Below are 44855 nucleotides of genomic sequence, written 5' to 3' on the forward strand. Positions count from 1 at the left end.
TCGCCAAAAAATATAACACCGTATAAATTTAATTGCTAAATTTAAACATTAATTAAGGTCATTGCTCATTTGCTAAGCCCGAATTTCCTTCGGAAACTCTTTGCTCGCAAACACGCAACTAACCTTATACGAACCGTTGTAGCACATTTGCGGAAAACCTATGAAGTACAAAAATTATAAATCAGCAATTCACAATTTCACTCATTCTTTTATGAGTATTGATTATATGAAAAGTGGACGACTTGCTGTAAATGTACTTATTGATTTATACAAAATCGGAAAAGAAAATAAAGCAACTTTTGATTTTATAAAAAAGGAAATAAAACCGAAAGAAGCGGAATCTAAAGAAAGTAAACAATTACTAAACGATTATTTGAATTGGTTACCAGAGCATTTTAAAAACCACGACTGTGATTTGAATAAATTAGAAAAACTTGAAATAACAATTTGGACTGATTTTAATAAAACTATCACACCTTTGAGAATGAATAACACAAAGGAATTTGAACTTCATACTCTAACAAAATGGAAAGCTGACGGAAGAGATGAACAAACTCTTGAGATTTCACAAACTGAATTAATAAAGGAATATTATTTGAACATTGGAATACCTGAATTTTGAAAATAAAAACGTGCTACAACAACGTGTATAATTAATGGCTAGTTCTAGCCTACTTACGAAAATCCTCGCGGACTTTCTTGGTCGGTAATTATTTACTAAATTAGTTGTTTGAAACACGCAACAAACCATATACAAACACGTTGTACATAATTTACCAAAACCACCGAAATACAGAATACAAAGTTTAAAACTGAAAAAATGCCATTTCCAATAGAAGAAAAATATATTATCGAAACAGAGTCTGAATTAAACGTAAAATTTCCTGCTGAATTTAAAAATCGAATGATAAGTTTGAATGGTGGAGAAATTGAAGAAGTCATAGAAAATGAAGAAGAAGATTACATTTATTGGTTATATCCTTTTTTTGACAAATCAGATAAGAAAAGAATAAGTAGAACTTGTAACCATATTGGACTTGAAACTGAAAACTCTCGGAAATGGGAAAACTTTCCAAAAAACACAATTGCTATTGGACACGATGGAAGTGGAAATAAACTTGTCTTAATTCATAATGGAAATGGAGTGCTTTCTGAAAACTTATACTTTTGGGACCACGAAACAGGAGAAATAGAAAAGATTGCTGAATCAATAAAAGAACTGGACGGATAAAAAAAACTATGTACAACAATGTGTATAAAACATAGCTAGTAAGTGCTAAACCGAAAGTTCGGGCATTTTTACAAGCACCGCCAAATCTGCGATTTGGCATTTGAAAAGAAAAAAGATAAATCCAAAATCGCAGATTTGGCTAAGTCATAATTCGAAACTTTCGTGTATACTTATACGCTACGTTTCATACACTAACCGTTGTACGCAAGCTGAAAAATGAGCACCAAAAATAAAAATCAGTCTGGAAAAACATTTATTGATAACGGAATTGTTGTCTGGGAATTTGACGAAAAAAAAGTAGTCGAAGTTCCAATTGACAGTATAAAATTGATTGCGGAATACACTACTGCAAACGGACCAATAATGGACGATTGGTTTTTGGTAATTTATAATGTAAAAGCGGAATATTTTGAAATTTCAATGTATGCGGATAATATCCAAGAAATGATGAAAGAGTTAGGAGAAAAAATGGAATTTGAATTAGTTTCAACCCTATTTTCTTCGACTGAATGGGAATCAAATATTCTATATCCGACAGAGTTTGACGGACAAGATTTGTGGAAAATTGTAAAATCCGAACCAAAATCGACTTTTGAAAAACTCAAGTCATTTATCGGAATTAATAAAACGGAAATAAAACTAACTGAAATAACGAAAAAAATAATTGGAAAAAAGCCAGCGTACAACAATGTATAACCGCAATTACGGCGGATTCGACTACGTCCGAATCCACTCGGAATTGCTAACATCTGTGCTAAACCGAAAATTAACGCATATCAACCCGTAACTGACGGTTATACGAGACCGTTGTAGTGCATTTGCGAAAATCACCAAATCTTATGAATAAATTATTGGAATCTACTCTCTTAAAGGACGAATTCATTTTCAACGGAACGATTGACCATGTGAATGAAAAGATACGTTTTAACAATAACAAAAAGTTCAGAACGGAATGGACGGAATACAATAAATTCAAATTCCTTTCAAAATGGTCACTCGGGACTCTTTATGTAACAGGATTTCCGAATGCTGTTGAAGGAATCAAAGGCTTTGCGGAATTGAAAAAAATAGGAGAAACAAAAACCAAAGTTGAATTGAAAACAAAAGTGCGTATCGAACTATATTTTTTTCTAATTCTTATGATAAGTATATCCGTAATCGGACTAATTACTCAATCTGATTTTCCAAGTTGGATTTTGTTGCTAATTCCTTTTGGACTTTTATGGTTCTGGTTTGTTTATCGTGTTCAAGAAAAAATACTATTTAACAAATTGAAAAACTATTTGACGGAAAAATAAAAACGCACTACAACAAAACCTAAACGTAATGCGGGTTTTAGGGTTAAGTCAAAACGTCTGTGTATATTTACAAAGTCCGCTAAATATAAAATTTGGCATTTATAGTAGAAAAGATAAAAGCAAAATATTTATATCTACTAAGTAACAAACCGAAACGATAGTGCTTATAACCTGCCCTACCATTTCTTATACTGAACGTTAGGCAACATTAAAACAAATGCGAAATCTAATCCTGATTATAACTCTTATTTTTTTATCAAGTTGTGCGGCAAAGAAAAATTATCTGACCGATCTCAACAAAATTGGATTGTTGGGAAATGTCAAATATTTAAAGTTCATTAATCAAAATAATGAAGAAAGAGAGCCTGCTGATTCAAATGAAGAACCCGGATATATTGACAATGAATATTTCTTCAACAAAAATGGAATGATTACAGAACAAAGACAGTACATTTCCAATGAATTAAGTCAAATATTCGTTTTCTCGTATGACAACAAAAACTTTTTAATATCTAAAGAGTATTATAATTCAGAAAGGGAAATTGTAACCAAGTCAATGTTTGAAAACAAACTCAACAACAAGGGAAAACTTTACAGACAAATGGAATTCAGGGCTTGGGAAAAATCTTTGTCTGATTCAACGAAAGTCCAATATCGAATATTTCCCGAAGAAATAATTGAGTTTTTATATGACAACAACGGAAAACTAAGTCAACAAAAACATTATCAATCGAATACTTCGTTCAAATATGTTATTGAATACCAAGATAAGAGAATAACAAAAGCAACTACTGTCGACTTGATAGATAATGGTATATGGAGTTCAACACCATACGATTGTTTGAAATTTGACCAAAATCAAAATTGTATCAAATATAAAGACACGGGTGTTAAAATCGAATATTATAAATAACGTTGCCTAACAATGCCTAAACGTAATACGGGCTTTTGGGCAAAAACGAATGTTCTGTGTATATTTATGAAGTCGCTAAATCTTTGGGATTTTGCTTTGGAACAAAAAAAGAAAAAGCAAAACAATAAGCTTTAGCTGCGTCGCCAGACAGAAACGAAAAAATCTCCTTGCCTCCGCACTACGTTTAGGTATTGTTGTAGCACATTTAAAAAAATGAAAAAGAATCAAATCGAAATAAGTGGTTTAAGATTGACCATATTTACTAAAAAAACTCCTGTTTTCATTAGAATCGTTTTGACTTTATTTCTGAGCATTCTGACATTAATTCCGCTTGCTGCGACATTTTTCGTTTTGATCTATGGAGACGGACCTCATATCGGAATCGTATTTTCATTCATACTTTGTTGGGGAGTTGGATTTTACCTACTTCGAATAACACTATGGAACTCGGTCGGACGAGAAGTTCTGAATTTAGAAGCAAAAAGGATTTCATATATGACTGACTACCGACTCTTCAAAGACAGAAGACAAGAAATCTCGACCACTGATTTAGAGACTGAAATAATTTATGAAGACGAACCCAATAATCCAGTTGGTCGACTAAGACTGAAAAACAATACAGCTGTCATCGAAACCGTGATTCAGGTGAAAATTGCAGAATTGGAAGAATTGAAAAAAGAAATAAAAACGCGCTACAACAAGGGGGGATAGCCAATAGGGCATTTAGAGATAAATTGAAAGTCGTGTTCGTTAAGCAGGCAACGCCAAAACAAAGTTTTGACGTTTATTGAAATAAAAATTAAAAGTAAAAATGTTTGTTTTGGCTTGGTGGTAAACCGAAAGTGAAGTACTTTAAACCTGCCCTACTGTCCATATACAGAACGTTACAAGCAAGCTCAAAAAAAATAAGAATGAACGAAAGTATTTTATTTGATATTTTAAAAAAGTCAAAAGAGAACAAAGAAATTATCGGGATTTGGAAATATAATGATGATGACGGATTTTGGGCAGGTTATGTAAAAAATTATAATGAGGAATTAGTAACTATTCAACACTTCACTAAATACGGAAAATCCGATGGAATCATAATTGAAAAGATTGAAAACATAAAAAGTGTGGACTTTGATGATGACTACGCAAAAGCAATGCAATGCTTAATTGATTATTCATCTGAATTAGATAAAGATGAAGGTTTCGAGATTGAGTTAAATGACAATGAAGAGTGGCAATTAGGAGTTTTAAAACAATTAGAAGGCTCTAAACGAATTGCAAGATTGGAAATTAACGGAACGGACTATTTTTCGGGATTTATCACCAAACTATCTGAAACGGACCTAATTCTGCATTGTGTAGGGAAAATGGGAGAAGATGAAGGAACTGTATTTTATAGAATTGAAGACGTTACTGCAGTTAGAGTCAATGACATTGAAAATCGAAAACGAGTTATGCTATTTAACTGGAGAAAAGCCAGCTTGTAACAATGCCTATAATTAATACGGATTTCGGTCTTTACGCCAAGGTCTGTATAAATTTATGAGATCGCAAAATCTTTGGGATTTTGCTTCGTGCAAGAAAAAAACAAAACCCAAAGCTGTTGCTTAGCGCGTAGCTGGAAATTCGCTTAATTTCTGCGACGCACTAATCATAGCCGAACCGTTGCCCACAATTAACGAAAAACCCGAATTGAATTGAAAAACCTGAACTTTGAAACGATATTAAAAGATGCGGTAAAATTTATCCTAACTGAAAACGACTCTTATATCCAAACTTATACAGAATTCATAAAATATTTTGACAAAATAAACGCTGGAGATATAAATGAACATAATTTGGTAATCGCAAGTCATTTCGTTTATGGTTGGATGCCAACAATAATCCACCTGAATTTGGAACAAAAAGACAAAGTTTTGTTTTTATTAAATGCTGTAAAAAGCGGACACATTTTGACTGAAAACGAAATCGGAATTTTAAAAAAATCAATAAACAATTCTTTGGTTGGACTTTCTAAACTATTGCATTTTATCAATCCGAGAGATTATGCGATTTGGGACAGTCGAATTTTTAGATATTTAACAGAAAAGAAAAGTAGTTACGGAATTGATAGACCACAACTCTACCTTGACTATCTAAACGGAATTAAAAATATTGCGGAAAATAAAGATTACGGAAAGTTGCACGATTTGATTTCTAGAAATTTTGAATATGACATTTATCCAACAAGAGCAATTGAAATCACAATGTTTGAGACTGACCGAAATAGACAAAGCCGAATAAAAAAATAACTGGTGGTAACAACATATATAATTTATTGCTGGCTCTAGCCTACTTACGAAAATCCTTGCGGATTTTCTATTCAGTTTTTATTTGTTAACTTAGTTACTTAACCACGCAACTAATCATACACAATTACGTTAGGTGCAATTACAAAAAACCAAAATGAACAATATTTGAACTGGATAATTAGAAATATAAGTAAGCTTAAATATCACACCAATTTGGGTATTTTATTAGAACCTATTAAAGATGACATTACAGATTTAAAATGGTTGATTTCAGATTTGGACATAAATACTTCTGAAATGGAAAAATTGCCAATTAATCACGAAAAAGATGGTTTTCTAATTTCGTCTCAGGAAATGAAAATGATTTGTGAAACTGACACTCAAATTGTTTGGGGAGCTTTTTCAGGAATTAAAAAAAATGTTGAATTAAAAACTGACAAAATTGAATTTCCGTATGCAGAGGGAAATGCTGAAATATGGAAAAACGGAAATCTACAAGTCGAAAATTCTAAAATAGAAATAATAGCTTGGGACAGTTCTTACACAATTGTAAAATTTACCGATGAAAAGATGTCTGATAAATTTAAAAAATATTTTGACGAAGCCATCGAATTGGAAAGCTATAAATGGAAAAAATAACTGCATACAACACGGTGTATAAAATATAGCTAATAAGTGCTTAAACGAAAGGTTTATGTATATTTATGATGTCGCTAAATATTATGTATTTAGCTTTGTAAAAAAAATAAAACAATAAGCTTTAGCTTCGTCCTCAGACGGAAACTCAATGTTTCCTTGCCTCCGCACTACGTTTAGCCCAACCGTTAGCCACAAGCTGAAAAAAACCCATATTGAAAAATAAAAAGGAATATTTAAAAGGAAAATCCGTCTTTATAGTTTCGTTACTTGTCATCGGAATTACAATTCTGACTGTTTATCTGACTGGCGAAAATTATAACCGAAATGTAACGTCGAATTTATATTTATCGTTATCCATAATTGGAACAGCACTTTTCTTATTTATGACTTATGGCCTTTACAAAGGAATTGGATTAAAAGACAATTTTCCTAGATTTAGAGAATTTAAGACTGGAGATTTTATTGCACAATCTGGAACTGTACCTGATTTGCCAAGTATAGAAGTTGGAGACGGAATTGGTGGATTAATAATGTCGATTCTACTCTGGATTGGAATGACTATTATAATCTTCCTTCTTCTGATTTTGCTGGAGGCATTTTTTTGGATTTCGATTTTTATAATTTTAGCAATGCTTTATTGGGTGTTTTTTCGAGCTTTAAAATTTGTGTTTTCAAAATCAACAGAAACGAAAGGAGATATCGGAATTTCTGCAATTTATTCGTTGACTTATACTATATTGTATTTAGGTTGGATATTTGGAATTGTTTATCTGACTGAAATATTCAGATGAAAAGCCTGATGGCTAACAATGCATATATTTTATTGCTTGGTTCTAGCCTGCTTACGAAAGTCCTCGCGGACTTTCTATCTGTGTTTTATTTGCTAGCTTTAATGCTTAATACACGCAACGAAATAATACACAAAAACACTACTAACGAATTGAAAAAACGATTTTTACTAATACTTGGAGTCCTGATTATACTAGTTGTTGGGTTTTTCCTATCTAAAAAAATCAATCTGAATCCGAATTATGAAGTCGGACAAAAAATTGATAGCCTGAACGGAGTTGCTGTTTATTATAATGGCGGAGTTGGAAATGTGGACGGACGAGCGTTAGCAGAAGATGGTTATAATCTTGGACTGAAATACCAATGTGTAGAATTCGTAAAAAGATATTATTACGAGGAACTGAATCACAAAATGCCTGACAGTTATGGACACGCAAAAGACTTTTTCAACTCACGAATTAAGGACGGAGAAATAAACAAACAGCGGAATTTAAAGCAGTATACAAATCCAAGTAAATCCAAACCGAAAAAAAATGATTTAATAATTTACTCAGGAACTGCTCTGAACAAATATGGACACGTTTCTATAGTATCTAAAGTAACCGAAAACGAAATTGAGATTATTCAACAAAATCCAGGACCATTCGGAAAATCAAGAGAAGCATATGGCTTGATAAATGAAGACGGAGAATGGAAAATAAAAAATGACCGGATTTTAGGTTGGTTAAGAAAATAAGGGAAAGTACTATTTACAACAACATATATAATTTATTCCTAGTTCTAGCTTATTTACGAATCCCGAAGCGTCGGGACTAGCGGACTTTCTATCTGTGATTTATTTTCTAACTTTAGTGCATTAAACACACAACTAATCTTATACAACAACGTTAGCACACATTTAAGGAATGATGAAATACATCAAAATATTAGTTCTGCTTTTAACTTTATCTGCTTATGGACAAAATGCAACCGAAATGAAAACACCTGAAAATGCGAATGAGAAGTTTATAGAATTTATTGCAAAGAAAAAATTCTATGCGGAAAATCATTCACCAAATATATCTGATGAAAAATTGAGGCCAATATTGACCGAAAAAATCAACGAAGTCGCAACTGATTTTAAACAAATTTCGGGATCTAAAAAACCAACTGACAAGAAATATCAAGAAGCAATAAGAATTGGACTTTTAAAATTTCCGGAAATGGAATTAGGATATGATTCTGAAGACAGAGAAAGGATTTTACTTTATTTTCAGGAAATAATGGACATAGTTGGACTTCAAAGTTCGAATGGAAAGTTAAATAACTTTTATTATGGATTTGACCCAAATGAATTGAAAAAATAAAACTGCTACCTAAACAGTGTAATGTATTAGATAATTACTGAACACATAAAATAGATTGACTTTACCACTAAAATTTATGCCAATAATAAATAGCCTTATAATAGGAGTATACAATCTATGTGTGAATTTAACTTAACCTTTTTTAACTTTATTATAATAGTATCTGTATTCATAGGTACTACGTTTGGGCTGTTATTAATATTTACAAAACGGATAAATAGAAAAGCGAACGTATTACTTGGTTTGGCAATGTTTATTATTATTTTTTGGAATGTTTGGGTATTGAGTTTAGATTTTGAAATAAGTAATTATTTCCCATACTTTTATTTAATACCATTAAATTATTCTTTGGCGCTTGGTCCTTTATTATATTTTTATGTCAAAAAAATAACTAATTCAAGCTATCGTATTACTAAGAAAGATAGTATTCACTTTTTGCCATTATTATTTGAGCTAATTATACATTTCATCATAAGTAGAGAAGCACTTGCAAATAATATTATTAGTGTTGAAACAGGTTCTTTTATAAAATTAATACCTATAGTTCAGCTTTTAGCAATTATTTCTATTATAACTTATAGTATTTATGCATTAAAATCAATAAAAAAATATCACTCTTGGTTAAACAAAAATTATAGTAATAGTGATGCATATAGCTTAAGGTGGTTATATAGGTTACTTGTACTATTTGCCATACTTTGGTTTTTATGGACACCTTACACAATTATAGATTATTTAGTATTTAATTTTCAATTAGGCATAAGTGATTATTACCCAATTTATATATTACTGTCTATTGTAACTATTTGGATTAGTGCAGAGGCTTTTTTAAGACCAGAAATTATATTTCTTGAATCTAACAAACAAGAAAAAGGTAATCTTGAAAAAGAAGCCCAACCTGAAGAGATTATTGAAAAAGCACTTTGGTTAAAAGAACAAATGAAAACTAATCTTTTTTATCTTAATTCAGAATTAACATTAAAATCTCTGGCAGATAATCTTAATATTCATCCAAATGTTTTGTCTAAAATAATAAACAATGGTTTGGGTAAAAACTTTTCCGATTTTGTAAATGAGTACCGTGTAAATGCTTTTATTGATAAATTAAATAGCGGCAATTATGATAATATAACACTATTGGGTATCTCTTTTGAATGTGGCTTTAATTCAAAAACAACTTTTAACAGAGTTTTTAAGAACATTAAGGGTATAACTCCTTTAGACTATAAAAAGTCAATAAAAAACACCTCCGCATAGCTTAAAATAAGTCCCATATTATAATATGGGGCTTTTGATACTTTTCTTTAGTAGTATTTTTGTTGAATCATTCAATCAAACATTCAATCAAATTTATGAAATCAAATTATTACCTAATGCTTTTTGCTTGCTTAATACTATCTTGTAAGAATATAAAAAGCACAACATCTAAAAATTATCAAGTAAAAGAAATCGAAAGCTTGTATTTTTCAAAAATTGATGTTGAAAAAATTAAACTTACACCAGATAATTATACAAATAACTTTACATTAAATAAAGATGAATTTCTAAGTATTCATTTTGCTCTAGACAAGCCTCTAATTAAAAGTCTACAACTACTAGCACCAAACCTTACACAAGAACAATTATTAGATATAGGAAATTTTCAATTTTCATTTCTAATTGATGGGGAAATAATTTATGTAGAAAACCTAAATAAAGGAGCAGGGTTAAAAGCCTCTAAAACCGAAAAGCTAAACCATACAATACGTCTTGCTGCACCAAAACAACTAGATTATTGGGGTTGGTTTATGTGGATAAAATTTATGAAACTAAATGGTGCAGAAGATTTGCTTAGTAAAAACAGTAATACTTTAAGTATAGAAGTGAGACCCTATATTAAACAGGATGACTTAAAAATAGGACCTATTTTGGCTAAGGGTAGTATTAACATAAATGCTGCTAAAGTACCAATAGATAAAAGTCTAATTTCAGTACAAAAAATACAACCTAATAGTGGCTGGGAATTATCAAAAGACAATTTTAATAATACAAAAATCAAAGATTTAAATAGAAAAATAGCTGAAGGCCGTTTTGAGAATATTAATGGTATTGTAGTTATAAAAGAAAATAAACTTTTAATTGAAGAATATTTTAATGGTGAAACCAGAAATAGTTTGCACGATCCAAGATCTGTGGGCAAAACTATTGCTTCAACAATGATGGGAATTGCAATTGAAGAGGGTTTTATAAAAAATGAACACGTATTATTAAAAGACTTTTACAACTTAACATCATTTAAAAATTATAGTCCAAAAAAAGATTCTATAACTTTAAAATCCTTGTTAACAATGAGTTCTGGGCTTCTTGGTGATGATGATGATCACAGCAATCCTGGAAATGAAGAAAATATGTACCCAACAAAAAACTGGGTAAAATTTACACTAGATTTACCTATGCAAAAAAGTAGATCTATAGGAAAAGACTACATTTATTTTACAGCTGGTGTAGTAATATTAGGAGATGTTATTCATAAATCTGTTCCTAATGGTTTAGTCTCTTATGCTGATGAAAAGTTATTTGCCCCTCTTGGTATTACTGATTACAAGTGGCAATATACACCGCAAAAAGTTGGTAATACTGCTGGTGGCATACAATTAAGAGCTATTGATTTTGCCAAATACGGACAATTATATAAGAATAAAGGGCTTTGGAATGGAAAGCAAGTTTTGAGTGAACAATGGGTTAAAAAAAGTTTAGATAAACAAGTAAAACGACCAACTGAAAATGGTTACTATGGCTATTTATTTTGGAATAAAGTTTATAAATACAACAATAAAGAATATGAAGTCTCTTATTGTAGCGGTCGTGGAGGAAATAAAATTTTTATTTTTAAAGACATTCCTTTTGTTATTGTAATTACTTCTTCTGCATACAATAGTCCTAGAGCACACGCTAATATTGATAAAATGATGAATGAATATATACTACCTGCCATCATTAAGAAAAAATAAAGTCACTAACCAACACCGTTTACAATTTCTGCTCAATTAGCAATAATTTACCAATACCTAAATTTTGGTATTGGCAAATTATAACCTAAACCAACAATTAACATATAAAAAATTATACATCAGACTATTATGAATCTTACATCTCTCTTACTATAGTAATTTAATAAACATTTTATTTTAATTGAAAATGACCATAAGCTTAAAATGTTAATTTAACTGTAACATTTTTATACCAATACAGTCTACCTAAAAAACAACATTATTTTATGAAAAAGGTTTTTTGGGTTATTATAGGAATTTTATCTACCCTTATTGGTTTATATCCAGTAATTTACTTTTTAATTGACAGAAGATTTGGATTATTAGCTTCTAAGACTACCGAGCTATTAAATGATATTTTATGGAACATTGCTTTTTACGGGCATATAACACTTGGAGGAATAGCTTTATTAATAGGATGGCTACAATTTAGCCATAGGTTACGTTTAAAAAAGAAGAACTTACATAAATTACTAGGTAAAGTTTATATAATTTCTGTTTTCATAAGTGGATTTTGTGGACTTTACATTGCTCTTTACGCAACTGGAGGTATTAGCAGCATACTCGGCTTTTTTTCATTAGGTCTAGTTTGGCTAACCACCACTTTTATGGGATTTAAAGCAATAAAAAAAGGCAATCTTAATTTACATACAAGGTTTATGGTGTTAAGCTACGCTGCTTGCTTTGCTGCTGTAACATTAAGGATTTGGCTTCCTATATTAACCATTGCTATGGGAGATTTTGTAAGTACATATAAAATTGTAGCTTGGCTATGTTGGGTTCCTAATATAATGGTTGCACTAATTATTATAAAAAATAAAAACACAGAGCCAAATATTATTTTACAACAAAGCATTAACAAAGCTTAATTTATAAACTATTGCTGCAACTAATTTTATATGGCATTAAACAGTGATTTAAAACTATAGTTATACTTATCAAACTTTCTAATATTAAAAACTTACTTTATAAAAGCAAGTTTTTAATATTAGCTAGATACCCAAATAAAGCAAAGTAGTAAGTCTTTTCTAAATTATAGTAAACTCTATATTCTCCATGTCGCACTTATAAAATATACTGTCTATATAATTCTCAAATTTTGATGGTAACGTAACTTTTTTAAGCTTTTTATTACTTGCAAAACTTTGTTTTGGTATTTCTGTAATGTGCTCTGGTATAATTAGTTCTTCAAAATTATTTTCTGCAAAGCAATCGTTACTTATATTTTTTACAGATTCAGGTAAATTTAAACTAGTTAAAGCATTACCTACAAAACAAAACATTGGTAAAAATTCAACATTAGACTCAATTACAAGTTTTTCAATATTGTTACGTCCAAAGGCGCCACCACCTATTTTGTTTACTTTACTTGGTATTATTACCTCTTTTATTTCATTATCATAAAAAGCATCTTCCCCTATATATTCTAATAAGCTAGGCAATGTAACTGCTTCAATTCCTTTTTCACAAAAAGCCTCTTTATAAATATAAAGTACAGGCTTATCATTAATATAATCTGGTATACTAATGTTTTTAGCTTCTCCTACATAATCTAAAATAGCTATACCATTGCTAAACTGTCTAAAAGCGTAATCCTCATTAACTAAATCTACAACTGATTCTTCCATAATTATTTTTTTGTAATTTTTACCTTTAATTAAAATATAGAGCCGTTAAAAATCTAACAATTCTATTAATAATTATTAAATGTAATTGGTTCTGCAAAAATCTTTTTAAAGCAATTTGTTTTCGTAGTTATTCTTTTTGTATTCGTTAATTAACTCAAAATATGTAATTTTATCCCCAGTAAAAACTACGCTATTATGATTAAAAAGAAGTCTGTAACTCTTATGGTATTAACGCTACTCATAAGTATAAATATTAAGGCACAAACATTAAAAGACAGCACTATTTTTAGTTTTAAAGATGTAAACAACCTTGTAGCTAAAAAAACTAAAGAATACGGCGTAGAAAATGTACTTGTTATTGTAGATATAGACAATACCCTTTTAACCAGTAATGTAGACCTTGGCGGAGACATTTGGTACAATTGGCAAAGAGGTAAAATTAAAAATGCCATACCAACAAAAAAACAAAAAATTAAAAACTGTTTTTATGAAGATGTTATTGGCTTGTTGTACGAGCTTGGCACAATGAAATTAACAGACTCTTTAATACCCAAATACCTTAGCAACTGGCAAAATAATGGCACAACCGTATTTGCACTAACGTCTAGAAGCCCTAGATACAGAACCGCTACAGAAAGAGAACTACTAAAAAATGGCATAAATTTATCTAAATCTCCTATAACACAAATTGATGGCTCTAAAGCAGTTTACAATTATACATTAGATAGAGAAATGAGCTACAGAGACGGACTTATGATGACCACAGGTATGAATAAGGGAGATATGATAGCGCATATATTGGGTAGAACAGGCAGGACATACAAGGCTATAATTTTTGTTGATGACTCTGAAAAAAATGTAAAAGACGTTAAGAGTAAGTTTAAAGACAGTACAGCTATAGATTTTACTGTTTTTTATTTTGATAAAATAGTTAGAGACAGAAAAATAGCAAACGGCGGTCTACTTATTACAAAAAAGCAAGCAAAAAAAATGACTTCAGATTGGGAGAAGTTATCAAAAACATTAAACGATATTTTTCCTGGAAGAAATATTAAAAACAAATGCGTTAGTCCTAACTAGTATCTATAAACCTTATTCACAAACAACATAACCTCTTTTCTAGCGTTAATTGTGTTTAACCAATTAAACTATAATTACAATATGAAAAAATTATTTTTCACGCTACTATTTAGCGCACTACTATTTTCTTGTTCTTCTGACGATGACAATTCTCCAAAAAGCTTAGAAGAAACTGTTTTAGAGGGCTCTTGGCTTTTTCAAAGATTAGGAGAAACCTGTGATAATGATTACGATTTAGAAGCAGGAGATCCTTATGCGTTTAAGTTTTTAGAAAATAACACAATAGAGTTTGAAGATCCTGGTTACCTATCTAGCTCTATGTACACTATAGATGGTAATAATTTAACATTAGAGACTATTTACACCTTACCTTCTGGAAGTAAGCGAAAATTTGTAGGTAACTATACTTTTACTGAAGATACAGGTAACTTTACAGGCACAAATACGTTTACAGCTTATAATGATACAGAAACGCAATGGACTTGCCAAGGCACAACTAGTATCTCTAGATAATAGCATAAAACATATATAAATTAGCTATTCATTTGTAAAATAAAGCATATGGATAGCTAATTTTTTATAACAAAATTTTCAGGAAATAACCACCTGTTTAAAATTCTTATATTTACTACAAGCAATAAAATACTAAAATATATGAGCTTTTTAAAATCACTATTTAAATCAAAAGAAGACCCTATAAACTCTTATGAAGATTTTTGGAAATGGTTTACTCAAAACCAACAGGATTTTTACAATGTTATAAAAGATAATGGAAATGTAAATAAAGATTTTTTTGAAAAACTTACGCCAAAACTAGAAGAGATTAAAGATGGCTTTTGGTTTTTAGCAGGAATGTTTGATGATAACACGGCAGAATTAATTTTAACAGCAGACGGTGTTATAAAAAACATAGTATTTGTTGAAGAGTTGGTAGCTGCAGCTCCTAAAATGAAAAACTGGAAAATAACGGCTCTTAAACAGCCGTCTGATCTAGGACAGTTTGGAATTAAAATGGAAGACTATGAGTTTAATAATGAAAAAATGAACTTTTATGCTACTGAACACCAATATATGCCCGATGAAATAGATATTACTATTACCCATAAAGATTTTAACGAGGAAGATAGACCTGTAATTACAAATGGTGTATACCTTGCTTTAGATCATTCATTAGGCGAATTAAACTCTATTACCAAAATAGACAACGTAACTATTATTGACCCTAAAGATGCAGAATCTGATTTAGTTCCTTTAGAAAAGCTTAAAGACTTTTTAATATGGAGAGAAAAAGAATTTGTAGAAAAATACAAAGGCTTAAGGCATAATACAGATAACGATAGCTACTCTAGTTTAGAGGCTACTTTAAAAAACGGATTACCATTAATTGCTGTTATAAATACAGATTTACTTGCTTGGGATAGCAAAGCGTCTCATCCTTGGATTGCCGTAATGGAAATAAAATACGATGGTGATAATAATAACGGTATGCCAGACAGTGACACCTACCAATTGTTAAATGAAATTGAAGATAAAATAACAGCAGATTTAAAGGATTCTGATGGTTTTTTAAACGTAGGTAGACAAACAGCAGAATCCACCAGAGAAGTATATTTTGCTTGTATAGACTTTAGAAAACCATCTAAAATTTTACATAAAATAAAAAAAGAATATGAAAATGTAATTGACCTAGATTTTGATATTTACAAGGACAAATACTGGCAATCTTTTAATAGGTTTATGCCTAATTAATATGGGAGATGTTATTGGTTTTGTTCTTTTAATATGGTATCACATTTTTCCTATTGTTTTTATTGGTTCAATATTGGTTTTGAGTTTTTCCCAAATTACTAAGAGAGAAATCACAGAACTTAAACAGTTTAGTTTAATTTTTATAATATTAATAGTTTTGTATTTTTTTTATCTTTTTTATTTTGATTATAATCAGAATAATTTAGGCTTTATGAATCAATTAAATCTTTTTAGAGAAAGAGCTATTTTTGCATCGGCTTATATTTTTATAATTAGCATATTATTCACTTATTTTCTATCTTTTAAAAAAAATGTTAGCTAACATATGTTTACTAAAGCAAATATTTTTCAATAAAATTATTACTCTATGCCAGACCTAGTTACCTTTGCTTTAAGCGTTTTTATGGGCTTTTTTGCAATTATGAATCCTATTGCTAACACGCCTATTTTTTTGAGCCTTACGGAGGAAAAAAGTAAAGAGAATAAAAAGAAAATTGCTAAAACAGCTACTATTACTGCATTTATAATTGTAACTGCATTTATTATAGCAGGTAAATATATTTTTGAGTTATTTGGTATTACAATTCCTGCTTTTAAAATAACTGGCGGTATTCTTATTTTTTATGTTGGCTTTGAAATGCTAATGTCAAAAAAATCTAAAATACACAGCAACAACACAGAAGAAGACAACAATGTAGGTATTTCCCCTTTGGCAATACCAATACTTGCTGGCCCTGGAACTATTGTAACAGCAATGAACAATGTTACCAATGCTAGTTATACCCATATAGGAATAGTAATTCTTATATTTGGTTTAATGATTATGCTTACTTATTTAGCCTTTACTTTAAGTGATGTAATTGTAAAAAAAGTAGGCGATAATTTAATTTCGGTAATAGGTAAGTTAATGGGCTTAATACTTGCCATAATCGGTACAGGTATGGTTACAGAGGGTATTAAATTATCAATATAAATAATAGTATATTTAATAAAGATAATCCACTTCTAAAATTAGTAAATGAACCTTAAAGACTTTACAACATTTTTTTCTTTACTAATTGGCTTAAACATTGCTGCATATCTTTTAAATATTGGCATAAGCCTGGTGTGGAACAAAGTATACAAACACCAATCTACCATTACAAAAAAAGAAGTCTTATCATCTATCCTAACCCTATTTATTAATATTTTAATTGCTATTCCTGGATATATTTTGTGGATAAAAGGCTTTATTGTATTTACTGATGATAGCCCTTGGCTTAGTTTTTTAATTCTGTTTCTATTTTTAGATGTTCTAATGTATGCTTTACATTGGGCATCACATAATATTAGCTTTATAAAAACAATTCACTTGCAGCATCATGAGCATACTGAGCGTTTTAATATTGTAAGCCTGTATTATATGTCTCCTTGGGAATCTATACTATTTGGCTTATTGTTAACGGTAGTTGCTTTGTTGTTTACATTAAATATTTATGGGTTTATAGCTTTTCTAATTTTTAATTGGTTTTACGGTGTTATAACACATTTAAACACCAAATTAAGCAAGCCTTACTTTTTAATATTTACTACCAATTACTTTCACAAAAATCATCATAAACTATTTCGTAAAAACTATGGTTTTTATACTATTTTATGGGATAAGCTGTTTAAAACAGATAAATTAACTTAGGTACAATCTTTACAAACACCGGTTACAATACAATTAACACCCTCTACAGCATAACCAGTAGGAGCCGAAAAATTTACAGCAATATGCAAACATTCGATAGTATCACATTTGGTACATTTAAAATGAAAATGCTGTTCTTGTAACAACTTTTCTTCACAGTTTAGACAAATTGCAAAGTACTGCTTACCATCTTCTGCTACTACTTTGTGTAAAACTCCGTCTTCACAAAATCTATTTAAAACTCTATAAACCGTTGCTCTATTTATATCAATAGAAATTTTTTGCTCAATAGCATCTCTACTTAATGCTTTGCCTGCATTTTCTAACACTTTTAAAACAGCATCCTTTGTCTCTGTATTTCTGCGTTTCTTCATTAAACAAAACTAACCAAAATTAATTAGTGCGACAAACTTGCAATAACTAATGCGACATAGTTGCATTAGTTTCTAATTATATTATATTTGTAAAAATTTTTCGGATATGAAAAGAAGAGAAAGTATTAAATTAAGTGCTTTGGCTTTAACAGCTATAGCAATTCCACTATCTGTATCTGCAATTACTAAACTAAATCCTATGAGACAAAAACAAATATTTGATGTAATAATAATTGGCGGTAGTTACTCTGGTTTATCTGCCGCAATGACTTTGGGTCGCTCTCTTAGAAATGTAATAATTATAGATGCAGGCAAACCTTGCAACAGAGATACACCACATTCTCAGAATTTTATAACACAAGACGGGGAAAAACCAAACATAATTTCTGAAAAAGCTAAGAAACAGGTATTAGCTTATAACAGCGTTAAGCTAGTTTCTGATACTGCTATAAATGCTAAAAAAGTAACAGATGGTTTTAGAGTAAACACGCAATCTGGTACCACCTACAATGCAAAAAAAATAATTGTTGCTACTGGCGTAAAAGACATATTACCAGAAATTAAAGGCCTTAAAGATACTTGGGCTAAATCTGTTATTCATTGCCCTTATTGCCATGGCTATGAATTTAAAAACAAAAAAACAGCTATTTTATCTAACGGAGATAAAGCCTATCACCTAATACCATTAGTACATAATTTAAGTAAGCAGCTTACAATTATTACACAAGGCAAGCATAACTTTAGCGCAGAACAATTAAAAAACATAAAAAAGAATGACATTTCTATAGTAGAAAAAGATATTTTGGAAATAGAACACCAAAATGGCGCGGTTAAAAATGTAATTTATAAGGATGGTAGTACAGAAGATTTTGATGCCATTTACGTTCAAATAGACTTTAAACAACATACAAACATACCACAAGAAATAGGTTGTTTACTTACAGACCAAGGTTATATACAAGTAGATGATATGCAAAAAACAAATATACACGGAGTTTATGCTTGCGGAGATAATACTACAAGATTTAGGTCTGTTGCAAACGCGGTACGTTCTGGTAATGTTGCTGGTTCTATGTTAAATATGGAACTTTCTCACGAAGAATTTTAGTTAATCTCCATACATTAACACCTATATGCTACTATCTAAAGCCCCAGAAATATCTGGGGCTTTATTGTTTAAAAAAAGTTTCTCTATATTTATAACTTAGTCACTTGTACAAAATTTAGTTTGTCTTTAAATGAATGAAATACAGAAACCCATAAACAGAAGCAGGTTAAGGCAACTATTAGGTAAAGAATATTTTATTTTAAAGAGAAAATATCATTGGTTGTCATCTAATAAAAAGTGGGCAACTACTAAAAGTACTACTCTATTTAACAATTCAGTTTTTAAACATCAATCTATGATTCTACGTCCGTTAAAAGATGTAGATATGTATTTACAAGAAAACAAGAGAAAGAATTTAGAAATTGCAATTAGCCACATAAATACTGTTATTATTAAACCAAATGAAACATTTTCTATTTGGAAATTAGTGGGAAGACCAACAAAGCGCAAAGGATATTTAGAAGGTTTAATTCTAAGTCAAGGGCAAATTGCTAAAGACACAGGAGGTGGCTTATGTCAGCTTGGTAACTTATTGTTTTGGGTATTTGCACACTCACCTCTTACAGTTACAGAAAGGTACAGACACGGTTTTGATGTTTTCCCGGATATTAACCGTAAAGTACCCTTTGGAGCCGGCGCAACATTGTCTTATAATTATATAGATTTACAGGTGAAAAATGAAACTGAAAATAATTTTCAGATACACCTATGGTTAGATGATACTCATTTGCACGGAGAACTAGTTTCTAAAGAAAAAATTAATGCTAATTATACTATTGAAGAGCGCAATCACATTATAAAACAACAGTTTTGGGGTGGTTATTCTCGTCATAATCAAATTGTACAAATTGAAGATATAAACGGAGAGCAAACTGAAAAACTACTAGTTACTAACAATGCTATTATGATGTACAATCCGTTTTTAACGGAACAAAAAGAGTAGAAAATTTAAGTCACCCTCTACAAATAAACGTTATAGTTTAAAAATAAAGTTGTATTTTACTAGAATGTTACAAAGTCAAAGAATACAATTTACGCCCTTAAGTACAACCTACAAAAAACCCCTAGAAGACTTGTTTTGCAAAAACCCACTTGTAATGCAAAACACTTTAAAAGGTCGTGTTTTAACAGCTAACGAGCTTCAAAAAATAGTTGAAGATGATTTTATTACCACAACAGACGAAACTGTTGGTTTCTGGTGTTTAACCAATAAAGAAGACAATGCTTTTATTGGTGTATCTGGTTTATTAAAATGTAATTATCTTGGTAAAGAAAGTTATGAGTTTGGTTTTATATTAGACGATAATTTTTGGGGAAAAGGTATTGCTACAGAAATAGGTGAATTTTGGATAGATTACGCAAAAAATGAGCTTAATTTAAACGAAATTTTAGCCACTGCAAGCCCAGAGAATCACGCTTCTAGGAGAGTTTTAGAAAAGCTAGATTTACAAATGGTACGCCAGTTTACCTCTAAAGAGCGTGGAGCAAGGTTATTATTTAGCAAAAAACTTTAGACACCAAATAGCTACTTATCTAACCAAATTTTAAAGTTTTTAACCTCAAACTTGCTTACTAAAATAGGTTTTGTGCTTGCGTGTGTAACTTTTAAATGTAATTCTATTTTTTGTGGACTATGCTTTACAATTTCTCTTATAGCATTTATATGTATAATATAATTTCTGTTTACCTTAAAAAAGACTTCAGGGTTTAGTTTTTCTGATATATCTCGTAACGTGTCTTTATACAAGTAATTTTCAGATGTGGTTGTAAATAAGAAGAGGTTTTTTCCTTCGCTATAAAAAAAGGCAACCTCAGCACTTTCTATAGATTTTAGTTGATGACCAGACTGTACTAAAAAGCGTTCTTGTTGTGTTTTACTATCTAAGGCCTCTAAGGATTTTGCAGTGTTGTAGAATGAAAAATTTTCTTTTATCTGCGTATACTTTTGTAATGCCTTGTACACATCTTTAGCTTCAAAAGGCTTAAGCAAATAGTCTATTGTAAAGTGTTTAAATACGCGTATGGCATAATCATCATAAGCAGTGGTAAAAACTATAGGAGCAATAATATTTGTTTGTGTAAAAGCCTCTAAACTTTTACCATCACCCAAATGAATATCCATAAAAACTAAGTCTGGCTGTGCTTCATTAAAAAAAGACACCATTTCTTGCACAGAACCCAAATGTATTATTTTAGTTACAGGCACAACACTTTGCGCTTTTAGCAAACCAATTAAATAATCTGCTGCCAAATCTTCATCTTCTACTACAACTATAAGCATATTATTTTTTGCATAAAAATAAAAAAACCCGATAAAATTATCGGGTTTAGTTGAACAATAATTGCTCGCTGACTAACTCGTAATATTATAATTCCGGGTTATTTAATCTTGCATCCGCAGGGAATGGTAAAATATATCGTGGGTCATTTTCACTTAACTGAAAATCTTCTCCACTTAAACTATGTGTAATTGCTTTTTGGTTACTTCTTCTTAAATCAAACCAACGGTGACCTTCAAGTGCTAATTCTCTCCAACGCTCTGTATACAATTCTTGCATAAACTCATTAGCAGACATTGCATTTATACCTGTTGTTAAAGTAGTCATATGAGCACTTTGGTAACGGTTTTGCATAAATGTTAACAGGGTTGCCTTTGCATCATCTAAAGCACCTAATTTAGCTTGTGCTTCTGCCTTTAACAACACTAAATCTGATACTCTAAACGAGCACTTAAACTTTTGATCTCCACCTTTAGCTGCTTTGTAACTACTACCATCTACATTAAAGTACAATCCAAATCTTAAATCGTTTGTTGTGTCATAAATAGCTACTAAGTCATCAGAAATAAATGAACTATTTCTTACGCTAGAATCAAAAGCATCTTCTAAAGCCATAATAGACTCTACAGATGTAAACGTGTTTGGCAATTCTGGAGTATCATTTAAATTAACAAGTTCTTTGTTTAATGATAAAGCTGCATTTACAGCTGTTAAAGCTGCATCACTATTATTCATATAAGTATGCACCCTAGCCTCTAAGGCTAAAATTGCTGTTTTTGTAAACCTATAATTTAAGCCTGCATCAAACTTTGTAACATTTAAAAGAGATTTTGATGTTGCTATGTCTTTTAAAACTTGACTATAAACCGCTTCTACAGACACGGGTGTAAATACCTGCTCTAGATCTATTTCTAGTGCCAACGGTACTCCTGTATCAGAACTAGCCGTAGTAGCATTATAAGGTTTGCCATAAAGATTAACCAAGTCAAAATGTGCATAAGCCCTAAGCGCATAAGCTTCACCTAGCAATTGGTTTTTTTCTTCTGAATCTTCAATTTTATCTTTACCATCTTCTATTACGTGATTGGCGTAGAAAATAGAATTATACATTTGTATGTATGGATAAGGAGCAGTTTGCGGATCAGGATTTGCATCTTTCCAAGTATAAACATCTTTGTAAGATGGAAAATCGAAACTATTCTCATCTAAAACCAATTCATCTGTCCTGTAAGCTACTCTAGATTTTTGCTCCGGAAAAATATCATAGCCTTTAGTTAAAACTGCTCTAAATTCCTCTAAACTTTCTGGTATAACTTTTCCTTCTGGTTCTATTTCCAAATAATCATCACAACTTACCATAAAAAAGGTAAGTATTGCTAGTGTGTATATATGTATTTGTTTCATAATTTAATTTTTTAAAAAGTTACATTTAAACCTAAAGCAATAGTTTTTGAAATAGGTTGCGCATAGATATTTCCGTAAGTCTCAGGATCAAAATAGCCATCATAATTAGACCCAAATACCAATAAATTTTTTCCTTCTAGGTTTAAACGGAAGCTACTTATATTTAACTTCGTGGTTAAGGATTTAGGAAAACTATAGCCTACGCGCATACTATTAATTCTTATATAACTCATTTCTTTTACCCAAGTATCTAATAGTGGCATTGTTTCTATTGGGTTTATACCACTAAACCACTTGTAAGCCATCCAGGAGCCATCTGCTCCAGATGTTTCCCCTACAATACCAGGTAAATTACTAGTTGTGTTTGTTGGTGACCACGCATTTAAAACTCTAGCAGAGTAATTTTGACCACGATCTATTTGTGTACCGTTATATGGCTGACGTTCTACCACAGTCTGCTTTAAATTAAAGTTAGCAGCAACTGTAAAATCTAAGTTTTTATATTTAAAAGTGTTTATAATACCACCACTATATTTAGGATCCTGATCACCAACGTAACTAAATAAATCTCTAAACTCTTCATTAGTTAAACCAGACTCTGTTATAAATCCAGGGAAAAAATCTGCCCAAGGGTCTGTTAACTTAAACAACTCTACCGCAGATACAACCTCACCTCCACGTTTAAATAATGGGTAACCACTTTCATCTATACCAGCAGTTTTTAAAGCAAATACTGCATTTACCGGTAAACCTTCTCTAGATGGTAAAAAGCTATTATCTCTAACCTGTATTTTGTCTACATTACTTTTGTTGTGAGATATATTAATGTTTGTTGTCCAAGAAAAATCTTTGGTTACAATGTTTCTGGTAGACAAACTAATCTCATACCCTTTATTAGTAACCTCTGCCCAGTTTAAGTTTGTAAACTCAAATCCATTTTCTAAAGGCACAGAACGTAAGCCAATTAAATCTGTACTGTTACGTTTATATACATCTGCGGCAATACTAATTCTTCCATTAAACAAGCCTAAGTCCATACCTACATTGGTATTAGTTGTTTTTTCCCAACGTAACTTAGCGTTTGGTGGAGATGTAACCACAATTGTTTCTTCAGAAGTTCCTGGTAAAATACTTGTTTTGTTATACTCACCTATAACAAAAGGAGATGTGTTACGGTCTATATTACCTTGCAAACCATAAGATCCTCTAAAACGAAGATTAGATATAACGTCACTTGTTTTTAAAAAGTCCTCTTCACTAGCCAACCAAGATCCAGAAACAGACCATAATGGTAAATATTTGTATTTTGGATCTACGCCAAATAAGTTAGACCCATCATAACGTACGCTACCAAAAAATGTATATTTACGATCATAAGTATAAGAACCTGTAGCATAAAAAGACGCGTACGCATTCTCCGCTGTAGTTTTATCATAAGTCTGATAAGAACTTTCATTAGCAGTATCTTCATTAGGGAAAATTATAGGTGTAGTAGTAAGAGTGTTTTTGTTATACCCAAAACCACGACTCATAATGTTGGTAAACTTAGATCGTCTAAACTCAGACCCCAACAAACCTTCTATTTCATGTTTACCTAAACTAGTATCATACGTCAATAAGGATTTCCAGTTGTACTGAAAAAAGTCTTCGTTCCAATTTTGTATAATGCCCCCTTCTGGCAAAAAGTAATAATAATCGCTTATGCTAGAGTCATAACGCCTACTTTTTTCACGTTCTTTTCTAGAAAAATAAGTCTCCTCTGCTGCATATTTCTCCGTACTAGTTTTATCAAACTGTAAACCTAATTGTGTAGAAAAAGTAAGATCGTTTGTAATTTTATAAGCACCATCAAAAATTGCTTTTACAGCCTGATTTTTTAAACTGTACGCAGTGTTTTCTCTTTCTTCTAAAAAGTTAAAAGGCACGTATCTACCATCTGTACCCTCTATATCTTGATCGTAATTGTAAGACCCATCTGCCGCGTAAGGAGTAAAATACGGGTTTACATTTCTGCTATAGTTAGCAGGATTTGTAAATGCATCTGTACCCGTTAAATAGGATTCTTTTTTAGACTGAGAAAGAAAAACAGAAGCACCAGCACTTAAACGGTCGCTAATATCAAAATTATTTTTAAGGGTGATGTTGTAACGCTCTAAACCAGTACCAATAGTAGTACCTTCTTCATCATAATAGCCTAATGAAAAATAGTAGCCTGATGTATCTGTACCACCAGAAATACCTAAACTATACTGTGTGTTTACACTAGTTTGATATAGCAAATCTCCCCAGTTAGCATTGTTATTTTTTAATGCATTTATTTGAGATTGTGTAGCCGTACTTAATGAAGAAAAACCATTAGTTTGGTACGTTCCTAACTCTCCAGAATTACTTAAAATACGTGCAACCTCACCTTTATTAGTTCTAAAATCTAAATCTGTACGTGCCGCTAAACCAAGTTCAAAATCTACTTTTTGTTGCGAGTTCATAAGGTTTAACTCATCAAAATTAGGCTTTGCAGAAAAAAACGTGTTTGCAGAAAAGTTAACTCTCATTTTTCCGCTTTTACCTCTTCTTGTAGTTACTACAATAACACCATTTGCCGCTCTAGCACCATAAATAGCAGTGGCAGCAGCATCTTTTAAAATGGTAATATCTTCTATATCACTAGGGTTTAAACCAGCAATAGCATAATTACGTAATTGGTCTATATTATCTTTATCACTAAAATCTGGTACATCATTACCATCTAATGGTAAACCGTCTACAACCCATAATGGATCTTGTGGACCAGATAAAGAAGCTGTACCTCTAATTCTAATTTTTGCTGGTGCACCAGGAGCTCCGGTTTGCGTAGTAGCAACTACACCTGCAACTTGTCCTTGTAGCAATTGGTCTACGCTAGAAACACCAATCTGCTCAATGTCATCCATCTTAACCTTAGCAACAGAAGAAGTTAGTTTTCTTTTTTCTACCTTTTGGTATCCTGTTAAAATAACCTCATCTAAACTATCTACATTTTCTTTTAAAGAAATAGTATAGCTACTAGATGCTGTTAGGTTAATTGTTTTGGTTTGATAGCCTAAGTAAGAAACTGTAATCTGAGTTACTGCTATTGGTAGTTTTAATGAAAACTTACCATTAAAATCTACAACAACGCCAATAGATGTATTTTCTATGACACCAGCAACGCCAGTTTCATTGGCAATCATGTTTTTAGATACGTAAACCGATGCTCCAGGCAAAGGCATACCATCTTCTGCTCCTATTACCTCTCCGGTAATTGTTCTCGTATCCTGTGCCCACGCTGCGGTAACAGCAACAAAGAATAACGTAAAAAGGAATTTATTCATAAAAAAATTGGTATTTAGGGTTTAAAGTTAAAATTTTAGAGTGTTTTTAATACGATAAATCAAATCATTATAATGTGCCTGCGTATTAGCATCACCCTTTCGTTTCTTTTTTTGTAATAATTGTAGTACGTTTTGCAACTCTTGTCTTTTGTATGATGTTATCTCTGATGTACGCTTCATAGAGGTATAATTAATATTACGTGCCTTATTTTTTTCGTTTAAAGCAACCGAACAAAAACTACCATCTAAATGAAAATCTAACGTAGCGTTATTTTTAACTGTGGTTTTTTCCATGATCTTTTGTGTTCCAACAAGCAATACATCTACATAATTTTTTTGCACCATACGATCTACCAACTCAAGTGACTTACCCTTTTTTGTATTTCTAAAAATATGTGAACGCAAGTCTGTAAATAAGTTTTGTACAGAGTAGCGTGGTGCGTTTTCTGGGTTATATAAATTAGCTTCTACCAAACGTAACAAACGCTCATCTTGTAAAAGATTATATAAGGCATCATACTGTAATGCTCTTGCTAAAGTATATGGTGTTTGCTCAAACGGACCAAAAGGAGAGTCTTTTATAGCATAAGTATGTTTTAAAACCGGATTAAAAAACAACCATTCTGGTAATGTAAATACGTTTTTATTTAAGTAAGCAACTGCATCTTTTTGTAATTGATAAGAAACCGGCTGGTAACTCTCTTTACCATCTCCGTGTTGTATAGTATTTAAATATACACCACCTACATTATTTGTTACGTGTGCATTGTACATATTCCACTGTCCTATAACTCCCAAATATAGTTTGCCTGTTTTGTAATAGTCTTCACCTTCTTGGTAAGTCCACTTTTCAAGATTATTAGCTACTCGTTTTAAATTTTTTAATCCGTAAGTACTAGCAAGCATTGCGTTATCTCCTAAATCTTCAGATTGCGACCTAGGATCAACAGTGTTTTTATAAGATTGTTGTTCGCCGTAAAAATAAAGCGGATCGTTATTATGACTATTTACTAGTTTTTGAAGTTCGCGTTTTTCATCAGTCTTATTTTTAAACCATTTGTATCCCCATTGAATTGCGTATGTATCATAAACTCCAATTTTTGGTGTAATTGATGTAATATTATCCTCTGGTTGCGCTACGTAATTGTAACGAGCGTAGTCCATAATTGATGGTGCTGTACCACCCATTTTATCTGTAAACGTTTTAGAACGTAGTGAATCTACCGGAAAACTATGCGACGCACCCATATTGTGTTTTAATCCAAATGTATGCCCTACCTCATGAGAAGATACAAACCTAATTGCTTCTCCCATATGTGCATCATTAAAAACATTACCTCTAGACTTGCTATCTATTGGTCCTGTTTGTATACGCATCCAACTTTGTAAAGATGTCATTACATTATGCCACCAAATAATATCTGCTTCAATAATTTCTCCACTTCTTGGATCTACAACAGATGGCCCCATAGCATTTGCTTGTGGTGATGCTGCATAAGTAATTACAGAATAACGTACATCATCTATATCAAAATCTTTATCATTAGCATCTGGTTCTTTTGCTATAATTGCATTTTTAAAACCTGCTTTTTCAAAAGCTACCTGCCAATCTTTTACACCTTGTATAATATAATCTCTCCATTGTTTTGGTGTAGCGGGGTCTATATAATATACTATTGGCTTTTTAGGCTCTACCAACTCTCCATTTGTATATTTCTCTACATCTTCAGCTTTAGGCTCTAAACGCCATCTGGTAATAAACTCTTGCTTTTGCATTGCTTGTTGCTTGTCATTAAAAGACCAATGCTTTTCTGTAAAAAAACCAACACGTTTATCTAATTCTCTTGCTTGCATTGGTGTTTTTGGCAACAGTACTATGTTGCTAGTTACCCCTAATGTAACGTACATAGCTGGCCCACCTTCATTAACCGTTGTGGTTAACTGAGACTTAACTACAACATTTTCTGGAAACGACTTTATTTTTTGAATATATGATAAATCGCTTTTAACGCTACCGCCTAAACCAACATTATTAAGTACATCATTAAAGCTTTTTTCTTTACCATTAAAAACCTTATTTACCTTAATTAAAGGCGCATTTGTTTTAGGATTGTAGCTTTCAATATCAAACTTTTCTATAATAGATTCTGCAAAATTATCTTTTACAGATAAGGTTATAGCGTCATCTTTTGGAGAAGAAACCATTGGATTACTAGTTTTAACCCAAATTGTTTTGGACAGACTGTCTTTATGAAAAGTAATTAGTTTGTTTTCATAATTCATTCCTTTGTTTAAACCGTGCTCATTTATTGCTAAAGGAACCTGAGATATTTTATTTACAATTAAAAATTGTCTTGTAAAAAGGCTATCAGGAATTTCAAAATAATAATCGCTATCAGTTTTTATAACAGAGAATAAGCCTTTAGTTAAAGTCGCTTTTTCTATAAGCTTAGCATAATCTTTATACCCTTTATTTAGGCTATCTTTAGATTGTTCTTTGTCTTTTTTATTGTTTTTTTGAGCAGAAACACTAATTGTACTTCCTAAAAAAAGAATAAACAGCATTATTTTTGCTATAAATGCAAACTGATTTTTACGCATAATTATGTGATAATTTTGCCTAAAAATCTAGGTTTTACTAAATACTCACAAAAAAAGAGGAGTGAGTGGATATTATTAAGGAGTGAATGGATTATTTAATAATTATGTAAGGCAAATGACAAATATATTGCGAATTTTTCTGATAATTTGTGAAATTATTTACATTATAATAAGCATAAATGTTTTTTAGATAGTCTATTCCAAAGTGGTTACTTTCTTGAGGAGTTGCTATTGGTTGGTAGTTATTTACAACCTCAATTTCATCTATCCCTAAGTTAATAGTTATTGTAAGTGGTTTAACTTTAGTTGCTGTGTTATGTTTAATTGCATTTTCTACAAGTGTTTGCAATGCTAAAAACGGAATGTAATGATCCTTTGCTAAACTAGCATCACCCAAAATAGTAACAAGCAAACTCTTACCAAAACGCGTTTGTTGCAAATAAATATACTCGTCTAAAAGTTCTAACTCATTTTTAACCAAAGTAATATTATTTGCTGGTGGCGAAATAAAGTAACGATATAGCTTTGATAGTTTTAACGCAAAAATCTTAGACTTCTCTTTATTTACATCTATTAACATATATAAAGAGTTAAGCGCATTAAATAAAAAGTGCGGGTTTATTTGTTCTTTTAATTGCTGTAATTGTAAAAAAGAACTCTCTTTTTCTGCTATCTCTTTTTGCACAACTAGCCTATTTTTTTCTTTTAACAATCGCTCTTTTTCTATGTATTGTTTTTTTATAAGCTGATTAAAAAAGTAAAAAACAAAGAGAAGTAGCATTGTAGAAATGCCATAAATTAAAAAAGTATACTGTCTAATTTTTGTAACGTTTTCTTCACTAATATTTTTAGGAGAACTAACAGCAATATACCAAGAGGTTTCTTTTAACTTTAAAGGTTGCAAGTATCGTATAACATCTAACTGCAGGTATTCAGATTTTACAACGCTTGGCACTTGTTTATCTGTTGTTAAGCCCAATGTATCTTTAGGGCCAATAGAGTTAAATAAAAACACACTTTTACCAAGTAAATTTTCATCTGGGTGTAATAAAATTAAACCTTCTTTATTAAAAACATAAGCGTAGTTTATTGACTTAGAATCTACATTGGCAAAATACTTTTGTAGGTTAACCAAAGGAATATCATACCCTAAAAACAATGAGTCTTTTGCAGCATTTAGCACCGTAAGCTTATTACGCCAAACATATCCTTTATTAACTGGTACAATAACACTTTGTTTTTTTATAACTGATAAAGGCTTGTTTGCTTTTGCTACAGAAAAAACAGTGTCTTGCAGTATTGCTATAGACGTTTCTGAAGCAGATTTTTGAGTAAATGAAACTTGCTGCCAGGAAATAAGAGAGTCTAATTCTTCGGGCTGAAAAGAAACCCAAGTATTAAAATTGTTTTGAAGCTCTGTTACAGATTTAGAATTTTCTACAATTGTTTCTATTTGTCCTAAAAAGTTCTCAAAACGAGTTAATTCTGAGTATACATCATCATACTTTTCTCTAAAATTACGCTTAGCAATATCTTCACTAACAATTGTAATTTCATTGGTAATTAAATAACTCAATGCCAAAGTACTAATTACGGTTATAATAACCATAACAAGGACCAAAGTAGTGTACTTAATTTTAGAAAAAAAGGCAATAAAGTTCATAAATAAAAGTAGGAGGCAATGCTTAGAGTTGCAAATAAACAAAATTGAATTTTAGAAGAGAAGCGTAAACAATCTACTCTTTAAAAAAAACAGTTAACACTCTGTTAAAAATAGAGGTAAAATTCTTACATTGCTTTACTTGTAAGTATTATTTAAATTAAATAATTGCAACCTAGACAATTAAAAATAACCAACATTTAAAAGATCTATTAAATTATGAGATTCTTCATTTTATTCTCTCTTTTTTCAACATTAGCATTTGCCCAATCAACAAGAGACAAGACTATTACAATAGCAAAGCAAAAGCCAGCATTGGTTAAACAATTAAATGATCCAAAAGGATTTTACGCTACAGTCTTTTCGCAAGACAAAGAGTTAAATACTAAAGAGTACATTTCCAGTCAAAATTTTGGTGCTTACGACTTAAGATTAAGTGATTCTATAATTACATTAAACAACTCATATCCTGATTATATATCAGAATTAGAACTACACTACAATTATCCTATTATAAAAATTAAAGATATAAAGGACGACAAAGGTAACATCAAACATAATGTTTATATCACGTCTAAAATATCGGCTAGCCAGTTTATAACTGAAAGAGGAAAAGGCATAATATACGAAAGACCTATTTATTTAAGAGTAACTTCAAATTTAAATGTTGCAATGGATAATGTAACACGATATGATTACTCTAATAAAGTAGATACAAAAGCTAGTACTTTGGTTATAAAAAACACTACTCCTTACAATTTATCACAAATAACAAGCTTAGACAACAAAGGAAATAGAATAATTAGTCAAGAGTATGTAGATAAAGTGAACAAAGTTCAAATACATAAGCTAAAAAGAAATGCTGTCAATTTTTTAAGCAAAGCTTTTAAGGTAATAGACATTGAAGAAAATTACTATTTTTATTATCTTAAAAAATGGAAAGAAAATGACAAAAAAGTAGAAAATTACAATACTATTTTAAAAGATTTTGAATCAGCAATAGTTGTAAAGAATTACAGTAAAGCAAAAGCATCTATTGCAAAGTGGGAAGAATTTAATTCTACTTTAGATAAAAAAGAAAGAAAACAGAGAAACTTATATTTATATACTTTGTCTAACATAGCTAAAGGATATTATATGGCTAATAATTTTGATAAATCTCTGACAGCTATTAAAGAGCTTCAAGCTGGTAGAAAAGACAAGAATTTTTTAATTGGAATTGAAAGAGAAATTAAAAATAAGAAGTCAACAAAGAATGATAAAGTACTACATAAACCTTTGTATCCACAATTAAAGATTACAAAATACTATGAAACTAAAAGCATTAACAGAGTTGACAAAATAAACAGTTTTATTAATAAATATGTAGACGGATTCATTGATATAAACACAGTTTATGAACTAACAAAAACACCATACAATAATAACACTCCAATTTACCAATCAAAGAAAACATATTATGCTATAAAAAACATATATGTTCCTAAATTTTACAGTAAAGAAAATAAAGGGTCTAAGGATAAGTTTAAGGAATATAATACTTTTATGAAGGGGCTAAATATTCAAACCCCTGAAAGAGATTTTTTTAGTAAATATTCTTTTAAAGATATTAACACGAGTATTATAAAACCTGACATCAATTTACTTAAAGAAACATATCATTTAACAGATTTAGAGAGTAATCTATTTTCAAGTTTAATGAAAAGATATGTAATGCTAATTTTAGCAAGAGAAACGAATCCTGACACAGACTTGAGCAAGTTTGAAATAGAAAACGATGAACTTAGGAAACTAATTGAAGATCATATACATATTGAAAAAAAGGACAAGGAATTGACTACAGAAGTGCTACTATCATTAAAACTTATAAAAACAATAGAGAATGCAAAAACAATAAGTAGTACTGAGTTTGAAAATGCCCTTCAAAATATAAAAAGCTATTGTAAATACCTTTCTATATAAAGGTTAAATATAACAAAACATCAAATGCCTTATTCATTTTGTAAAATGAATAAGGCATTTTTATTTAATAAAAACCTTAACAAAAAACCAACATTATTCCTTACTTAAAAACTTAATTGTTCTATATTTTTGTAATACAATTAAAGTGAAATAATACACTTTACACATTTCAACCTAACACATAATAAACAATGGAAAATATAAAAGGACAAAAGGCCCTTATTACTGGTGGCAGTAGAGGCCTTGGTAAAGCAACTGCTTTGGCTTTAGCAAAAGAAGGTGTTGCAATTGCAATAACAGGAAGAAATAAAGAAACGCTAGAAGCAACAGTTGCAGAAATTAAGGCTTTAGGTGTAGATGCAACATATGCTGTTTTTGATGTTGGTAACCAAGCTGAAGTAAAAAAAGGAATTACATCTATTTTTAATGAGTTTAAAAGCATAGATATTCTAATAAACAACGCTGGCATTGCTGCTTTTGGATCTTTTAATGATATGGAAGCAGACCAATGGGCTCAAATTATGCAAACCAACGTAATGGGAGTTTACTATGTAACCAAAGAGGTTTTACCACATTTAATAGAAAAAAACTCTGGTGACATTATTAACATTTCTTCTACAGCAGGTTTAAACGGTAATGCAAATACATCTGCATACTCAGCTTCTAAATTTGCCGTAATTGGTATGTCTGAGTCTTTAATGAAAGAAGTTCGTAAAAACAATATTAGAGTAAACACACTTACACCTAGTACAATTGCTTCTGATATGTCTATAGAGCTAGGCATTGCAGACAGTGATTCTAAAGATAGTGTTTTGCAACCAGAAGACTTTGCAGAGCTTATTGTTGCTGGCTTAAAACTACCTAGAAGAGCTATGCTTAAAAACGCATCATTATGGTCTACTAATCCATAAATGACTTAAGGTATGGCGCTCCTAATATGTAGCGCTATACTTTTTTTTCAGGTTTATACCATTAATAATCTAATGACCACCAAATGCCTTTAGAGAAAAAACCAAATAAACTTGAGTCTAAAAAGAGTTTTTATAAAACTATTGAAAACCATTACAAACCAATAGTTAATGATAAAATACCAAAAAGTATATTGTCTGATTTATGCCTGTACTTAGCACGCTCACTACACAAATCATACAAGATATTAAGAAAAAAACACCCAAAGTCTAAAGACCGATATTCTACATTTAAAACAAAAGATCTACAATACCCATTTACACAATACATTATTACAGATTTTTTAAAAGAAAAAGATGCTGTAAATTACCGTTCGTATTCAAAAATTATTTTTCAAATGACAGAAAATGAATTTAAAGATTACGAAAAACAAAAACACGCATACGAAACCAAATAAACTATGAAACACGCTGTAAAGAATGCTACTTTATTAGTTCTTAATTATGATGATGCAATAACATTTTACACTAAAAAGTTAAATTTTATTTTGGTTGAAGATGTACAACTTGGTGATGGAAAAAGGTGGGTTACAATACAAGCTAAAAACCAGGCTAATTTTGGTTTGGTACTTTCTCTTGCTAGTTCTGAGCTACAAAAAGCAACTGTTGGCAAGCAAGCTGGTGATGGTGTTGCATTTTTTATGCAGACTGATGACGCCCTAAGAGACTACAACTCTTTTTGTAAAAACGGAGTTGAATTTTTACAAGAACCCGTAAAACAACCTTATGGTACAGTTGCCATTTTTAAAGATTTGTATGGCAATAAGTGGGATTTAATTCAGCCTACTGAATAATGTAATTAGGCTTTCTTTTCTTTGTAAAATAGGTAAATCCAAATAATTCTAGAATACCTATAATTAAACGTACTTAAAAGTAGTGCAAAAAATATTACTCCAAAAAAAGTATATAATATTGGCATTTTTAAAATGAAGTAAAAAAGAATAGAAAACACTATAAATTCTGCTACAGCTAGAGCATAACTTACAAACATAGCTCCAAAGAAAAAACCTGGCTCTTTCTCATACTTAAAATTGCAGTTTTTGCACACTTGATCCATCTCTGGGATAGATAAAAAAAACAAACCCTGTACCGCATTAAAAATATTTCTTTTTTTACACTGCGGACATTTTCCTTTTATAAGCGCTGTTACTAATGTTGCCATAATTTTTTTTCACAAAGGTAATTTCTATCATCCTTAATAAGGTAGCACATATTTCACCATTTTTTGTACTTTTAAGACATTTAACTACTATATGAAAATTATTCCGGTATTAAATATTGAACAATTTGAACATAAAGTTCCTTTAAGTGACTTTTACAGTAATGATTTACGCACACATTTACAAAAAAATGCTGCTGTTGTAAATAAACCACATAGCCATAACTTTTATCTTTGCGTTTTGTTTTCTAAAGGTAATGGTGTTCATGAAATAGATTTTAATACTTATATGGTAAATCCTGGTAGTGTTTTCTTTTTAAAACCAGGACAAACACACCATTGGAAATTTACAAGTGAACCTGAGGGTTATATCTTTTTTCATACTCAGGATTTTTATGAGTTACATTTTTCAACAAGCAAACTAGAGCAATTCCCTTTTTACTATTCACATAAAAACACTCCTTCCTTAAACATAAGCCAAAACAAGATTACTCAACTAGCTCCAATTTACAAGGCTATAAACAATGAGTATTATGATAATCTACCCTATAAAAAGCAAAAAATAGCTAGTTTAATTCATACCGCATATATAGACTTAGCTAGGCTGTATAACACAAAAACTATTACAACAGAAACAAACTCTATTGCTTATATAGAAACATTGCGAGCCTTAGAAAAAGAGATAGAAACACATTACAAAACAGAAAAATCTGCACAGTTTTATGCAAACAAATTACACATTACAGCAAAACATTTAAACCGTATTTGCAAAGTAACCTTAAACAAAACAACAACAGATTTAATTACAGAACGCGTTATTTTAGAGTCTAAAAGGTTGTTGGTACATTCTAAAAACACTATGTATTCAATCTCTGAAAATTTAGGGTTTAAGGACTACGCATATTTTTCTAGAGTTTTTAAATCCAAGACTAAAGTAACTCCACTAGAGTTTAAAAAAAGTTATCAGTAATTTTGTAACTCTAAGCTGCTAAATTTCATCTATGAAAAATAAACTTCACATATTTAAAAGCGTTGCACAACACGCAAGTTTTACTAAAGCAGCAGAACAGTTATTTATATCACAACCAGCAGTTTCTAAAGCAATAAGAAATTTAGAGGACGATTATAAATGTGCCCTTTTTATTAGAAAAAGAAACTCTATAGAACTTACCGCAGATGGCAAAGCTTTTTTGGTTTACGTAAACCAAATTTTAGATATCTACGCCAAAATAGATCAGCAATTTTTATATAAAGAAAAAACATACCCAGATAAAATTAGTTTTGGAGCAAGTACTACAATTGCAAACTATATTTTACCAAAAGTAATAGCTAAATTTAAAACTCAGTTTCCTAATACAAGTATTAAAATTGATAGTGAAAACTCTGATGAAATTGAAGAGCTAATTTTAAATCAACAAATAGATTTTGGAATTACAGAAGGCAAAAACACCAATCCAAAACTACATTTTAACAAGTTTATTAAAGATGAAATTGTACTAGTAACCAACAGTAAAAATAGCAATCATAAGAAAGGTGTAATTAACTTAAATGAGTTGAAAAACTTACCCATAATAGAACGAGAAATAGGTTCTGGCACAAAAAAAATTATTCAGCAATTTCTACAAAAAAATAACATAAAAAAACTAAATACGGTTGTTACCTTAAATAGTACCGAAGCCATAAAAAACTACCTATACTACTCTAACAGCTATGCTTTGCTTTCTATAAATGCAGTTACAGAGGATTTACTACATAACAAACTAAAGGTAATAGACATTAAGGATTTTACTATAGAACGCTGGTTTTACTTTGTTTCTAGAACTGGGTACCAAAATACTACTATGAGTAACTTTGAAAAATATATTCGCTTTAACTATAACCTTTAGTTATACAACATAGCTTTAATGTTTGCTAAACAGTTATAGGTTAGCTGTAGTTTTGTATCAGATTAATATAGTTTGATATGAAAACCATAATTACAAAAATTATATACTTCAGCATTGTTATAGCCGCAATAAGCGGATTAATAAATAGTGCAACTGCGCTAACTGTAGGTTTTATTTTTACTCTAATTTTTAAAAACCCTTTTAAAACGTATAGTCACAAAGCTATTCACTATTTCTTAAAAATATCTGTTATTGGTTTGGGTTTTGGAATGTTTTTAAAAGAAACCATACAAACAGGCAAGGATGGTTTAAGTCTTACTTTTTTTTCTATTGTGCTAACCGTAAGTTTGGGGTTAATTTTAGCCAAATTTTTAAAGATGGATCTAAAACTAGGTCATTTAATAACTTCAGGAACATCTATTTGTGGTGGTAGCGCCATTGCTGCAATTGCTCCTGTTATAAAGGCTAATGGTAAAATAATAAGTATTTCCCTAGGCGTAGTGTTTTTACTTAACTCTGTTGCCTTATTTTTATTTCCTGCTCTAGGTCACTGGCTTGGTCTAAGTCAGTCACAATTTGGACTCTGGTGCGCTATTGCCATACACGATACAAGCTCTGTTGTTGGTGCAGCTTTAGATTACGGAGACCAAGCTCTTAAAATTGCAACAACCGTAAAATTATCTAGAACATTGTGGATTATTCCTTTGTCTGTCTTATCTATGTTTATCTTTAAAACTAAAGGAGAAAAAATAAAAATTCCTTATTTTATTATACTTTTTATCTGTGCTATACTTATAAATAGTTACCATATTTTACCCTCTTTTGCTACAACTAACATTGTTTTATACTCTAAACGTTTATTAGTACTTACATTGTTTATTGTGGGTACAACCATATCTATAAAAGATTTAAAAACAACAGGGTCAAAACCTATTATTTTAGCCTTTGCATTATGGGTTTTTATATCTGTTTTTTCATTAGTTTATATTTTGCATATGAGTTAAATAACAAATGGTATATAAACAGATCATCCAATAACTTTTCTAAAAAGCCCCTTAATTAAATCAATTTCTGCGTTATATGATGTTTTAGTTCTGCTAGCAAAGTATAATGTATTAGTAAGCTCTTTATGACCCTTCCAAAGTAATTTAACTTTACCCTCTTCAATTTCTTTTTTGCATAAAAAATCTGGAATTACAGCTAAACCTTTTGCACTACTTAAACACCTAAGTATAGAGTTTAAGTTGGGAACAATATAGTTAGGCCTAAAATCTGGCCGATGACCAAAATTATATTGCCAAAATCGAAACAAATGCTCCATATCACCAGTAGTACCATACCATTTTTCTTGCTTTAAGCAATGTTCTGCTTTAGCATATTGCTCGGTTTTAATTAATTCCTGAAAAAGCGTATCATCTACCTCACTACCACCAACCAAAATTATAGTTTCATTAGAAAATGGCTCGTAAGTAATGTTTGAAGCGTTACCCTTATGCGGAGAAATTATTAAATCTAAAATGCCTTTGTCTAAATTTTCTAGCATTTCTTGGTACTCACCAAACCTGATAATAACATTAAAAGGTAACGTAGAAATGTATTGCTCTAAAGTAATCTGAAAAGTCTCAAAACACATTCCTATACTAATTGTTGGCGTATGTTTCTCTGTGCTTTGCTTATAATTCTTTTCAGCTTCCTCTAAAATATGTAATCCTTCAGAAATTACATTGTATAATATCTTACCACGCTCTGTTGGTATCATTTTTCTTCCTGTTCTATCAAACAATTTATAACCAACATAACTTTCTAAAGAACTTAAATGTAAACTTACTCCTGGCTGAGAAATATACAATGTATTAGCTGCCTTAGTAAGTGTTCCTGTTTTATAGATTTCTTTAAAAGTTCTGTACCATTCCAAATTTACCACGAGACAAGTATTAGTATTATAATACAAATGTATAATTTATACTATTTTAATTATAGTTAAGCAAGATATAACTTTGCCATTTAATTAAAAAAAATATAAAATGAAGCATATCTTTATCATAAATGCAGGACAAAATTTTGGTCATTCTAGCGGACAATTTAATAAAACAATAACTAATGCAACTGAAGCTTTTTTTAGCAAGATGCCCAGTACAATGGTAAAAACAACTCATATTGCCAATGGTTATAACGCTAAAGAAGAAGTAAAAAAATATGTTTGGGCAGATATTATTATTTACCACACACCTATATGGTGGTTTCAAGTACCACATAATTTTAAAAAATACATAGATGTTGTTTTTACAGAAGGACACAACAATGGTATTTACAGTAGTGACGGAAGACGATCTACAAATCCGAATATAAATTATGGAACGGGTGGACTTATGCACAACAAAAAGTATATGGTTACAAGTAGCTGGAATGCGCCTAGAACAGCCTTTACTATGCCTGGTGAATTCTTTAATGAAACTAGTGTTGATGACGGACCATTATTTGGGTTTCATAAAATGAATGCTTTTACAGGAATGACTCCTATTAAAAGTTTTCACTTTCATGATGTAGAAAAAAATGCAGATATAAATAGAGATATGGTAATTTATTCGCAACATTTGCAACAGCAATTTAAAGACTAGATTTATGAAAATTTATGTAACCGCAATAATTAAGAGTAAGCCAGAGTTTACTGAAGAGGTTAAAGCTGCTTTACAAAATATGGTAGTAGAAACCTTAAAAGAAGAAGCCTGTATAAAATATGACTTACAGCAAAGCTTAACAGATAACAATACATTTATTTTTCATGAGATATGGAAGAATGAAGCTGGTTTAGATTTACACGGGCAACAACCCCACATTGCTAAATTTAAGGTTTTAGCCGCTACAAAGCTCAATGAAAAACCAGTTGTTATTAGAACAAAACTGATTTAAATAAGCCACCATTTGCACTTTTAACAGAAATTTAAAATAAAGGCTTTTGGAATATTTATTCCAAAAGCCTTATCTTTGCGGTATGAATAAAAAAGAAACCATATTAAAAGCTGCCTTGGAGTTATTAGTAGAAAACGGTATACACGCTACACCAATGTCTGCAATAGCAAAAAAAGCAAATACTGGTATGGGAACTATTTATAATTATTTTGAAAACAAGGAAGCCTTAATCAATGCTATTTATGTAGCTATTAAAGAAGAAGAAAAACAGGTCTTAGATACTGTATTTAATAAAGATTTACCTGTTAAAATTCAGTTTGAGATGTATTATAGTATTGTAGTTGACTTTTTTACTAAAAGCAGACTATACTTTGGTTTTATGGACCAATTGCAAGCATCTCCAATTATTACAGCAGAAAGTAAAAATGTTGGCTACAACGCCATAGAAGGTGCTATATCTCTTCTATTAAAAGGAAAAAAAGAGCATATTATTAAAAATATAGAAAATGACGAGTTGCTACAATTTATAGGTGGCTCAATACTATCTTATTTAAGATGGATTAATTTACCTAATAACAATAATAAATCCCTTAAAAACCAAATTAACTTGGTTTGGGATGCGATTAAAGAGTAAAAAAATTTGTTTAACAACTGGAATGAATATTCAGTCCAAAATAAAATTACATAAAAATGAAAAAAAACGTATTAATTACAGGAACATCAACAGGAGTAGGATTAGAATCTGCAATACTGTTTGCTAAAAACGGATACAAAGTATACGCTACAATGCGAAACCTTGAAAAAAGTAATGCACTAAAAGAAAGCATAAAAAAAGACGATCTAGATATAGATATTTTAGAGTTAGATGTAACTAAGCAAGAAACAATAACTAAAGCTGTAGAAAAAATTATTAGTAAAGATGGTAAGTTAGATGTATTGCTAAACAACGCAGGAGCAGGTTTTGGAAAAACAATAGAACAAGCAACAGAAAAAGAGATAGAATGGGTAACAAACGTAAACTATTTAGGTGTTGTTTACACAACTAAAACAGTATTGCCACATATGAGAAAGCAAAAAAGTGGCCATATAATTACTCTAAGTTCTGTAGGTGGTTTGGTTGGCCAGCCATTTAACGAATTATATTGTGGTGCTAAATTTGCGGTAGAAGGCTTTATAGAGTCCTTAGCAACCTATGTTAGTCCCAGCTTTAACATTAACTTCTCTATTATAGAACCAGGAGGAATTTCTACAGAATTTATGACTTCTGCCATAAAAAATACAGCTGTTAAAGGTGAATTTGCAACTGGAGAATATGCTCCTATTTTTCAAAAATATATGGAAGGTAACCAACAAAGAGCTAATGAAACTTCAGAAAGCACATACCAAACTCCATTACAAGTAGCAGAAGTAATTGCAGAGGTATCAAACAACGAGCAGCCTCCTTTACGAGTAAGAACATCTGCATGGGCAGAAGATTTTACCAAATTAAAGACTGCGTTAGATCCAGATGGATTGAAACAAGTACAACAAATAACAAAAACATTTTTATAGTAAAACAAAAAACGGCTTAGATTAATTTCCAAGCCGTTCTTACATATACTCATCAGTATAAAAAATATAAATAACTTATTTTAAAATATTTACAAAAAAAATATACTAGTTGTTATTTTTCTACAAAAATTGCTTTAAGCTCAGTTGCATCCGCTGGCTTCAATTTTCCTGCTAACACTAAACTTAATTGTTTTCTACGCAAGGCAGCTTCAAAACGCTCAACTTCTAAATCAGTTTCAGGAATTAATGCAGGTACTTCAGTTGGTTTTCCGGTATCATCAACAGCAACAAAAGTATAAATAGCTTCGTTTGCTTTTGTTTTTTCACCACTAAACCTATCCTCTATCCAAACATCAATAAAAATCTCCATAGAAGTCTTAAAAGCTCTAGAAACAGCAGCTTCTACTGTTACAACACTGCCAACAGGAACAGATCTATTAAAAGCAACATGGTTAACAGATGCCGTTACAACTATACGTCTACTATGTCTACGTGCAGCAATACTAGCAGCTCTATCCATACGAGCTAACAGTTCTCCTCCAAACAAGTTATTTAGCGGATTGGTCTCACTAGGGAGTACCAAATCTGTCATAACTGTTCTACTATCTTTAGGTGTATGCATTTTCTATTTTTTAAATTTTGCGCAAAGATACTGCGCTTTTACTTTAAAAAAGAAAATATTTTACTTTACTGAAAGCAACCAAGCGTCTGAAGATACGCTAGATTTTATTTTATTTAGGTAGTTTATACCCTCGTTAGCATCACTAAAACTAGCATAAGCAACTTGGTGTAAACCATATTTATTAACACCAACATACAATGCGTTGTAGCCTTGTTCTTTTAGCTCTTCTATTTTTCTGTTTGCATTTTTTTGCACTCTAAATGCACCTGCAATAACATAATGCTCTTGTGATGCTGGTTTAGCAATAATATCTAAAGATAAAGAAGGCAATTCTAATGGTGTAGCATCAAAAAATGTAGCTTCCTGTATACTTCTAGATATTTGCTCATTGGCATCTTGCTGTGCAACTTCTTGCATAGCAACGGTAGTATTGTAATAACGTAAACCTGTTAATCCTGTAGAAACTGCCAACAAAGCAATTGCTGCATATTTTAAATAAGGTCTAAACGCACTAGTTTTTCTCTTTTCTGGAGTAATGATAAAAGGCACCTCTTCTTCTAAAGCAACTACTTCCTCTTTTAAAACTTCTCTTGTAATTGGTGATGCTACTACGGTAGACAAACCAAAAGATGTAGTTAGGTAATTTACTTGGTTAGCTGGTATAAACTGAATTTTTTCATCTTCGTTTAGAAACAACTCACCAACAGAAGCAAACTTAATTCTTTGCCCTAATTTTAACATTCTCTTCCAATGCTCAACTTCTTTTGTCAACGCTTCTAAAGCTACTTCGTAGGTAGATTTTTCAGCCGTTGCAATATATGTTATTAACAAGCCATCGTTAGACTTTACTTGTTGGTTAAACGAAACTATCTTAGTAGGTGGCGTAAAGGTATTAGTAGCCTCATCTAATTCAGCAGACTTTTTTTGCGTTAAAAAAGCTCCAAACTCAGGTATTACAACACAGTTGTACCTATATAATAATTCTTCAATATATTGTTCTGTTCGCATTGTGGCAAATATTGTAAAAAATCATCTTGCTTTTAACATTTCACTCAACTTTTTATTAACATTTTAATTGTTGTATTTTGTGCTCAATTATAGAAAGCCTCTAAATGACTACAACAGAATTAATTGCGAATTTAAGATTGCAAAGCATTCCGAATATTGGAAGTGTTACAGCCAAAAAATTAATTGCTCATTGTGGCAGTGCTTCTAAAATTTTTAGTAGCACAAAAGCAGAACTTTTAAAAATTGATGGCATTGGCACTTTAAAATTGAAGAATATTTTTGATACAGCTCATTTAGATGCTGCAGAAGAAGAGCTTCAATTTATAGAGAAAAATAATATTGAAACCTTATATTTTACAGATGCAGCGTATCCAGATTACCTAAAACATGCTATAGATGCTCCTATTTTATTGTTTAAACGAGGTAATATCGATTTAAAAAATAGAAAAATTATTAGTGTTGTGGGTACTCGTAAAATAACAAGTTACGGCACTGCTTTTTGCGAAAAATTTATAGCAGACATAGCTCCTTTAAATCCAGTTATTGTAAGTGGCTTTGCATACGGAGTAGACATTTGCATACAAAAAGAAGCTGTAAAGCACGGGTTACAAACTATTGGCTGTTTGGCACACGGTCTAAACCAAATTTACCCAAAAGTGCACAGCAAATACACAGCTGACATAGAAAAAAACGGTGGCTTTTTAACCGAATTTTGGAGCACTAGCACACCAGAACGCGAGAATTTTTTAAAACGAAATAGAATTATTGCCGGTTTAAGTGAAGCCACAGTGGTTATAGAATCTGCAGAAAAAGGCGGAAGCTTAGTTACCGCAGACATTGCGCATAGCTATAATAGAGATGTTTTTGCAGTACCAGGCAGAACCGAGGACAAGTACAGCTTAGGCTGCAACAATCTAATTAAGCAGCAAAAAGCACATATGATAACTTCTGCGGCAGATGTTGTTTATTTATTAGATTGGGAAGCTCAAAAAAATGAAAATCAGAATATACAAAAACAGTTGTTTGTAGAGTTAAGCAATTTGGAGCAACAAATACACTCTTATTTACAAACTGAAGGCAAACAATTGCTAGACACTATTGCTTTAGCATGCAACATTCCTGTTTTTAAAACCTCATCTACGCTATTAAATATGGAAATGAAAGGTGCAATTAGACCACTACCCGGAAAATTGTTTGAAGCCATATAAAAATTAGAAAAACACAAAGTAATTTAAATTTACTTACCTCATTAAAAAAAGACTATTTAGTTTAACACTACATAAATTAAACATACAAAAACCCAAAACAAAGTAGTTTACCTCTTAAAATACTCATTAAAACTACAAAGCAAGGCATTAGGTAATGAGCTCTACTCTAGAGCACAAACTAATTAGTTGGTTTTTAGTTTTTTCTAAATAGAAATAAACCTGTGAAGAAATACTACTGATTTTGGTTATTTTCGTACAAAAATATAAATCATAAAATGAAAAAATTAGTAATTGCAGCAATAGCTCTTTTTATAAGCACAGCAAGTTTTGCTCAAAAAAAGAAAGACTTAATAAAGGAAGTAGCCGCTTTAAAATCTGAAGCCTCTACCCTAAAAAACGAGTTAAATCAGCTTAAAAAAGCCAAAGAAGTAAACCTAAACGACAGTATACACAAGTTTAGTTATGCATTTGGTGTAGAAATAGGAAGTAGCTTAAAATCTGTAGGAGTACAATCTATAAACTATGATGTGTTCGCTGTTGCTTTAGAAGAAACTCTAAATGGTGAAGAAAAAATTACTAAAGTAGATGCTAGCGATTTAATTCGTAAAAACATTTCTAAGCATAAAGAAAAAGAAGCACAAAGACAACGCGAAGAAGGCGAAAACTTTTTAGCTAAGAACGCTAAAAGAGAAGGCATAAAAACTACAGAAAGCGGATTACAATACGAGATTTTAACTCCTGCTGACGGCCCAAAACCTACGGCAGATGATAAAGTTGAAGTACATTATGAGGGCAAATTAGTAGACGGTACTATTTTTGACAGTTCTATACAACGCGGAGAATCTATTGTTTTTGGTGTGTCACAAGTTATAAAAGGATGGACAGAAGCATTACAATTAATGTCTGTTGGCTCTAAATACAGAATTTACATTCCTCAAGAACTAGCTTATGGAGAAAGAGGAGCAGGAGGCCAAATACCTCCTTACGCCGCTCTAATTTTTGATGTAGAATTAATTTCTATTAAATAAAAAGAACCCAGCATAATAAGGGCAAAAGTTAATAACCAACTTTTGCTCTTACTCTACTTAATACCTCATTTGCAACCTCTGTTGCTTTTGCTGCTCCTATTGCCAAAGCAGCATCTACTTC

At 30.9% G+C, this 44855-nt stretch carries 47 protein-coding genes; 36 read left to right on the forward strand and 11 right to left on the reverse strand.

The features are described from left to right. Positions 1-160: 160 nt before the first annotated feature. The 15 genes from ABJD66_RS04670 (at position 161) to ABJD66_RS04740 (ending at position 12396) form a co-directional block, all read left to right on the forward strand. Positions 161-622, forward strand: a complete 462-nt coding sequence (locus ABJD66_RS04670) for a hypothetical protein (RefSeq protein ID WP_348128745.1) — start codon at positions 161-163, stop codon at positions 620-622. Between the two features lie 198 nt (positions 623-820). Further along, positions 821-1231, forward strand: a complete 411-nt coding sequence (locus ABJD66_RS04675) for an SMI1/KNR4 family protein (RefSeq protein ID WP_348128748.1) — start codon at positions 821-823, stop codon at positions 1229-1231. A gap of 216 nt (positions 1232-1447) precedes the next feature. Further along, on the forward strand, positions 1448-1927 hold the full coding sequence (locus ABJD66_RS04680) for a hypothetical protein (RefSeq protein WP_348128751.1): 480 nt from the start codon (positions 1448-1450) through the stop codon (positions 1925-1927). Positions 1928-2070: 143 nt separating this feature from the next. Continuing rightward, positions 2071-2529, forward strand: coding sequence for a hypothetical protein (locus tag ABJD66_RS04685; RefSeq protein WP_348128753.1), 459 nt, complete (start codon positions 2071-2073; stop codon positions 2527-2529). Positions 2530-2746: 217 nt separating this feature from the next. Next, positions 2747-3442, forward strand: a complete 696-nt coding sequence (locus ABJD66_RS04690) for a hypothetical protein (RefSeq protein WP_348128756.1) — start codon at positions 2747-2749, stop codon at positions 3440-3442. A gap of 213 nt (positions 3443-3655) precedes the next feature. After that, positions 3656-4153 (forward strand): hypothetical protein, encoded by a 498-nt coding sequence (locus ABJD66_RS04695; RefSeq protein WP_348128759.1) that lies wholly within the window; start codon positions 3656-3658, stop codon positions 4151-4153. A gap of 200 nt (positions 4154-4353) precedes the next feature. Beyond that, the gene (locus tag ABJD66_RS04700) at positions 4354-4920 is read left to right on the forward strand and encodes a hypothetical protein (RefSeq protein WP_348128762.1); all 567 of its coding nucleotides are present in this window, start codon (positions 4354-4356) and stop codon (positions 4918-4920) included. 210 nt (positions 4921-5130) lie between these two features. Continuing rightward, positions 5131-5724: a hypothetical protein gene (locus ABJD66_RS04705; protein WP_348128765.1), complete on the forward strand. Its 594-nt coding sequence runs from the start codon at positions 5131-5133 to the stop codon at positions 5722-5724. A gap of 165 nt (positions 5725-5889) precedes the next feature. After that, on the forward strand, positions 5890-6363 hold the full coding sequence (locus ABJD66_RS04710; RefSeq protein ID WP_348128767.1) for a hypothetical protein: 474 nt from the start codon (positions 5890-5892) through the stop codon (positions 6361-6363). 212 nt (positions 6364-6575) lie between these two features. Next, positions 6576-7154, forward strand: a complete 579-nt coding sequence (locus ABJD66_RS04715; protein WP_348128770.1) for a hypothetical protein — start codon at positions 6576-6578, stop codon at positions 7152-7154. Positions 7155-7162: 8 nt separating this feature from the next. Beyond that, a complete protein-coding gene (locus ABJD66_RS04720) occupies positions 7163-7888 on the forward strand; it encodes a CHAP domain-containing protein (protein WP_348128773.1) in 726 nt (241 codons plus the stop codon). Between the two features lie 169 nt (positions 7889-8057). Beyond that, positions 8058-8498, forward strand: a complete 441-nt coding sequence (locus ABJD66_RS04725) for a DUF4844 domain-containing protein (RefSeq protein ID WP_348128776.1) — start codon at positions 8058-8060, stop codon at positions 8496-8498. Between the two features lie 435 nt (positions 8499-8933). Further along, positions 8934-9755 (forward strand): AraC family transcriptional regulator, encoded by an 822-nt coding sequence (locus ABJD66_RS04730; RefSeq protein WP_348128779.1) that lies wholly within the window; start codon positions 8934-8936, stop codon positions 9753-9755. Between the two features lie 95 nt (positions 9756-9850). Then, the gene (locus tag ABJD66_RS04735; protein ID WP_348128782.1) at positions 9851-11488 is read left to right on the forward strand and encodes a serine hydrolase; all 1638 of its coding nucleotides are present in this window, start codon (positions 9851-9853) and stop codon (positions 11486-11488) included. Positions 11489-11754: 266 nt separating this feature from the next. Then, positions 11755-12396 (forward strand): DUF2306 domain-containing protein, encoded by a 642-nt coding sequence (locus ABJD66_RS04740; RefSeq protein ID WP_348128784.1) that lies wholly within the window; start codon positions 11755-11757, stop codon positions 12394-12396. A gap of 159 nt (positions 12397-12555) precedes the next feature. Here the strand turns inward: ABJD66_RS04740 and ABJD66_RS04745 are convergent, their stop codons facing one another. After that, positions 12556-13155, reverse strand: coding sequence for a leucine-rich repeat domain-containing protein (locus tag ABJD66_RS04745; RefSeq protein ID WP_348128787.1), 600 nt, complete (start codon positions 13153-13155; stop codon positions 12556-12558). Between the two features lie 195 nt (positions 13156-13350). On the opposite strand from ABJD66_RS04745, the gene ABJD66_RS04750 reads away from it, so the two are divergent. From ABJD66_RS04750 to ABJD66_RS04770, 5 genes are all read left to right on the forward strand, one after another. After that, positions 13351-14235 (forward strand): DUF2608 domain-containing protein, encoded by an 885-nt coding sequence (locus ABJD66_RS04750; RefSeq protein WP_348128790.1) that lies wholly within the window; start codon positions 13351-13353, stop codon positions 14233-14235. 81 nt (positions 14236-14316) lie between these two features. Beyond that, positions 14317-14748, forward strand: coding sequence for a hypothetical protein (locus ABJD66_RS04755; protein WP_348128793.1), 432 nt, complete (start codon positions 14317-14319; stop codon positions 14746-14748). Positions 14749-14889: 141 nt separating this feature from the next. Then, positions 14890-15984: a DUF695 domain-containing protein gene (locus tag ABJD66_RS04760; RefSeq protein WP_348128796.1), complete on the forward strand. Its 1095-nt coding sequence runs from the start codon at positions 14890-14892 to the stop codon at positions 15982-15984. 367 nt (positions 15985-16351) lie between these two features. Beyond that, positions 16352-16957, forward strand: coding sequence for a MarC family protein (locus ABJD66_RS04765; protein ID WP_100894272.1), 606 nt, complete (start codon positions 16352-16354; stop codon positions 16955-16957). Between the two features lie 45 nt (positions 16958-17002). Beyond that, positions 17003-17656 (forward strand): sterol desaturase family protein, encoded by a 654-nt coding sequence (locus ABJD66_RS04770; RefSeq protein ID WP_348128800.1) that lies wholly within the window; start codon positions 17003-17005, stop codon positions 17654-17656. Here the strand turns inward: ABJD66_RS04770 and ABJD66_RS04775 are convergent. Beyond that, positions 17653-18030: a transcriptional repressor gene (locus ABJD66_RS04775; protein WP_303539836.1), complete on the reverse strand. Its 378-nt coding sequence runs from the start codon at positions 18028-18030 to the stop codon at positions 17653-17655. The two genes, ABJD66_RS04770 and ABJD66_RS04775, sit on opposite strands and share 4 nt — an antisense overlap. 106 nt (positions 18031-18136) lie before the next feature. Between ABJD66_RS04775 and ABJD66_RS04780 the strand changes: the two genes are divergently transcribed. From ABJD66_RS04780 to ABJD66_RS04790, 3 genes are all read left to right on the forward strand, one after another. Further along, the gene (locus tag ABJD66_RS04780) at positions 18137-19138 is read left to right on the forward strand and encodes an NAD(P)/FAD-dependent oxidoreductase (RefSeq protein ID WP_348128803.1); all 1002 of its coding nucleotides are present in this window, start codon (positions 18137-18139) and stop codon (positions 19136-19138) included. 130 nt (positions 19139-19268) lie between these two features. Then, a complete protein-coding gene (locus ABJD66_RS04785; RefSeq protein WP_100894275.1) occupies positions 19269-20081 on the forward strand; it encodes a VanW family protein in 813 nt (270 codons plus the stop codon). A 64-nt stretch (positions 20082-20145) separates the two neighbouring features. After that, positions 20146-20652 (forward strand): GNAT family N-acetyltransferase, encoded by a 507-nt coding sequence (locus ABJD66_RS04790; protein ID WP_100894276.1) that lies wholly within the window; start codon positions 20146-20148, stop codon positions 20650-20652. Positions 20653-20663: 11 nt separating this feature from the next. On the opposite strand, the gene ABJD66_RS04795 is transcribed toward ABJD66_RS04790, so the two are convergent. From ABJD66_RS04795 to ABJD66_RS04815, 5 genes are all read right to left on the reverse strand, one after another. Beyond that, complete coding sequence (locus ABJD66_RS04795; protein ID WP_348128808.1) at positions 20664-21419, reverse strand: LytTR family DNA-binding domain-containing protein; 756 nt, start codon at positions 21417-21419, stop codon at positions 20664-20666. An 85-nt stretch (positions 21420-21504) separates the two neighbouring features. Further along, positions 21505-22821 carry a RagB/SusD family nutrient uptake outer membrane protein gene (locus ABJD66_RS04800; protein WP_348128810.1) on the reverse strand — a complete coding sequence of 439 codons (1317 nt, stop codon included), beginning with the start codon at positions 22819-22821 and terminating at the stop codon, positions 21505-21507. 11 nt (positions 22822-22832) lie between these two features. Beyond that, entirely contained in the window at positions 22833-26171 is a 3339-nt protein-coding gene (locus tag ABJD66_RS04805) for a SusC/RagA family TonB-linked outer membrane protein (RefSeq protein ID WP_348128813.1), read from the reverse strand. A gap of 27 nt (positions 26172-26198) precedes the next feature. Then, positions 26199-28772, reverse strand: coding sequence for a zinc-dependent metalloprotease (locus tag ABJD66_RS04810; protein WP_348128816.1), 2574 nt, complete (start codon positions 28770-28772; stop codon positions 26199-26201). Between the two features lie 91 nt (positions 28773-28863). Beyond that, entirely contained in the window at positions 28864-30435 is a 1572-nt protein-coding gene (locus tag ABJD66_RS04815) for a histidine kinase (protein WP_348128818.1), read from the reverse strand. Between the two features lie 216 nt (positions 30436-30651). Here ABJD66_RS04815 and ABJD66_RS04820 point away from each other — a divergent pair, with 216 nt between their 5' ends. The 4 genes from ABJD66_RS04820 (at position 30652) to ABJD66_RS04835 (ending at position 34156) form a co-directional block, all read left to right on the forward strand. After that, positions 30652-32394: a hypothetical protein gene (locus ABJD66_RS04820; RefSeq protein WP_348128821.1), complete on the forward strand. Its 1743-nt coding sequence runs from the start codon at positions 30652-30654 to the stop codon at positions 32392-32394. Positions 32395-32585: 191 nt separating this feature from the next. Next, positions 32586-33305 (forward strand): 3-ketoacyl-ACP reductase, encoded by a 720-nt coding sequence (locus ABJD66_RS04825; protein WP_100894283.1) that lies wholly within the window; start codon positions 32586-32588, stop codon positions 33303-33305. Between the two features lie 83 nt (positions 33306-33388). Continuing rightward, positions 33389-33760: a hypothetical protein gene (locus ABJD66_RS04830; protein ID WP_100894284.1), complete on the forward strand. Its 372-nt coding sequence runs from the start codon at positions 33389-33391 to the stop codon at positions 33758-33760. A gap of 3 nt (positions 33761-33763) precedes the next feature. Then, complete coding sequence (locus ABJD66_RS04835; RefSeq protein ID WP_348128826.1) at positions 33764-34156, forward strand: VOC family protein; 393 nt, start codon at positions 33764-33766, stop codon at positions 34154-34156. Between the two features lie 5 nt (positions 34157-34161). On the opposite strand, the gene ABJD66_RS04840 is transcribed toward ABJD66_RS04835, so the two are convergent. Further along, positions 34162-34524, reverse strand: coding sequence for a DUF983 domain-containing protein (locus ABJD66_RS04840; RefSeq protein ID WP_348128829.1), 363 nt, complete (start codon positions 34522-34524; stop codon positions 34162-34164). Between the two features lie 91 nt (positions 34525-34615). Here ABJD66_RS04840 and ABJD66_RS04845 point away from each other — a divergent pair, with 91 nt between their 5' ends. The 3 genes from ABJD66_RS04845 (at position 34616) to ABJD66_RS04855 (ending at position 37411) form a co-directional block, all read left to right on the forward strand. Further along, positions 34616-35491: an AraC family transcriptional regulator gene (locus ABJD66_RS04845; protein WP_348128832.1), complete on the forward strand. Its 876-nt coding sequence runs from the start codon at positions 34616-34618 to the stop codon at positions 35489-35491. A 31-nt stretch (positions 35492-35522) separates the two neighbouring features. Next, a complete protein-coding gene (locus ABJD66_RS04850; RefSeq protein ID WP_348128835.1) occupies positions 35523-36407 on the forward strand; it encodes a LysR family transcriptional regulator in 885 nt (294 codons plus the stop codon). Between the two features lie 77 nt (positions 36408-36484). Further along, on the forward strand, positions 36485-37411 hold the full coding sequence (locus tag ABJD66_RS04855) for a putative sulfate exporter family transporter (RefSeq protein ID WP_348128838.1): 927 nt from the start codon (positions 36485-36487) through the stop codon (positions 37409-37411). A 23-nt stretch (positions 37412-37434) separates the two neighbouring features. Here the strand turns inward: ABJD66_RS04855 and ABJD66_RS04860 are convergent, their stop codons facing one another. Continuing rightward, positions 37435-38331 carry a LysR family transcriptional regulator gene (locus ABJD66_RS04860; RefSeq protein ID WP_348128841.1) on the reverse strand — a complete coding sequence of 299 codons (897 nt, stop codon included), beginning with the start codon at positions 38329-38331 and terminating at the stop codon, positions 37435-37437. A 100-nt stretch (positions 38332-38431) separates the two neighbouring features. Here ABJD66_RS04860 and ABJD66_RS04865 point away from each other — a divergent pair, with 100 nt between their 5' ends. The 4 genes from ABJD66_RS04865 (at position 38432) to ABJD66_RS04880 (ending at position 40868) form a co-directional block, all read left to right on the forward strand. Further along, positions 38432-39025 (forward strand): NAD(P)H-dependent oxidoreductase, encoded by a 594-nt coding sequence (locus tag ABJD66_RS04865; protein WP_100894289.1) that lies wholly within the window; start codon positions 38432-38434, stop codon positions 39023-39025. Positions 39026-39029: 4 nt separating this feature from the next. Then, positions 39030-39317: a putative quinol monooxygenase gene (locus tag ABJD66_RS04870; RefSeq protein WP_100894290.1), complete on the forward strand. Its 288-nt coding sequence runs from the start codon at positions 39030-39032 to the stop codon at positions 39315-39317. An 82-nt stretch (positions 39318-39399) separates the two neighbouring features. Further along, positions 39400-39951, forward strand: coding sequence for a TetR/AcrR family transcriptional regulator (locus ABJD66_RS04875; protein ID WP_348128844.1), 552 nt, complete (start codon positions 39400-39402; stop codon positions 39949-39951). A gap of 56 nt (positions 39952-40007) precedes the next feature. Continuing rightward, the gene (locus ABJD66_RS04880; RefSeq protein ID WP_348128847.1) at positions 40008-40868 is read left to right on the forward strand and encodes an SDR family oxidoreductase; all 861 of its coding nucleotides are present in this window, start codon (positions 40008-40010) and stop codon (positions 40866-40868) included. Between the two features lie 112 nt (positions 40869-40980). Here the strand turns inward: ABJD66_RS04880 and ABJD66_RS04885 are convergent, their stop codons facing one another. Further along, entirely contained in the window at positions 40981-41490 is a 510-nt protein-coding gene (locus ABJD66_RS04885) for an acyl-CoA thioesterase (RefSeq protein WP_100894293.1), read from the reverse strand. Positions 41491-41550: 60 nt separating this feature from the next. Next, on the reverse strand, positions 41551-42498 hold the full coding sequence (locus ABJD66_RS04890; protein WP_100894294.1) for an SPOR domain-containing protein: 948 nt from the start codon (positions 42496-42498) through the stop codon (positions 41551-41553). 104 nt (positions 42499-42602) lie between these two features. Here ABJD66_RS04890 and dprA point away from each other — a divergent pair, with 104 nt between their 5' ends. Further along, positions 42603-43706, forward strand: a complete 1104-nt coding sequence (gene dprA / locus ABJD66_RS04895) for a DNA-processing protein DprA (RefSeq protein WP_348128852.1) — start codon at positions 42603-42605, stop codon at positions 43704-43706. A 275-nt stretch (positions 43707-43981) separates the two neighbouring features. Beyond that, positions 43982-44734, forward strand: a complete 753-nt coding sequence (locus ABJD66_RS04900; RefSeq protein ID WP_348128855.1) for an FKBP-type peptidyl-prolyl cis-trans isomerase — start codon at positions 43982-43984, stop codon at positions 44732-44734. Positions 44735-44855: the final 121 nt, after the last annotated feature.

Origin of the sequence: Cellulophaga sp. (assembly GCF_039943695.1) — a bacterium.
Classification (GTDB): domain Bacteria; phylum Bacteroidota; class Bacteroidia; order Flavobacteriales; family Flavobacteriaceae; genus Cellulophaga.

Coding starts and splice junctions, on each gene's coding strand:
- ABJD66_RS04670 (WP_348128745.1), top strand. CDS start 161: ATGAAGTACAAAAATTATAAATCAGCAATTCACAATTTCACTCATTCT.
- ABJD66_RS04675 (WP_348128748.1), top strand. CDS start 821: ATGCCATTTCCAATAGAAGAAAAATATATTATCGAAACAGAGTCTGAA.
- ABJD66_RS04680 (WP_348128751.1), top strand. CDS start 1,448: ATGAGCACCAAAAATAAAAATCAGTCTGGAAAAACATTTATTGATAAC.
- ABJD66_RS04685 (WP_348128753.1), top strand. CDS start 2,071: ATGAATAAATTATTGGAATCTACTCTCTTAAAGGACGAATTCATTTTC.
- ABJD66_RS04690 (WP_348128756.1), top strand. CDS start 2,747: ATGCGAAATCTAATCCTGATTATAACTCTTATTTTTTTATCAAGTTGT.
- ABJD66_RS04695 (WP_348128759.1), top strand. CDS start 3,656: ATGAAAAAGAATCAAATCGAAATAAGTGGTTTAAGATTGACCATATTT.
- ABJD66_RS04700 (WP_348128762.1), top strand. CDS start 4,354: ATGAACGAAAGTATTTTATTTGATATTTTAAAAAAGTCAAAAGAGAAC.
- ABJD66_RS04720 (WP_348128773.1), top strand. CDS start 7,163: ATGGCTAACAATGCATATATTTTATTGCTTGGTTCTAGCCTGCTTACG.
- ABJD66_RS04725 (WP_348128776.1), top strand. CDS start 8,058: ATGATGAAATACATCAAAATATTAGTTCTGCTTTTAACTTTATCTGCT.
- ABJD66_RS04735 (WP_348128782.1), top strand. CDS start 9,851: ATGAAATCAAATTATTACCTAATGCTTTTTGCTTGCTTAATACTATCT.
- ABJD66_RS04740 (WP_348128784.1), top strand. CDS start 11,755: ATGAAAAAGGTTTTTTGGGTTATTATAGGAATTTTATCTACCCTTATT.
- ABJD66_RS04745 (WP_348128787.1), bottom strand. CDS start 13,155: ATGGAAGAATCAGTTGTAGATTTAGTTAATGAGGATTACGCTTTTAGA.
- ABJD66_RS04750 (WP_348128790.1), top strand. CDS start 13,351: ATGATTAAAAAGAAGTCTGTAACTCTTATGGTATTAACGCTACTCATA.
- ABJD66_RS04755 (WP_348128793.1), top strand. CDS start 14,317: ATGAAAAAATTATTTTTCACGCTACTATTTAGCGCACTACTATTTTCT.
- ABJD66_RS04760 (WP_348128796.1), top strand. CDS start 14,890: ATGAGCTTTTTAAAATCACTATTTAAATCAAAAGAAGACCCTATAAAC.
- ABJD66_RS04765 (WP_100894272.1), top strand. CDS start 16,352: ATGCCAGACCTAGTTACCTTTGCTTTAAGCGTTTTTATGGGCTTTTTT.
- ABJD66_RS04770 (WP_348128800.1), top strand. CDS start 17,003: ATGAACCTTAAAGACTTTACAACATTTTTTTCTTTACTAATTGGCTTA.
- ABJD66_RS04775 (WP_303539836.1), bottom strand. CDS start 18,030: ATGAAGAAACGCAGAAATACAGAGACAAAGGATGCTGTTTTAAAAGTG.
- ABJD66_RS04780 (WP_348128803.1), top strand. CDS start 18,137: ATGAAAAGAAGAGAAAGTATTAAATTAAGTGCTTTGGCTTTAACAGCT.
- ABJD66_RS04785 (WP_100894275.1), top strand. CDS start 19,269: ATGAATGAAATACAGAAACCCATAAACAGAAGCAGGTTAAGGCAACTA.
- ABJD66_RS04790 (WP_100894276.1), top strand. CDS start 20,146: ATGTTACAAAGTCAAAGAATACAATTTACGCCCTTAAGTACAACCTAC.
- ABJD66_RS04795 (WP_348128808.1), bottom strand. CDS start 21,419: ATGCTTATAGTTGTAGTAGAAGATGAAGATTTGGCAGCAGATTATTTA.
- ABJD66_RS04800 (WP_348128810.1), bottom strand. CDS start 22,821: ATGAAACAAATACATATATACACACTAGCAATACTTACCTTTTTTATG.
- ABJD66_RS04805 (WP_348128813.1), bottom strand. CDS start 26,171: ATGAATAAATTCCTTTTTACGTTATTCTTTGTTGCTGTTACCGCAGCG.
- ABJD66_RS04810 (WP_348128816.1), bottom strand. CDS start 28,772: ATGCGTAAAAATCAGTTTGCATTTATAGCAAAAATAATGCTGTTTATT.
- ABJD66_RS04815 (WP_348128818.1), bottom strand. CDS start 30,435: ATGAACTTTATTGCCTTTTTTTCTAAAATTAAGTACACTACTTTGGTC.
- ABJD66_RS04820 (WP_348128821.1), top strand. CDS start 30,652: ATGAGATTCTTCATTTTATTCTCTCTTTTTTCAACATTAGCATTTGCC.
- ABJD66_RS04825 (WP_100894283.1), top strand. CDS start 32,586: ATGGAAAATATAAAAGGACAAAAGGCCCTTATTACTGGTGGCAGTAGA.
- ABJD66_RS04830 (WP_100894284.1), top strand. CDS start 33,389: ATGCCTTTAGAGAAAAAACCAAATAAACTTGAGTCTAAAAAGAGTTTT.
- ABJD66_RS04835 (WP_348128826.1), top strand. CDS start 33,764: ATGAAACACGCTGTAAAGAATGCTACTTTATTAGTTCTTAATTATGAT.
- ABJD66_RS04840 (WP_348128829.1), bottom strand. CDS start 34,524: ATGGCAACATTAGTAACAGCGCTTATAAAAGGAAAATGTCCGCAGTGT.
- ABJD66_RS04845 (WP_348128832.1), top strand. CDS start 34,616: ATGAAAATTATTCCGGTATTAAATATTGAACAATTTGAACATAAAGTT.
- ABJD66_RS04850 (WP_348128835.1), top strand. CDS start 35,523: ATGAAAAATAAACTTCACATATTTAAAAGCGTTGCACAACACGCAAGT.
- ABJD66_RS04855 (WP_348128838.1), top strand. CDS start 36,485: ATGAAAACCATAATTACAAAAATTATATACTTCAGCATTGTTATAGCC.
- ABJD66_RS04865 (WP_100894289.1), top strand. CDS start 38,432: ATGAAGCATATCTTTATCATAAATGCAGGACAAAATTTTGGTCATTCT.
- ABJD66_RS04870 (WP_100894290.1), top strand. CDS start 39,030: ATGAAAATTTATGTAACCGCAATAATTAAGAGTAAGCCAGAGTTTACT.
- ABJD66_RS04875 (WP_348128844.1), top strand. CDS start 39,400: ATGAATAAAAAAGAAACCATATTAAAAGCTGCCTTGGAGTTATTAGTA.
- ABJD66_RS04880 (WP_348128847.1), top strand. CDS start 40,008: ATGAAAAAAAACGTATTAATTACAGGAACATCAACAGGAGTAGGATTA.
- ABJD66_RS04885 (WP_100894293.1), bottom strand. CDS start 41,490: ATGCATACACCTAAAGATAGTAGAACAGTTATGACAGATTTGGTACTC.
- ABJD66_RS04890 (WP_100894294.1), bottom strand. CDS start 42,498: ATGCGAACAGAACAATATATTGAAGAATTATTATATAGGTACAACTGT.
- dprA (WP_348128852.1), top strand. CDS start 42,603: ATGACTACAACAGAATTAATTGCGAATTTAAGATTGCAAAGCATTCCG.
- ABJD66_RS04900 (WP_348128855.1), top strand. CDS start 43,982: ATGAAAAAATTAGTAATTGCAGCAATAGCTCTTTTTATAAGCACAGCA.